Source organism: Streptomyces mutomycini (genome assembly GCF_001700505.1).
In the GTDB taxonomy this organism is placed as follows: domain Bacteria; phylum Actinomycetota; class Actinomycetes; order Streptomycetales; family Streptomycetaceae; genus Streptomyces; species Streptomyces mutomycini.
This window is the reverse complement of sequence record NZ_MAPV01000077.1, coordinates 791-52,894: the sequence shown is the minus strand read 5'-3', so window position 1 is coordinate 52,894 and position 52,104 is coordinate 791. Positions and strand designations below refer to the sequence as shown.

Sequence of the window (52,104 nt, the reverse complement as noted above, 5' to 3'; positions counted from 1 at the left end):
GCTCCCCACGCTCCCCCGGCACCCCGGTCCCCGGCTCTCCCGGCGAATTACGACGCCGCGGACCACGCAGGGCGCAACGGGGCCTCCGGGGGCCCTGCTCTCGACCTGACCTCAGGTGCGTATGGTCCGAACTGTGCGCGGGCAGTCACGTCGGCGATCTCTCCCTGAACCCCACAACGCACGATGTCCGCTCCCTGGGCCGAGGCGACCTTCCCGGCCGCCGCGCACGCCACCTCCGCACCGCGCAGCGCCTGATCGGCTGCGGCGAGCGCCGCCAGATCCGCCGCACCGCCGGCCCGGTGACGGGCGGACACGGCCTGGCCGAGGGCCAGCACCATGGCGAACACCGCGCAGAGCGTCGCCGCTGTGACAGCCACCCAGACCGTCGCCAGCCCCCGGTCACCGTTGCCGGGGGTGCCGCGCAGCCTTCTCACTGTTCCGTCCCCACGGTGTCCTCGGCCAACGCGACAGCCTCAGCACTCAGCGTCAGGCCCAGCGGCCCGGGCCCCGGAGTCGGCGCCTCCACCCGGACCCGCCACAGCCCTCCGGCCCGCTCCACAGCGACCCGTGCCCTGCCCGGCGCCGCCTCCCGCGCCGCGGCCCGTACGGCACCCTCCGGCTCCGAGCGGGCCGCTGCCCGCGCTCCGGCCCGCGCCGCGTCCACACAGCGGATCTGGTCCGACGCGGCCACCAACGCCCATACAAGCGCGAGGACGAACACCACCAGCACAGGGAGTGCCATGGCGGCCTCCGCCGTCACCGCCCCCCGGTCACCGGTCAGGCCCCTCCCCAGGTCCTCAGAACTTCGCATCGAGGGCGTCCTTGATCAATGACTGCAACGCCGACAGCACTGCCCCACTGGTGACCACCTTGTAGAGCACCGCCGCGAAGGCGCAGGCAGCAATGGTCCCCACCGCGTACTCCGACGTCGTCATTCCACGATCGAGACCGCGGCACCGGGCCCGCCCGCCGAACCCGGCCTCCCAAGCACGGCGCAGCGCATTCAGAGACCGCTCCATGGCTTTCCTTCCCATCTCAACCCCCATGTCCAGAACCCACGTTGTTTTCATTCGGAACTTTCGATTCGGTGCTTCGCATGATTCGGCGCTCGGGCGAACCGGCACTTCGCGACAGCGGGAGCGGTCCGGCACGGCTCCCGCTCCAAACCAGCCAGGGCCTCGGCTCGTGCACCGGCGGGCATCCGGCGCCGGTTCTCCGTCGGCATCTCATCCGAGTCATGGCATTTCCCCGCCGAGACCCGCGTTCGGAGCCGGCCTCCGACTGAACGACCGTTCAAGTTCAGCTGCGGTCCAGCAGACCGGTCGCCAGTCCGATCACCACCGGGGCCACCCCCACCGCCAGAAAGGCGGGCAGGAAGCAGAGCCCCACAGGTGCGGTGATCAGCACGCCCGCCCGCTGGGCACGCGCCACGGCCGCGCTCGCCCCTGCGGCGCGCATCTCGTCGGCCAGCCTGGAAACCGGCTCAGCCGCAGGCGCCCCCGTCGATGCGGCACGTTCCAGACAACGCGCCAGCGGCGCAGCTCCCGGTATCTCCCCGAACCGGCCCCATGCCTGAGCAGGTTCACCACCGAGGAGGATCTCGGCCGCCGTACGGGCCAGTCGCTCGCCGACCGGACCGCCAATGGATTCCCCGACCGCCTCCGCCGCGTCCCGCGGGCCGGCACCGGCCGACAGGCACGATGCCAACAGATCCGCGACAACAGGCAGTTGCCGGGCGACCAGCGCAGCCTCGGCCTCCCGGCCTGCGGCTCCACGCCCCCTCACGGAGCGCCGCCACCGCCGCAGTCCGTACGCCGCCGCAAACCCGGCCCCGCAGCCGGCGGGTGTGCCCACGAGGATCCAGCCTGCCGCCGAGGCTGCGAGGAACACCGCCCACCGCCGAGCACGGCTCCGCCCCCACGCCCGAAGGCGCATCCGCCCCGGCCTCTGCCTGCTCGCGCAGGACCCGGCCAGGAGCGCACCCCTTCGGCGTATCGCGCGCTCATGCCGCCGCACGGTCAGTGTGGAGGTGAGGTATACAGCTGCACCCACTGCCGCCCCGGCCGCTCCCAGCGATTCCCCCGAACCAGGCACCCCGCTCACGGCGCCTCCCCCGCCCGCACGATCCGCGATGCCCAGAACAGCCCCGCTGCCTCCAGCAGTCCGCCCACCATCAGGCAGACGAGCCCACCCGGGCTGTGCAGCAGAACCCCCAGCGGGTCTGCTCCGAGTGCAGCGCCCAGCCCCAGGCCGAGCACCGGCAGCAAAGCCAGGACCGCGACGGTCGACCACGCGCCCGCCAGCTGTGCCCGCAGTTCCTCCCGCCGCCTCCTCTCGCCTCGCAGGGCGCTCTCCAGGCGTGCCAGACCTGCCGCGAGTCCCGCTCCCCCGTCCACAGCCACGCGCCAACAGGCCGCCATCCCGGCGAGCCCGTCGAGGCCGGGCCCCGCCGATGCCTGCCGCAGGGCGCCTGGCACATCGCCGCCGAACCTCGCGGCGGCCAGCACGGCGGATTCGGCCGCACCCAGTTCGCCACCCACGTTCCGTGTGGCAGCGAGCAGCGCCTGGCCGGGCTCACGCCCTGCCCGTAATTCGCCGACCACCGCTCCACAGAGAGCAGTCACCGCGTGGACCGCCCTCTCGCGCTCATCGCGGCCCGCCCGCCGTCGCAGCCAGCGCCTCACCAGCACAACCGCCACAGCGCCCGCGAGGAGCGGCAGCACCGATTCCCCCAGCACAGCGAGAAAGGCCGCCACAGGGGCGCACAGCCATTCCCGTCGCCTTTCGACGAGCCCGCGGACCATAGCCCAGGCCGCAGACCCCCACTGCTCCTCCCCACGTCCTGCCATCAGCAGCCGGGCTCGCCGCACCCCCGGGTCCCGGGCCACAGCCAGACCACCTGCCAGACCCGTGCACCCCGCCATCACCCAGGCCAGCACCTGCATCAGAGGTACAGGGCCCGCCGCGGTCACAGCTCCTCCCCGATCAGCGTCCCGAGCCGCTCCCAGCCCCGCTCCGACTCGAAGCCACCGGCGCCCCAGCGCAGCGCGGGCACGGTGACGACCAGGCCTGCGGAATCCCGTTCGAGGACATGCACCTCGGCCAGACGCCGCTGCCCGCCCCTGTCCCGAGCGAGGTGGACGACGACGGACAACGCAGCAGCCAACTGGCTGTGCAGAGCTGCACGATCGAGGCCCGCGGCCGTCCCGAGGGCCTCCAACCGCGCCGGAACATGCTCGGCCGCGTTGGCGTGCACCGTGCCGCAACCGCCCTCGTGTCCGGTGTTGAGGGCCGCCAGAAGCTCCGTCACCTCGGCCCCCCGGACCTCCCCCACCACCAGCCGGTCAGGACGCATGCGCAACGCCTGGCGCACCAGGTCACGTAGCGTCACCCGTCCAGCACCCTCCTGGTTGGCGGGACGCGACTCCAGACGCACCACGTGCGGGTGATCCGGGCGCAACTCCGCCGAATCCTCCGCCAACACGATGCGCTCCCGCTGCCCGACCGCCCCCAGCAAGCTCGACAGGAGGGTTGTCTTCCCAGCGCCGGTGCCCCCGCTGATCAGATACGAGACCCGGGCCTCGACCAGAGCTCTCAGCACCCGGTCGCCGCCGGGCGGGACCGTCCCCGCCGCCACGAGCTCCGCCAGGGTGAAGGCCCTGGGCCGCACCACCCGCAGAGAGAGACACGTCGAGCCGACGGACACGGGCGGCAGCACAGCGTGCATACGCGTGCCGTCCGGCAGCCGGGCATCCACCCACGGCCGCGCGTCGTCCAGCCTGCGCCCCGCCACTGCGGCAAGCCTCTGAGCCAGCCTCCGGACGGCCGCCGCATCCTGGAAGGTGACGCGCGTCAGCTCAAGTCCGCCGCCACGGTCCACCCACACCCGGTCCGGAGCGGACACAAGCACATCGGTGACCGCGGGATCTGCCAAGAGCCGCTCCAGCACTCCCGTGCCGACCAGTTCGCCCCGCAGTTCCTCGGCAGCGCCGAGGACTTCCGCGTCGCCGAGCAAACGGCCCTGCTCTCTCAGTGCGGCAGCCACCCCGGCCGGAGTGGGGGCCGCACCGCTGCGGGCCAGCCGTTGGCGTACGGCGTCGAGCAACGCGTCGCTCATGACGTCGCTCCCCCGCGAAGCCGGGCCGGGACCACGTCCGAGCGGCCCGCAGGGGCATCCGCCAGATCCCAGAAGGCGGCACAGAAGCGGGCCAGCGGGCCGCGGGTGTTCCCGCCCGGGGGTACACCGCTGTCCTGAGCCGAAGACAGGCCGGCCTCCGTGGGCAGGTCGCCCACAAGCGGCAGTCCCAGGGCCCGCGCCACCCACTGCTCGTCCAGGCCAGCCGTGTAGGGGCCCCGGGCGACCACGCGCAGGTCCTGCAGGATCATTCGGGCAGCAGCAGCCACACGCCGCGCCGCCGCGACCGCTCGCAGCTCCCCAGGCACAACGAGCAGTCCGACGTCCATCTGCGCCAGCGCTTCTGCCACACCCTCGTCAACCCGTCGCGGCAGATCCACGACCACCGCCCCGCCGAGCCGGCGCGCCGCGGCGAGCACCGACTGCATGGCCTGCGGTGGAACGATCACTTCGTCGTCGCGGCCCCAGCTGAGCACACGAAGCCCGTGCAACGCGGGCAGGGACTCCTCCAGCGCACCTCCACCCAGCCTTCCTTTCGAACGAGCGAAATCAGGCCATCGCAAACCCTCGGATTCCTCCCCGCCGAGCAACACGTCGATTCCGCCGCCCAGGGGATCGCCGTCGATCAGCATGGTCCGACGACCCGACCGCGCCGCCGTGACGGCGAGCGCACAGGCCAGCGTGGATGCGCCGGAGCCGCCGCGTCCGCCCAGCACTCCCACGGTGAGCGCGGATCGGCCCACACCCTCAACCGCATTGGCGATCTGGTCGACGAGCCATCCTTCGGAATCAGGCAGCCTCAGCACGTATTCGGCTCCTACCTCCACCGCACGGCGCCATACATCGGGGTCGTCCTGATCCCGCCCGACGAGCATGACGCCCGGTCTGCGGGGCAACCCACGGCAACTGCGCGCCGCGTCGTCGCCGACCAGAACCATCGGGGCACTCTCCCAGCAGCCCCGCTCTCCCGGAGCCCCGTGATGAACCTCGGGCACCGACCCCGCGGCTGCGCACAGCCTGAGCAGGTCGTCCAGCAACTCCGGGTCCTCGGTCACGATCAGCGGCCCTTCCCGCCGCTGCTCGGCGCTCGACGGACCTCCGCCCGCGAACAATCCAGCCACGATCTCCGCCCCTCCTCATGTCCCTTCAGTGCGGTTTCGCGGCGATCTCGAACGCGTCGAAGATGCGCGATTCCGGAACCCACGGACTTCGTGGGTGGAATCAACATGCAACGGCTGGGAAAAAGATGTGGATCTTGCTCAAGAACTGTGGACAACCCCAGCGCTGTGAATATCTCGGTAGCTCGTCCAGGGGACTTTCGGGGCGCAGCTCTTCCGCTACGCACAGTCACGAGGCATGGTCGAGTGGACCGCCCCGACGGGGAGCGACGGAGACGACAAGGGAGGGAGAGCTCTGATCCGATGCTCGAAAAAAGCGTCCGGACGTGCGACGACCCCCGCCGGGGGGGAGAGCGGGGGTCGTCCCCACGGCCGACTCGGGGGGGGAGGAGCCGGACCGGGTTAGCACGGTCGCGAACGATCCGTGACTTCCATGGTGTACCCGAGCACCTTCTCAGGCAAACCCGCCGACCGGACTTTACGCCGAATGGCGGGCCCCTATGCTCACCTTTGTGGAAAATTGCTTCTCGCCGCGTACGGCAGCCTTCTTCGACCTGGACAAGACGGTCATTGCGAAGTCATCGACGCTGACCTTCAGCAAGTCCTTCTACCAAGGCGGGCTGATCAACCGCCGCGCCGTACTGCGCACTGCGTACACACAGTTCGTGTTTCTAGCCGGGGGTGCCGATCACGACCAGATGGAGCGGATGCGCGAGTACCTCTCAGCACTCTGCAAGGGATGGAACGTCCAGCAGGTCAAGGACCTTGTGGCCGAAACGCTGCACGACCTGATCGACCCGATCATCTACGACGAGGCGGCGACCCTCATCGAGGAGCATCACACCGCCGGACGTGACGTGGTCATCGTCTCGACCTCCGGCGCAGAGGTCGTGGAACCGATCGGTGAACTACTCGGAGCAGACCGGGTCGTGGCGACCCGGATGGTCGTGGGGGAAGACGGCTGCTTCACCGGCGAGGTCGAGTACTACGCCTACGGACCCACCAAAGCCGAGGCGATCAAGGCTCTCGCCGAATCGGAAGGTTATGACCTCTCGCGCTGCTATGCGTACAGCGACTCAGCCACCGACGTGCCGATGCTGGAATCGGTCGGACACCCCCACGCCGTCAACCCCGACCGGGCACTGAGGCGCGAGGCCATCCTGCGGGAATGGCCGATTCTCGTCTTCGACCGACCCGTCCGCCTCAAACAACGCCTGCCCTCGTTCTCGATGCCGCCTCGGCCGGCACTCGTCGCCGCGGCCGCTCTGGGTGCGGCAGCGGCGACAGCCGGACTGGTCTGGTACGCCAACCGCCGCCGCGCCGCCGCAGTCGCCACCTGATACCACCTGCGTCGGAGTGCCGTTCCCCTGCAACCAGCCCCACCCGAAGGCAGCCAGCTCCACAAACCGCAGGAAATCCGAAATGCCTGGTTCGATACCATTTGGAAGTAAAAGTAAAGAAGCGCGACCAGGCCTTCCGCTCACCCCCCGTCCAGGAGTACAAAGGACTCAACGGCCCGCGAGACCAGGGACATCCGAGAGGATCACCTTTTCACGCAGGAAGGCCCCACGGACCGTGCACGAAAGCCGAGTACCCACGCGACGTCGACCCGTCGATTACGGGCCAGCCGCACCAGGTGACGGGCAAAGAACCTGACCTGATGGGCATACACCGAGGACGCTTGGTAACTGGGCGGACGTGCCAGCGGCGGTACCGGAACCGGTACCGCCGCACACCTGCGCCGAACTGCGCCGGAAGCTTCCGGGCCATCCGGGCAACACTCGGCGGGCCGCATGGCCGATTCCCGGAACAGCACGCCTCCAAGAAGCGCAACACCGTCGAACGGGCGATCAACCGCTTGAAGCAGCACCGGACAGTCGCCACACGCTACGACGCGGCTACGTCACCCTCGACACCGACACAGCGGCCGTCCTCGTGATCTGGCTTCGTAGCTGAGTACCGGCGTCACAAAGCAATCGGCCGGTACGCCAAAGCCTGGCCGACCACTTCCTCGGCCGACAACTCCCGCTCCGACGGCCAGAAGACCAGGTCACTGACGTGACCGGACGGGCAGGCCAGAGCTCTGTCGAGCTTGTCCAGCCAGTCGTTCAGCTCGCCCTCCGAGGCGTAGTCCGCCTCCACGATCCGCTGCACAAGCGCGACCGCTTCAGCCCGACTCAACTCCACCGCACCCATCAGGCCACCTCCATCGGCGCACCCTCCCGAGCGGCGCGACCGCCCGGACAAGCCCTAGGCGGCGCCGCGCTGCATCGCTTCACATACCGCCGTGGACTCCCTGGCGCCCAGTTCGACCGAGCGCGCGCAGTGGGCGATCCAGGCCGCCATCCCCTCAGGCTTTCCTGACAGGTACCCCTCGAACGCGGCCACATAGGCCGCGCGGCCTTGTTCCGCATGACCCACTTCGGCTGGGCAGACCGACTTGGGGTCGAGTCCACTGTTGATCAGCACGATCCGCTCGGCGGTCCGGGCGACCAAGCCGTTGTGCGAAGCGAAAGGGCGCAGCGCAAGCAGTTCACCGTGCACCACCGAGGACGTCACCAGTGCGGGCGCCGAGCCACCTGCGATGATCAGCTGCGAAAGCCCTTCGAGTCGCCCGGCCACCTCATCCGCGTCGGGGACAGACGTTTCGATCAACGGTTCGTCGACCGGCTCGCCCGCCAGCCGTGGCCTGCCGACCGTATCGTCTGGAGTCACGCCGCCCGCCGCGACGAGATGCAGCCTCGCAAGGACACGAAGCGGTGACTGCCTCCAGATGGAGAGCAACTGCCCCGCCTCCGCCGTGAGCCTCAGGGCGGCACCGATGACACGAGCCTCGTCCTCACCGCTGAAGTCAGTGCGTCGTCGGACCTCTTCCAGGTTCCAGTCGGCGCCGGAGAGCGCCGCAGAACCGCGGGCTCCTCGCAAGGCCGCCTCTGCGGTGACCTCGTTGCTTCGGCGCCGCATGACCCGGTGTCCGTAGACCCGGTCCACGGCCTTGCGCACGGAGTCCACCGCATCGGGGACCCCCGGCAGTTCCCCTAGGGCGGCAAGCGGGTCCGAGGAAGTCGTACTCATAAGTAGGGAGGCTACGCGCCCCGGGTGCGGTTACCGCTCGGGAGTGGCCTTCTTCACGAAGTTTGACAACAGATAGCGATTGAGCGGCTACCCTAAGTGAATATGAAGATCGCTTTCGTAGGGAAGGGCGGCAGCGGCAAGACCACGCTGTCTTCGCTCTTCATCCGCCACCTCGCTGCAAATGAAGCCCACGTCGTCGCGGTGGACGCCGATATCAACCAGCACCTCGGGGCCGCCCTCGGCCTGGACGAGGACGAGGCCGCCGGTCTCCCCGCCATGGGCGCCCAACTGCCTCTCATCAAGGACTACCTTCGCGGAAGCAACCCCCGCATTGCGTCCGCCGCAACCATGATCAAGACCACGCCCCCCGGTGAAGGGTCCCGGCTCCTGCGCGTACGCGAGGCCAACCCGGTCTACGACGCCTGCGCCCGCACAGTCCGCCTCGACGACGGAGAGATCCGGTTGATGGCCACCGGGCCGTTCACCGAGTCCGATCTCGGCGTTGCCTGCTACCACTCCAAAGTGGGAGCGGTGGAGCTCTGCCTCAACCACCTGGTCGACGGCCGGGACGAGTATGTGGTGGTCGACATGACGGCGGGTTCGGATTCGTTCGCCTCAGGACTGTTCACCCGCTTCGACATGACCTTCCTGGTCGCCGAACCGACCCGGAAGGGTGTCTCCGTCTACCGCCAGTACAAGGAGTACGCCCGTGACTTCGGGGTCGCACTGAAAGTGGTGGGCAACAAGGTGCAGGGCGAGGACGATCTCGACTTCCTGCGCGCCGAGGTCGGCGACGACCTGCTGGTCGGCATCGGCCAGTCCGACTGGGTCCGGACGATGGAAAAGGGCCGGCCCGCCCCGTTCGAGTTGCTGGAGGCGGACAACCGGATGGCCCTGCAGGCCCTGCAGAACGTCGCGGAGGACTCGTACGAGCTACGAGACTGGGAGCGATATATGCGCCAGATGGTGCACTTTCACCTGAAGAACGCGGAGAGCTGGGGCAACGAGAAGACGGGTGCCGACCTGGCCGCCCAGGTCGACCCCTCGTTCGCCCTGGGCGAGCACTGTGCGGAAACGGGCGCCGCCCTGCCGGCCCCAGCCTGACGGAGCGGCGCCGGGCGCGATCCCTACCCCGCGCTTCCGTCGGCCCCCTTGCCCGCCGGCTGATCCGCCGGCCTGGCGGGCACGGGGCTGCCGGCGGGCTTGGCCGGACCCGTGCCGGCGAGGAACGCCGTCCAGCCCGGTTCGGGCTTCTGGCCCACCTTCAATGTCCCGAGCTTCGCGAGCGTCGCCGGGGCCTGGGCATCCAGCCAGTCGGTGAGCTGGCGGAAGGAAACACACTGCACATCCCGCTGGGTGCACACAGTCTTCATCGTCTCCTCGACGGCACGCATATAGGTGCCGCCGTTCCAGGATTCGAAGTGGTTGCCGATGATCAGCGGAGCGCGGTTTCCGTTGTAGGCCCGGCCGAACGCCTGAAGCAGACCGTCCCGCATCTGGTTACCCCAGTACTCGTGCTTGCCCGGGTCGCCCTGCGTCGTACCGGACTGGTTGAACATGAAGTTGTAGTCCATCGACAGCGTCTCGAACGCGCGGCCAGGGACGGGTACGAGCTGCAGGGGAAGGTCCCAGATGCCTTCCTTCTTCGCGGGCCAGACCTGGTTGCCGACACCGCTGGAGTCGTAGCGGAATCCCATGGTCCGCGCCGCTGCCACCATGTTCTTCTGTCCCTCGAGGCACGGAGTGCGGGCGCCGATCAGTTCCTTGTCGTAGTCGAAGGGCAGCGGCGCTTCGCCCTTGAGCGCCGGAGCGTTGGTCTTCCAGCCCTTCACGAACGCTTTCGCCTGGCTGATCTCGCTCTTCCACTCCTCGACCGACCATGTGCCGACACCCCCGTCCGGCCCGCAGAAGTGCCCGTTGAAGTGGGTGCCGATCTCGTTGCCGTCCAGCCACGCGGCACGCAGCTCCGTCAGCGTGTGCCGGATCCCCTTGGTGTCGTTGAACCCGATGTCGGAGCGGCCCGCCGCGTGCTGGGGCGGGTCGTAGAGCTCCTTCTTCTCCTCCGGCAGGAGGTACACGCCGCTGAGGAAGTACGTCATTTTGGCGTCATACTTCTTCGCGACCGCGCGGAAGTGCGAGAAGAGCTTCTGGCTGTCCTCACCCGCGCCGTCCCACGAGAACACCACGAACTGCGGTGGCTTCTGACCGGGCTTGAGACGCTTGGCGGCGGGGAGTTTCGGCTGGGCTCCCGTAAAGGCGGTGGAACCGTCCCCGATGAGGTTCACCGGCCCCTTGGGCGCCGCCGCGGGGGAGTTCCCCTCCGCGCCTGGGGCCGACTCCTTCCCGGCTCCGGCCCCAGGGCCATCAGCCCCCGGCCCGGGACCCGAACAGCCAGCCAGGCCGGCGACAAGCGCCGTGACCACGGCACCCAGGGCAATCCGCTTCGTGGCGGCCATCATCCGTCCACCCTCTTCCTTGCAGGATTCATGCGTTGAAGTGCCGACACGGCGCGGTCAACCTCACACGCAGCTCTGCCGGAATCAGTACGACAAGCCGAATGAAAAGATGCTTATTCACTTGAAGGAGTGACTCACTGGGCTATTTGCTCGAAAGCATGGACACTTTTCTTTACTCTCCATTACGATTCATTTACGGAGAGTTGAAACATCCCGCCGCTGCACCCACCGCCGCACGCCGTGACCCACGGCCGCCGTCACTCACATACCGCGACCGCGCTGCCCCGGAGGAGACGGGAACATGTCTGCCTGCGTCCCTACCCGCGACGACCACTCATCCCGCGGCTCGATCCCTTCCCGCGCTTCGGGAATCAAGCGTCCACACAGTCCGCCACCACCGCCCCGCCGCGGACGTTTCCGCGTCTCGGGCGCGGATCTGTCCGCATCGATCACCGTTTTCCTGATCGCCGTTCCCATGTCGCTCGGCCTCGCCGTCGCGATGGACGCCCCACTCGCCGCCGGGCTTGTATCCGCGGCGATCGGCGGCATCGTCGCCGGACTGCTGGGCGGCACACCGCTCCAGGTCAGCGGCCCTTCAGCCGGACTGACCGTAGTCACCGCCGAGTTGATCCAGATCTACGGATGGCGCACCACATGCGCGATCACCATCGGCGCGGGACTCCTGCAGATTCTGCTGGGCTCCCTGAGAGCCGCCCGCAATGCCCTTGCCGTCAGCCCGGCCATCGTCCACGGCACACTCGCGGGCATCGGTGTGGCCATCGCCCTGGCCCAGCTGCACATCGTGCTCGGCGGGGCCCCGCAGAGCTCCGCCCTGGAGAACGCCCTGACGCTTCCCTCCCACCTGGCGCAGCTCGAGCCCGCCGCACCCCTCATCGGATCGCTGACGATCCTTCTTCTCGTCGTGTGGCCGCGCCTGCCCGGACGGATCGGAATGTCGCTGGGCAGAATTCCCGCCGCGCTCGCCGCGGTGGCCATCGCCACGGCTGTCGCCGCTGCGGCCACCCCCGGCATCGTCCGGGTGGACCTTCCGTCATGGCGCTCGCACGCCCTGCCTGAGCTGCCGCAGGGCCCGGTCGCCGCGCTCGCGGCAGCGGTGTTCACCGTCATGCTCGTTGCCAGCCTCGAATCCCTGCTCGCCGCGGTCGCCGTGGACAAGCTGGCCTCCGACCGGTCGGCAGCCGCCCCCAGGGAAGGGGAGGCGCCGGCCGCACCCGTCAAGCGTGCCGACCTCGACCGGGAGTTGCGGGCCCAGGGTGTCGCCAATGCGGTGTCGGGACTGGCCGGAGGTCTTGCCGTGTCCGGAGGCGCCGTGCGCAGTTCGGCGAATGTGCGGGCGGGCGCGCAGAGCCGCGCCTCCACAGTGCTGCATGGCGTCTGGGTGCTGCTGGCGGCCGTACTGCTTGTCACAGCCCTGGAGTGGATTCCCCTGGCGGCGCTCGGCGCACTGGTGATGGTGGTCGGTATCCAGATGGTCAGCTTCGCCCACATCCGCAAGGTCCACAGACACCGGGAGTTCCTGGTGTACGGCGCGACGATCAGCGGCGTACTCCTCGCCGGAGTCCTCGAAGGAGTCGCGATCGGCATCGTCGTGGCGGTGGCCGTCGCCCTGCACCGACTGGCTCGCACGCGGATCACCGTGACCGAGCGACCGGACGGCCGATACCTGGTCGCAGCCCGCGGCCAGCTGACTTTCCTGGCCGTCCCCCGGCTGAGCCGCGTGCTCGGAAGGCTCCCGCAAGGGGTGGACGCCGTGGTCGAGTTGGACGGCTTCTTCATGGACCATGCGGCCTACGAGACGATCCAGGACTGGTACGCCGCGCAGATCGCGATGGGAGGCCGGATCGAGTTCACAGGCCGCTCCGGAGGCCGGATCGCCGAGCCTGCGTCTGCCGCTCATTCCTGCTGCCGTCCATGGACCCCGTGGCGGAACCACCACTGCCACGACCGCGGGCGGGAAGACGCTCCGACCACCGCCGCCCCGGCCTCGCACTTCGTGTCGAAGACCGCCGCCTCAGCCCCTCCGGCAGGTACCTCAAGCCGTCGGCACGGGCCCCACCGGCTTCTCAGCGGCCTCAGTTCCTTCCAGCGCACCACCGCCCCGCTGGTCCGGGAGGAACTGGCTCGGCTGGCCGCCGAGGGACAACGACCGTCCCAGCTGTTCCTCACCTGCGCAGACTCCCGACTCGTCACGAGCATGATCACCGCGAGTGGCCCGGGCGACCTCTTCACCGTCCGGAACGTCGGCAATCTGGTGCCGCCGCCGGACGCCGGGGGCGCAACCGGCAACGACGACTCCGTGGCTGCCGCCATCGAGTACGCGGTGGATGTGCTGGAGGTCGAGTCCATCACGATCTGTGGCCACTCCGGATGCGGGGCGATGCAGGCCCTGTTGGGGTCCGAACCCGAGACACCCCAGACACCCCTGTGGCGCTGGCTGCGGCACGGGCTGCCGAGCTTGGAGCGCATGCGTTCCCGCCACCACTCCTGGGCTCGCATCGCCGGCCGACTGCCCACCGATGCCGTGGAGCAGCTCTGTCTGACCAATGTGGTCCAGCAGTTGGAGCACCTGCGGGCACACGAATCGGTGGCTCGCCGACTGACAGCAGGCACCCTGCAACTGCACGGCATGTACTTTCACGTCGGCGAGGCGCAGGCTTATCTGCTGACCGAGGGCGCCAGTTCCGGAACAGGGCCCGACGAGGTCTTCGCCCGGGTAGCCCCCGGCGCCGTATGGGGTGCGGAGCCCGGCACAGAAAGCCTGCCCACGGGCCCCGGCATCACTGTCGGTGCCTGAACCACTCGCCTTCCCGGTCCGTGAGACCTTGTGGTCCCGCTTTCGCGTCGCGCAGCGCCGCTCGCGGAAGCGGGACCTGTGTGCTCCTCACACGGGACACAGGTCTAAACCAATTCCCGGCAGACACTTGTCACCTGGCCCGCGGCCTGATGAGCTGTCCCCCGGGACACAACGGACACCCTGGGAATGGGAGATGTCGTGAGCAACGAAAGCCTGGCCAATCTGCTCAAGGAGGAGACCGCAGCATGAGCGAGCCTTCCTCTCTCTCCAATCTGCTCAAGGAGGAGCGGCGGTTCGCACCGCCTGCCGATCTGGCCTCGAACGCCAACGTGACGGTGGAGGCGTATGAGCAGGCCGAGGCGGACAGGCTGGGCTTCTGGGCCGAGCAGGCCCGCCGCCTGACCTGGGCCACGGAGCCGACCGAGACGCTCGACTGGAGCAATCCGCCCTTCGCGAAGTGGTTCGCGGACGGCAAGCTCAACGTCGCGTACAACTGCGTGGACCGTCACGTCGAGGCGGGCAACGGCGACCGGGTCGCGATCCATTTCGAGGGCGAGCCCGGCGACAGCCGTGCGATCACCTACGCGGAGCTGAAGGACGAGGTCTCCCGCGCCGCCAATGCCCTCACCGAGCTTGGTGTCGGCAAGGGGGACCGGGTCGCCGTCTACCTGCCGATGATCCCGGAGGCCGCCGTGGCGATGCTGGCCTGCGCCCGCATCGGCGCAGCGCATTCGGTGGTGTTCGGCGGGTTCTCCGCGGACGCCATCGCCGCTCGCATCCAGGACGCCGACGCCAAGGTCGTCATCACCGCCGACGGCGGCTACCGCCGCGGCAAGCCCTCGGCGCTCAAGCCTGCCGTGGACGACGCCGTCTCGCGCATCGAGAGCGTCGAGCATGTCCTGGTGGTCCGGCGTACCGGGCAGGACACGGCATGGTCCGAGGGCCGGGACGTGTGGTGGCACGAGATCACGGCCCGGCAGTCGACCGAGCACACACCTGAGGCCTTCGACGCGGAGCATCCGCTCTTCATTCTCTACACCTCGGGAACCACGGGTAAGCCGAAGGGCATCCTGCACACCTCCGGGGGTTACCTGACCCAGGCGGCGTACACCCATCACGCGGTCTTCGACCTCAAGCCCGAGACCGACGTGTACTGGTGCACCGCCGACATCGGCTGGGTGACCGGCCATTCGTACATCGTCTACGGTCCGCTGGCCAACGGCGCGACCCAGGTCATGTACGAGGGGACGCCCGACACGCCGCACCAGGGGCGTTTCTGGGAGATCGTGCAGAAGTACGGGGTCACGATCCTCTACACCGCGCCGACCGCGATCCGTACGTTCATGAAGTGGGGAGACGACATCCCCGCCAAGTTCGACCTGTCGTCGCTGCGTGTGCTCGGTTCGGTCGGTGAGCCGATCAACCCCGAGGCGTGGATGTGGTACCGCAAGCACATCGGTTCCGATCTCTGCCCGATCGTGGACACCTGGTGGCAGACCGAGACCGGCGCCATGATGATCTCGCCGCTCCCCGGGGTCACGGCGACCAAGCCCGGCTCCGCCCAGCGGGCGCTGCCCGGCATCAATGCCACCGTCGTCGACGACGAGGCGCACGAGGTGCCCAACGGCGGGGGCGGTTATCTCGTCCTCACCGAGCCGTGGCCGTCGATGCTCCGCACCATCTGGGGTGACGACCAGCGCTTCATCGACACCTACTGGTCCCGCTTCGAGGGCAAGTACTTCGCCGGAGACGGCGCCAAGAAGGACGAGGACGGCGACGTCTGGCTGCTCGGCCGGGTCGACGACGTCATGCTCGTGTCCGGGCACAACATCTCCACCACCGAGGTCGAGTCGGCCCTCGTGTCCCACCCCTCAGTCGCCGAGGCAGCCGTCGTCGGTGCCAACGACGAGACGACCGGCCAGGCCATCGTCGCCTTCGTCATCCTGCGTGGCACGGCAACCGCCTCCGAGGAACTGGTCGCCGAGCTGCGCAACCACGTCGGCACCACACTCGGACCGATCGCCAAGCCCAAGCGGGTCCTGCCGGTGGCCGAGCTTCCGAAGACCCGGTCCGGCAAGATCATGCGCCGGCTCCTGCGCGATGTCGCCGAGAACCGCGAGCTGGGCGATGTCACCACGCTCACGGATACGGACAGCGTGCGTCGCATCATGGACGATCTGAACAAGTGATTCAGGCAGGGGCCGGGCAGGGGGCACAGCGACACAGCGTCGGTGTCACACCCTCCCGGCCCCCTCTGTTCGCCGCCGACCTGCGTCCGGTCCCGTGCCGGCCCACCGCCGTTCCGCTGGGCTGCTGGGCTGCTGGGCTGCTGGGCTGCTGGGCTGCTGGGCTGCTGCCCGATAATAGGCCGGACCCGACAGGTAGGCCGGAGTAGCTGTGCCCGACAAGAGGGACGTCACGCAGCCAGAGCCGTCCGACCTCGTCCACCCGTCGATCATGTCCCGCACGTGGTCCTGCCGCCCCGTGGACTCTCCCGCCGCGCCGCGAGTCCGACAGTGTCAGCACAGCCGGGGCGCGGAGCAGAAATGGGCGGATGCGGCGCACACCGCCGGGCAGCGGCCGTCGGATCCGGATACGTTTGCGACAGCCCAGGTAGAGTGGTGATCGCGTTTCGTCAGAGTGCGGTAGCGCACTGAGAGGTCTCCGGTGCGTCGGCACGAGTACCGAACACAACGACATAGAAATCTCCACAGGGGCGCCGGGAAGTCTGGTCGGCATGTGTATCCGCCATGCCGACCACTGCCGTAAACCGACCCGGAGGTCTCCCTCGTGACCCCGCCCCTGCCCCCTTCCGGCCGCCGCACCGTGCTCGGCCGGCTCTCGCTCCCCGAGCGCAATTACGTCGCCGAGGCCCTGCGCACCGAGACGGTCGGTGGAGTGCTTCTGCTGGCCGCGGCCGTTGCCGCGCTGATCTGGGCCAACACCTTCGGCTCCGCCTACGCCTCCGTGAGTGATTTCCACTTCGGCCCCGAAGCTCTCGGGCTCCACCTCTCGGTGTCCCACTGGGCCGCGGACGGTCTGCTCGCCGTCTTCTTCTTCGTCGCGGGCGTCGAACTCAAGCGTGAGCTGGTCGCCGGCGAACTCCGTGACCCCCGGGCCGCGGCTCTGCCCGTCGCCGCCGCGCTCTGCGGCATGGCCGTCCCCGCCGTCGTCTACGCGCTGACCGCCGTGCTCCGTGGAGGGTCCCTCGACGGCTGGGCGGTCCCCACCGCCACCGACATCGCTTTCGCGCTCGCGGTCCTCGCGGTCATCGGCACGTCGCTGCCGGCAGCGCTGCGGGCCTTCCTGCTGACACTCGCCGTCGTCGACGACCTCTTCGCCATTCTCATCATCGCGGTCTTCTTCACCGAGAGCATCGACTTCCTGGCACTCGGCGGCGCCTTCGCCGGTCTGGCCGTGTTCTACGTGCTGCTGCGCACGGGAGTGCGCGGCTGGTACATCTACCTGCCGCTCGCCCTGGCCATCTGGGGGCTGATGTACAACAGCGGCGTCCACGCGACGATCGCCGGCGTCGCCATGGGCCTCATGCTGCGCTGCACCAAGCGTGAGAGCGAGACGAGTTCCCCGGGCGAACACATCGAGCACCTGGTGCGCCCACTGTCGGCCGGCATCGCGGTACCACTGTTCGCCCTCTTCTCGGCCGGTGTCACCCTCAAGGGCGACGCACTGGCCGGCGTCTTCACCCGGCCCGAAACGCTCGGGGTGGTACTCGGTCTGGTCGTCGGCAAGACCGTCGGCATCTTCGGGGGCACCTGGCTCGTCACCCGCTTCACCAGGGCCGAACTGAACAAGGACCTGGCCTGGGCCGATGTCTTCGCGGTGGCGACGCTCGCCGGTATCGGCTTCACCGTCTCCCTGCTCATCGGGGAGCTCGCCTTCGCCGGCGACGAGGACATGATCAACGAGGTCAAGGCCGCGGTCCTCGTCGGTTCCCTGATTGCCGCCGTACTCTCCGGTGTACTGCTCAAACTGCGGGTACGCAGATACAGGACGCTGTACGAGGCCGAGGAACTCGACGCGGATGAATCGGGCGTGCCCGACGTCTACGAGCAGGACGACCCCGAGTACCACCTGCGTATGGCAGCGATCTACGAGAGGAAGGCTGCTGAGCACCGTCGCCTTGCCGAACGGGCGGGGGCAGCGAGCAGCAAGCCGGACAGTCCGGCATGATCTGACATCGGATGTACGGAAGAGAAGAGGGAGTCAGGGATGAGCGACCCCGGCAACTACGCGGGCAGCACCGACCGTAGTCTCGGACAACTGTTCGCCTCGGCCACTGCCGAGATGTCCGCCCTGGTGCACGACGAGATCGCCCTGGCCAAGGCCGAGGTGCGCCAGGACGTCAAGCGCGGCGTGACCGGAAGCGTGGCGTTCATCGTCACGGGCGTGCTGATCCTGTTCGCGATCCCGGTGCTGAGTTTCGCCGCGGCCTACGGGATCCACAATCTCGGGCTCGGTCTCGCCTGGTCGTTCCTGATCGTCGGCGGTGCGTTCATCCTTCTGGGGATCCTGCTCGCCCTCTTCGGGCTCGCCAAGTTCAAGAAGGTCAAGCCGCCGGAGAAGTCCATCGCTTCGGCCAAGCAGACCGCGGCGGTCCTGCAGGGCGTCAAGCCGCACCCCCGCCCCGTCACCGGCGCGCGTGCGATCGAGCAGGCACAGGGCAGCACGCTCGCGGACAGGGCCATCGAGAGCCGGCCTGTCCAGGACAAGGCGGTTCCTGTGACACGCTCGTCCACATGACCGACCCCGATTTCAGCGCATCCGGCCCGGCGGGGCAGCTGGGACCGGCTGCCGGTTCCGGCAGCCCTGTCCGACTCGACGGGCCTTGGACCCACCGTGATGTCGCGGCCAACGGCGCGCGCTTCCACATCGCCGAGCTCGGCGACGGGCCGCTGGTGCTGCTGCTGCACGGTTTCCCGCAGTTCTGGTGGACGTGGCGCCATCAGCTGACCGCCCTGGCCGACGCCGGATACCGCGCGGTCGCGATGGACCTCCGCGGGGTCGGCGGAAGCGACCGCACGCCCCGGGGCTACGACCCCGCGAACCTGGCGCTCGACGTCACCGGCGTCATCCGCTCGCTCGGCGAACCGGACGCGGCTCTCGTGGGGCATGACATGGGCGGCTATCTCGCCTGGACCGCTGCGGTCATGCGGCCCAAGCTCGTACGGCGGCTCGTCGTGTCGTCGATGCCGCATCCGCGCCGCTGGCGCTCGTCGATGCTCTCGGACCTCGCGCAGTCCCGGGCCGGCTCACACATCTGGGGCTTCCAGCGGCCGTGGGTTCCGGAGCGTCAGCTCGTGGCGGACGAAGCGGCCCTGGTGGGCCGTCTGATCCGCGACTGGTCGGGGCCGCGCACCGCTGACTTCCCCGACGACCGGACCGTGGACGTCTACCGGCGCGCGATGTGCATCCCGTCGACGGCACACTGCTCGATCGAGCCGTACCGCTGGATGGTGCGTTCGCTGGCGCGTCCGGACGGCGTGCAGTTCAACCGGCGGATGAAACGCCCGGTGCGCGTACCGACGCTGCACCTTCACGGCTCACTCGACCCGGCGATCCGGACCCGTAGCTCCGCGGGGTCCGGCGAGTACGTCGAAGCGCCGTACAGGTGGCGACTTTTCGACGGTCTGGGGCACTTCCCCCACGAGGAGGATCCGGCCGGCTTCTCGACCGAACTCATCAACTGGCTCAAGGACCCCGAGCCCGACCGGTAACCGTGGGGCACAGGTGTCCGACGAACAGCCAATTGCCCGCCGCATAAGCCAATTGGCTGACTCGCGCACGATTACCGACCTTGGGTCAGGGGCAGACGTCGGGTATGGGCTGGACGCGCGACTTCAATGACGCAGCACGCAATGACACAGCACGTAATCGCCGCTCGACCGCTGCCGCCGGTCCGAGCATTCACGAGGGGGACGGCTCCCGGAGCCGGGTGCACGATGTGAGCGACGTGAGCGCTTTCCATGATCTTCGGCTGGGCATTCCGCGCATCCTCCACCGCCGGGCCCGCTGGGTCTCGGCGCGCCTGCGCCATCCCCGTGGGTGACCCGGGGACCGCAGAGATACAAGCCACGCGCGGGGCCTCCCCGGGCTGTTGAGGCCCAGGGGTCCGCACGTGGCTCCTTGGGGCGGAGGCCTGCGTCGCCCGCGCCGCGCCCGGCCATGAGCCGGGCGCAGGACCTCAGAGCGCGCAGCCCTCGCTGTCGACCTCCTGGGCCGTTGACCTGCCGAGCTCGATGTCCTCGCGGATCTCGTCCGCCGTCAGCGCGTAACCCGTGTCCGGGTCGTCGAGCGACTTGGCGAACACCACTCCGTACACCTTGCCGTCCGGAGTGAGCAGCGGGCCACCGGAGTTGCCCTGGCGGACGGTCGCGAACAGCGAGTACACGTCACGGCGCACGGTGCCCCGGTGGTAGATGTCCGGGCCGTTGGCATCGATACGTCCCCGGATGCGGGCGGAGCGTACGTCGTAGGCGCCGTTCTCCGGGAAGCCGGCGACGATGGCGCTGTCACCGGTCTCCGCGTCCTTTTCGGTGTCCGTGAAGCGCAGCGGCTCGGCGTCCAGGTCCGGGACGTCCAGTACGGCGATGTCGCGCTGCCAGTCGTAGAGGACCACCTTGGCGTCGTAGAGCCGGCCCTCTCCACCGATCTGGACGGTCGGTTCGTCGACGCCGCCGACCACATGGGCGTTGGTCATCACACGGCGGTCGGAAAAGACGAAACCCGTCCCTTCGAGGACCTTGCCGCAGCTGGGCGCCATGCCGACCACCTTGACGATGGACTTCTTGGCACGGGTGGCGACGGGGCTGCCGGCGAGCGCCGGATCCGGAGGTTCGACCTCGGTGATGGGCTCGTTGGCGAAGGGGCTGAAGACCTGCGGGAAGCCGTTCTGCGCCAGGACGGAGGAGAAGTCCGTGAACCAGTTGGAGGCCTGATCGGGCATCACCCGGGAGACCCCGAGCAGTACCGAGGAACTGCGGACCGCCTTACCCAGCGTCGGCAGCGACGTACCGGCCAGCGCTGAGCCGATCAGCCAGGCCACCAGAAGCATGGCCACCACGTTGACCAGGGAGCCGCCGGTGGCGTCCAGGGCACGTGCGGGCGACCAGGTGATGTACCGGCGGAGTCTGTTGCCGAGGTGGGTGGTGAACGCCTGACCCACGGAGGCGCACACGATCACGATCACGACCGCGACGATGGCGGCGGCGGAGGAGACTTCCGATCCGTCGGTCGCCCGGTCCCAGATGACCGGCAGCAGGTACACGGCCACGAGGCCGCCGCCCAGGAAGCCGATCACGGACAGGATGCCAACGACGAAACCCTGGCGGTAGCCGATCACCGCGAACCACACGGCGCCGACGAGCAGCAGGATGTCCAGCACGTTCACCGTCTATAGCCTCGCAGATTCGTCACCTGGCCCGTCCGGTTCGACGGGGTCCGGGCCAGGCCCGGAACAGCGCAGCACGGGAGTCACCCTGTCATGCGCGCCAGTCGAGCGGCACCTGCCTGGTCCTGTCCCAGGGGCGTTCCCACCCCGCGAAGTGCACAATCCTGTCGATCACACCGGCGGTGAATCCCCAGACCAGGGCGGATTCGACCAGAAATGCGGGCCCTTGGTGTCCGCTCGGGTGGACGGCTGTCGCCCGGTTTGCCGGGTCCGTGAGATCCGCCACGGGGGCGGTGAAGACCCGCGCGGTCTCGGCCGGATCGACGACGCCCACCGGGCTCGGGGTCCGCCACCAGCCCAGCACCGGCGTGACGACGAAGCCGCTCACCGGAATGTAGAGCCGGGGCAGCACGCCGAAGAGCTGGACACCGCCCGGATCAAGACCCGTCTCCTCCTCGGCCTCCCGCAGCGCGGCCCTGAGCGGCCCGGTGGTCGTGTGGTCGCCGTCCTCGGGATCGAGTGAGCCTCCGGGGAAGGACGGCTGTCCGGGGTGGGAACGCAGGGAGCCGGAACGCTCCATCAGGAGCAGCTCCGGACCGCGCTCGCCCTCACCGAAGAGCACCAGGACGGCTGACTGCCGCCCTGCACCGCTCTCGGGCGGCAGGAAGCGGCTGAGCTGCCGGGCCTGCACGGTCCGCGCCGCCCGGGCCACGGGCTCGAGCCAGGCGGGCAGGCCGTCGGCGGAGACGGTGAGGGCGTCGTCGTGCAGCGCGCCCGTCCCGGCGTCGGCCGCGTCGGCCGCGGCCCGTGTGCTCTGTGCGTGCGTCATGGGCACCCCCGTCGTTCCAACGCCTTTCGTCGGCCATTTCGTTCCGTCCTGGCCCGGTCCGCGGGCCGGGAAGGAACCGCTCGCGCCTCGCCCCTGCAGGCCACCGATGACGCCCCGGCCCCGGAAGCGCTGATCAGCGGCGCACCCGGGGCGCGGAACAGCGGCGCACCCGGGGCGCGGAACAGCGCCGCACCCGAGACCGTGAACAGCGCCGCGCGACGGCCGCTCACCCGGCTCCCAGCGGCGGGGCCGGGCTGCCCGGATAGTCCGGGGGCGGGCTGAGACGCTGGCCCGGATGGCCGCCCATCTCGTACTTCAGGAGCTTCTTCGCCTTCTCGGGATCCGTCTCCCCCTCTCCGTAGGCGGGACAGAGGGAGGCGATCGGGCAGGCGCCGCAGGCGGGCTTGCGGGAGTGGCAGATGCGGCGGCCGTGGAAGACCACGCGGTGCGACAGCATCGTCCATTCGCTCTTCGGGAAGATCTCGGCGATCTCCGCCTCGACCTTCTCCGGATCCTCCTGCTCGGTCCACTTCCAGCGGCGGACCAGCCGCCCGAAGTGGGTGTCCACCGTGATGCCCGGCACACCGAAGGCGTTGCCGAGGACGACGTTGGCCGTCTTGCGCCCGACGCCGGGCAGCTTCACGAGATCCGCCAGCCGGCCGGGGACCTCTCCGCCGAAGTCGTCCCTCAGGGCGGCGGACAGGCCCATCAGGGACCGCGCCTTCGCCCGGAAGAAGCCGGTCGGCCGGATGATCTCCTCCAGCCTCTCGGGAACGGCGGCGGCCATGTCCTCTGGCGTCGGGTAGGCGGCGAACAGCGCCGGGGTCGTCTGGTTGACCCTCAGGTCGGTGGTCTGGGCCGAGAGGACCGTGGCCACCAGGAGTTCGAAGGGATTACGGAAATCCAGCTCGGGGTGGGCATACGGATAGACCTCGGCGAGCTCTCGGTTGATCCGGCGGGCGCGGCGGACCATCGCGAGATGCGATTCCGGCTTCGCGGGCTTGCCCGGTGCCGCTCCCGCCGACCGCTTTGCGGCGTTTCTCGTACTTCGTGCGGCCTGTTCGCCCACAGCGGAATTCCTGTCTCCCGACACCCCATCAGCCCCCTCGGCCTGCGCTCTCACCGGCGTTCTGGACACTCGGCCAGCCTAGAGCTACGGACTGACATCCGCCCCGGTCACCGCGTATCCACGCCCGATCGGCCCCCTGCCGTAGGGTCCGGCACGCCCGTACGTCAAACTGGTTTGTGATCGATCGCACTGTTTTACCGTCCGGCATCATGGAAACCACGCTTCCCTGAACAGGCCGACAAGGAGAGAACTCGTGGACGACGTTCTGCGGCGCGCCCCGCTTTTCGCGGCGCTCGATGACGAGCAGGCCGCGGAGCTCCGCGCCTCGATGAGTGAGGTGACCCTCGCACGCGGCGACGCGCTGTTCCACGAGGGCGACCCGGGCGACCGCCTGTACGTGGTCACCGAGGGCAAGGTGAAGCTCCACCGCACCTCGCCCGACGGGCGGGAGAACATGCTGGCCGTCCTCGGCCCCGGCGAGCTGATCGGGGAACTGTCGCTCTTCGACCCGGGCCCGCGCACCGCGACCGCGAGCGCGCTCACCGAGGTCAAGCTCCTCGGTCTCGGGCACGGAGACCTCCAGCCCTGGCTGAACGCGCGCCCCGAGGTGGCCACCGCGCTGCTGCGCGCCGTCGCCCGGCGCCTGCGCAAGACCAACGACCAGATGTCCGATCTGGTCTTCTCCGACGTGCCGGGCCGTGTCGCCCGAGCACTCCTCGACCTGTCGCGCCGCTTCGGCGTGCAGTCGGAGGAGGGCATCCACGTGGTGCACGACCTGACGCAGGAAGAGCTGGCCCAGCTGGTCGGTGCCTCCCGCGAGACCGTCAACAAGGCACTCGCGGACTTCGCGGGCCGCGGCTGGCTGCGCCTCGAAGCGCGCGCCGTGATCCTGCTGGACGTGGAGCGGCTGGCCAAGCGTTCCCGCTGACGCCTCGGCCGCGTGAGCGGCAGCGGAAAAGGCCCCACCCGCCGGTGGGGCCTTTCCCTTGCGTCACGGGACCGGCCCGGGTCAGATCAGGCCGTGCTCGGTCAGGTACTCCAGCTGGGCCCGCACCGACAGCTCCGCCGCCGGCCAGAGGGAACGGTCCACATCCGCGTACACCGCGGCCACCACCCCGGCGGGCGTCCGGTGCCCCGCCTCCACGGCCGTCTCGACCTGAGCCAGGCGGTGCGCGCGATGGGCCAGGTAGAACTCGACGGCGCCCTGTGCGTCCTCCAGCACCGGCCCGTGCCCCGGGAGCACCGTGTGCACCCCGTCGTCGACCGTCAGCGAGCGCAGCCGCCGCAGGGTGTCCAGGTAGTCGCCGAGCCTGCCGTCCGGGTGGGCGACGAGGGTCGTGCCGCGCCCCAGGATCGTGTCGCCCGTCAGCACGGCCCGGTCTGCGGGCAGATGGAAGGACAGCGAGTCCGCCGTGTGCCCCGGGGTGGGGACGACACGGAGTTCGAGCCCTCCCGTCGTGATCACGTCGCCGGCGGTCAGCCCCTCGTCGCCCAGGCGCAGCGCCACGTCCAGAGCACGCACCTTCGTCCGCGTGAGCCCGGCGAACCGGGCGGCGCCCTCCGCGTGGTCGGGGTGTCCGTGCGTGAGGAGGGTGAGGCCGACGCGCCTGCCCGCCCTCTCCACCGTGTCGACGACTGCCCGCAGATGTACGTCGTCCAGCGGTCCGGGGTCGATCACGACCGCGAGGTCGGAGTCCGGTTCCGCGACGATCCAGGTGTTCGTGCCGTCCAGCGTCATCGGCGAGGCGTTGGGGGCCAGGACGTTGACCGTACGGGTGGTGGCGGGTCCCGGGAGGACACCGCCGCGGGGCTGTCCGGGCAGTGCGGCCGCGTCGCTCACGAGAGGTTCCCGTCCGTGCCGTCGGCCGTGGGAGGAGACGCGGCCGGGGGAATGTGCTTGGTGAACTCATCGTGTCCCGGCCAGCTCAGCACCAGCTCGTCACCCTCCATACGGGCCTCTGCCAGCACGGGAGCCAGGTCCTGGGAGTCCGCTGCCCCCAATGCCTCCGCAGCCGTCCCGTACGGCCTCAGCGCCCGCAGGGTGGCCACGGTGGGCGGCATCATCAGGAGTTCGCCCCTGTCGTAGCCGTCGGCGGCGTCACCGGGGCGGATCCAGACCGTCCGGTCGGCCTCGGTGGAGGCGTTCCGGGTCCGCTGGCCCTCCGGGAGGGCGGCCACGAAGAACCAGGTGTCGTAACGGCGCGGTTCGAAGGCCGGGGTGATCCAGCGCGCCCATGCCGCCAGGAGGTCGGAGCGCAGGACCAGTCCCCGGCGGTCCAGGAAGCCGGCGAAGGACAGTTCCCGGGCTACGAGCGCCTCGCGGTCGGCCTCCCAGTCGGCACCCGTCGTGTCGCTCACGACGGTGTCGGCGGTCGGCCCGGCGAGCAGGACGCCCGCCTCCTCGTACGTCTCACGCACCGCCGCGCAGACGACCGCCTGCGCCTCGGCGGCCGTGTCGACGCCCAGGCGGCCGGCCCAGGTGTCCAGGGACGGTCCCGCCCAGCCCACGAGGTGGTCGTCGTCCCGCGGGTCGACCCCGCCACCCGGATAGGCGTACGCGCCGCCGGCAAATGCCATGGAGGTGCTCCGGCGCAGCATGTGGACGGCGGGACCGGTGGCGCCTTCCCCTGTCGTGGCGTCCCGGAGCAGCATCACCGTGGCCGCCCGCTTCGGGGTCACGGCTGACAACTCGCCGCTGGCGAGAGCCCTGATCCGGGCGGGCCATTCCGGTGGGTACCACTGACCGTTCGACATGGCCGGAGGCTATCCGGAACCGCGCCGATGTTCGAGGGGCCCCGGCATCGGTGTCTGCCCCTTACACGCATGGCCCGGCGCGACCGCCCCGAACGCACGATGCCGCCCGGTCGTGGGACCGGGCGGCATCGTGGAGGCACGCGGATCAGGCGTCGACGAGCTCGACCTGGACCTCGACCTCGACAGGTGCGTCGAGCGGCAGCACCGCCACGCCCACGGCGCTGCGGGCGTGCACGCCCTTGTCGCCCAGCACCGCGCCCAGCAGCTCGCTCGCGCCGTTGATCACTCCGGGCTGCCCGGTGAAGTCGGAGGCGGAGGCGACGAAGCCCACGACCTTCACGACCCGCGCGATCCGGTCCAGGTCGCCGGCGACCGACTTCACTGCCGCCAGGGCGTTCAGCGCGCAGGTCTTCGCCAGCTCCTTGGCCTCGTCGGGCGTCACCTCGGCGCCGACCTTGCCGGTCACCGCGAGCTTGCCGTCGACCATCGGGAGCTGACCGGAGGTGTAGACGTACACCCCGGACCGCACGGCCGGCTGGTAGGAGGCGAGCGGCGGTACGACGTCCGGCAGGGCGAGGCCGAGTTCGGCGAGCTTCGCCTCGACGGCGCCCGCCACTACGGCTTCTCCCGCTTCAGGTAGGCCACCAGCTGCTCGGGGTTGTTCGGGCCCGGAACGACCTGGACGAGCTCCCAGCCGTCCTCGCCCCAGGTGTCCAGGATCTGCTTGGTCGCGTGCACGAGAAGGGGCACAGTCGCGTATTCCCACTTGGTCATGAGCCGACTGTAATGCCTGGCACACACGGTCCCGTGCGTAGCCTGCCCGCTGACTGGTTAGGCTCGAAGGCGTGAGCAGGTTCCAGGTCGTCAGCGGCAAGGGCGGGACCGGTAAGACCACGGTCGCCGCCGCACTCGCGCTCGCCCTCGCGACCGAGGGCAGGCGCACTCTCCTCGTCGAGGTCGAGGGCAGGCAGGGCATCGCCCAGCTCTTCGAGACCGATGCCCTCCCCTACGAGGAACGCAGGATCGCCGTGGCTCCCGGCGGCGGCGAGGTCCACGCGCTGGCGATCGACGCCGAGCGCGCGCTCCTGGACTACCTCCAGATGTTCTACAAGCTGGGGAGTGCGGGCCGGGCGCTCAAGAAGCTCGGCGCGATCGACTTCGCCACCACCATCGCTCCGGGGGTCCGGGACGTCCTGCTGACCGGCAAGGCCTGCGAGGCCGTACGCCGCAAGGACAAGCAGGGCAGCTTCGTCTACGACTACGTGATCATGGACGCGCCCCCCACCGGCCGCATCACCCGCTTCCTCAACGTGAACGACGAGGTGGCGGGCCTGGCCAGGATCGGCCCGATACACAATCAGGCGCAGGCCGTGATGCGGGTCCTGAAGTCCCCCGAGACCGCCGTCCACCTGGTGACGCTCCTGGAGGAGATGCCGGTCCAGGAGACCGCGGACGGCATCGCCGAGCTGCGGGCCGCCGAACTGCCCGTGGGCCGGGTCGTGGTCAACATGGTCCGGCCCCACCTGCTGGACGAGGACGCACTGCGTACGGCGTCGGGGGGCCGGCGCAAGGAGATCGCGAAGGCGCTCACCAGGGCCGGTGTGACGGGTTCCGCCGGGCTGGTCCGGCCGCTGGTCACGCAGGCCGCCGAGCATGCCCAGCGGGTCGGCCTGGAGCGTGAGCAGCGCGCGGTGCTGGCCGGGCTGGGACTTCCCATGGCCGAGCTCCCGCTGATGGGCGAGGGAGTGGGCCTGTCCGCGCTGCACGAGCTGGCGGAGGAGTTCCGCAAGCAGGGAGTCGGCGACGAGACCGCGGACGCGGCGGGGCAGACGCCCCGGGGCGGCAGGCCACGCGGCTCCGGACGAGGGGTGGGGTCATGACGCCGAGCACGGACGTCGCAGCGGGTCTGGAGACCGACGCGCTCCTGGACGACCCCGAGATCCGTATCGTCGTGTGCTGCGGATCCGGCGGCGTGGGCAAGACCACGACCGCGGCGGCGCTCGGGGTGCGGGCGGCCGAGCGGGGCCGCAAGGTCGTCGTCCTCACGATCGACCCGGCCCGCCGGCTCGCCCAGTCCATGGGCATCGACCGGCTGGACAACATCCCGCGCCGGGTCGAGGACATCGAGGGCGACGGCGAGCTGCACGCCATGATGCTCGACATGAAGCGCACCTTCGACGAGACCGTCGAGGCGCACACGGACGCCGAGCGGGCACGAGCGATCCTGGACAACCCCTTCTACCAGTCGCTCTCGGCCGGTTTCGCGGGCACGCAGGAATACATGGCGATGGAGAAGCTCGGACAGCTGCGGGCGCGCGACGAGTGGGACCTGATCATCGTCGACACCCCGCCGTCCCGTTCCGCACTGGACTTCCTGGACGCGCCGAAACGTCTCGGCTCCTTCCTGGACGGCAAGTTCATCCGGCTGCTGATCGCCCCGGCGAAGATCGGCGGACGGGCCGGGATGAAATTCCTCAACGTCGGCATGTCGATGATGACGGGGACCCTCGGCAAGCTGCTCGGCGGACAGTTCCTGCGCGACGTACAGACCTTCGTCGCGGCGATGGACTCGATGTTCGGCGGATTCCGTACCCGGGCCGACGCGACGTACAAGCTGCTCCAGGCGCCCGGCACGGCATTCCTCGTGGTGGCGACGCCTGAGCGGGACGCGCTGCGCGAAGCCGCGTACTTCGTGGAACGGCTGGCCGCCGAGGAGATGCCGCTGGCCGGCCTGGTCCTCAACCGGGTGCACGGCAGCGAGGCCGCACGGCTCTCCGAGGAGCGGGCGCTGGCAGCCGCAGAAAATCTTGAAAGCGTCGGCATTGTGGATCAGGCGGCCGGGAAGGCTGGCCTTGGTGACCCGGCGGACCCGGTGGCCGCCACCTCTCCCGAAACGCCGGAGTCGCCGCTCTCCCCCGAGCACGGCAACGAGCCCTCCACGCACGAGCCACCACAGCAGGAGCCGCACGAGCACGACCGGACCTCAGACACCCCCGCGCCTCACGGCCGTGGCGACAAGTCCTCTGACCCGTCCGGGCCACCCACGCACACGGAAGCAGACAGGCACGACACACCTGCCACGGACACCGCGTCCGTCCAGGTATCCGTCGAGGTGTCCGTCGAGCAGCTGACCGCAGGTCTGCTGCGGCTGCACGCCGAGCGGATGCAGGTCGTCGCGCGCGAGCAGCACACCCGCGACAGCTTCACCACGCTCCACCCCGAGGTCCTGGTGACCGAGGTGGCCGCGCTGCCCGGTGACGTGCACGACCTGGCAGGCCTCAGGGCCGTAGGGGAACTGCTGGCGACCGGTTCCGCTTCCACCCCGGCCGGAGCTTCGTAGCACCGACAGGACGCCCGCGGGCAGCCCTCGCGGCTACCCCACGGCGGCGAACGTCTCGTGCAGTTCGTCATCGTGCAGTCCGTCGGCACGCAGGCCGTCGTCCAGGCCCGCCGCTGCGGGCAGCATGCCTGTGGACCGCTCGTACTCACTGCGGGCGGTCTCCAGCAGGCGGCGCCAGGACGTGACGGTGGGCCGACGGCGCAGCAACGCGCGGCGCTCCCGCTCTGTCATCCCGCCCCACACGCCGAACTCGACGCGATGGTCCAGCGCGTCGGCCAGGCATTCGGTCCGCACCGGGCATCCGGTGCACACCGCCTTGGCCCTGTTCTGCGCTGCCCCTTGTACGAACAATTCATCCGGATCGGTAGTGCGGCAGGCTGCCTGCGCACTCCAGTCGGTTACCCAGCCCATCCCGGCGCCGTCCTCTCCCGAATCGAGGCTCCCCCACGGCGACAGCGGCATATTCACCGTTGCCAGTTGAGGACGTTACGGAAGGTGGCGACAGCACAACACCCCCTTCGGGCCCAATCTTGGATGGCCCGAACGGACTATGCGTACGCGGCAGATCACCCAGAGGAGTGACGGGAGGACATGCGGGACCTTCCCGACGGAATCGGGACAGAAACCCCAAGTCGCAACGGACATTCAGTTACACACGAGGCGAATTCGGGAGCGCCACGACAGCTGGCTGAATTCCGTTGAGGGCCGTGCAGGGGGGTTGATGCAAATTCGGACTGCTGTGACAGTTGAGAGCAGCTTAGGCCAAGGCCTATACGCGTGTCCGGCGAATGAGAACGTAGGCTGCCCCCATGCCAAAGAAGCGCTCAGGCGGGGGTCTCACGACGACCCAGCAGGCCGCCAAGTTCCTCGGTGTCGCCGCACTCTCCGGAGCTGTACTGGCCGGCATCGCACTGCCGGCCGCAGGCGCACTGGGGCTCGCAGCCAAGGGAACGGTCGAGGGATTCGACGAGATCCCTTCGAACCTCAAGACCCCGCCACTGAGCCAGAGGATCAAGATCCTGGACAACGAGGGCGGGCTGATCGCGACGGACTACTCGCGCGACCGGACCGTCGTCCCGCTCAAGGACATCTCGCCGTACATGCAGGACGCGATCGTCGCGATCGAGGACTCGCGGTTCTACCAGCACGGCGCGGTGGACCTCAAGGGCATCCTGCGCGCGATGAACCGCAACGTGCAGGAGGGCGGTGCCGCGCAGGGCGCCTCGACGCTCACTCAGCAGTACGTGAAGAACGTCTTCGTGGAGGAGGCGGGCGACGACCCGGACAAGGTCGCCGAGGCCACCCAGCAGACCCTGGGCCGCAAGGTCCGTGAGCTGAAGTACGCGATCCAGGTCGAGGAAGAGCTCGGCAAGAAGAAGATCCTGGAGAACTACCTCAACATCACGTTCTTCGGGCAGCAGGCCTACGGCGTCGAGGCCGCCTCGCAGCGTTACTTCTCCAAGCACGCCAAGGACCTCAAGCTGGAGGAGGCGGCGATGCTGGCCGGCCTCGTCCAGTCGCCGACCCGGTACGACCCGGTCAACGACGCGGAGGAGGCGACCAAGCGCCGCAACATCGTGCTCCAGCGCATGGCGGCCGTCGGCAACATCTCGCAGGACGAGGCCGACAAGGCTGTCGCGGCCCCCATCGAGCTGAAGGTCAGCAAGCCGAACAGCGGCTGCATCACAGCCGTCAGCGGCGCCGGGTTCTTCTGCGACTACGTGCGCAAGACCGTCCTGACCGACCCGTCCTTCGGGAAGACGCCGGAGGAGCGCTCGAAGCTCTGGGCCCTCGGCGGTCTGACCGTCAAGACCACTCTCTCGCCGCGCGCGCAGAAGGCGGCCAACGAGGCCGCGACCTCGAAGGTCCACAAGGACGACAAGGTCGCCGCCTCGGTGGTGCAGGTCGAGCCCGGTACCGGCAAGATCCTCTCGATGGGCCAGTCCAGGCCCTACGGCCTGGACCAGAAGAAGAACGAGACGGTGCTGAACCTCGCCGTCAGCAACAAGCTGGGCGGCAGCACCTACGGCTTCCAGGTCGGCTCGACCTTCAAGCCGATCACGGCCGCCGCGGCACTGGAGAAGGGCATCAGCCCGGCGCAGAGCTACAGCTCCGACTGGAAGATCTCGGTGCCGATGAACTCCTATCGGAACTGCGCGGGATCGCCTGTCGGAAGCGGGAACTGGGACCTCCAGAACGAGATGGAGTCCGAGAAGGGCGCCTTCGACATGACGAGCGCGCTCGGCAAGTCGATCAACACCTACTTCGCCAAACTGGAACAGCAGGCCGGGCTGTGCGAGACGGTCACCATGGCGAAGAAGCTCGGCTACGAGCGGGGCGACGGCAAGCCCGTCTCGGACAACAACCCGTCGATCACCCTGGGCGGCACGGAGAGCACTCCGCTCGGCATGGCCGCCTCGTACGCGGCGTTCGCCAACCGCGGCACGTTCTGCACGCCGATCGCCATCGAGGCCATCACCGACGCGAACGGCAAGAAGCTCGGCGTACCCAAGTCCTCGTGCTCGCGGGCGATGAGCGAGAAGACGGCCGACACCCTCAACCAGATGCTCAAGGGCGTCGTGGAGGACGGGACCGGCACCCAGGCCGGCTTGACGGACCGCGACAACGCGGGCAAGACCGGTACCACCAACGACCGCGTGGACGCATGGTTCGTCGGCTACACGCCGAACCTGTCCACGGCCGTGTGGGTGGGTGCGGACGTCGGCAAGAAGGTGCCGATGTACAACATCACCATCGGCGGCCAGTACTACGACAAGGTCTGCGGTGGCTGCCTTCCCGGTCCCATCTGGAAGACGGCGATGACCGGGGCACTGACCGCCTCGGAGACCCCGGCCTTCAACCCGATCTCGGTGCCGCGCGCCAAGGAGAAGGCCAAGGACAAGGGCCGCGGCGGGGACACGGGCGGCGGGAACGAGAACGACAAGCCCGGCGGCGACCCCATCGGCGGCATCACCCTGCCGCCCGGCTTCATCGGCGGGAACGACGGCGGGCGCGGCGGCGGCAACGGCCGCTGACCGTACGGTCCACCCGGACGACGTCATAAGTGAAGGAGGGGCGCCCCCGGCCGGGGGCGCCCCTCCTTCACTTCACGCATCGGCCTCTCAGCCCGCGAGCAGCTTCTTCACCGTGGCGGCGACCCGGCCGCCCTCGGCGAGCCCTGCCACCTTCGGGTTGACGATCTTCATGACGGCGCCCATCGCGCGCGGCCCCTCGGCACCGGCGGCCTTCGCCTCCCCGACAGCCTGCGCGACGATCGCGTTCAGCTCGTCGTCGGACAGCTGCTTGGGCAAGTACGCGTCGAGCAGCTCACCCTCGGCCCTCTCCCGCTCGGCCTGCTCCGTCCGGCCGCCCTGTGCGAAGGCCTCGGCCGCCTCGCGGCGCTTCTTCGCCTCCTTGGCGATCACCTTCTGCACCTCGTCGTCGGAGAGCTCGCGCGACGTCTTGCCGCTGACCTCTTCCTTGGTGATCGCGGTCAGGGTGAGCCGGAGGGTGGACGAGGTGAGCTCGTCACGCGCCTTCATGGCCGTGGTGAGGTCTTCCTTGAGCTTGGACTTGAGCGTGGTCATGCGGTGATTGTGACAGGTACGGGGCACCCGTCGCCCGCCTGTTTTCGTCCCACCGCATCGTTTCTGCGACGATGGGCCCATGCGCGCACGCTACGGAGTACCCCTGAAAGTCACGGCAGTCGGCGCAGCGGTCGGTGCCGCCGGCCTCGTCTACGCGGCCGGATTCGAGGCACGCTCGTTCCGCCTCCGCCGGATCGCGGTTCCCGTACTCCCCCAAGGAGCACGCCCGTTGCGCGTACTCCAGATCTCCGACGTCCACATGGTGAGCGGCCAGCGCAAGAAGCGCGCCTGGCTGCAGTCGCTGGCGGGCCTGCGCCCGGACTTCGTGGTGAACACCGGCGACAACCTCTCCGACCCGGAGGCGGTGCCCGAGCTGCTCGACGCGCTCGGCCCGCTGATGGAGTACCCCGGGGTCTACGTCTTCGGTTCCAACGACTACTACGGCCCGAAGCTGCGCAACCCGGTCCGCTATCTCCTGGAGAAGACCCAGGGCAAGCACGGGCTCAACGGGAACGCGCCGGCGGTCGACGTCGTCCACAACCCGTGGGAGCCGATGCGGGACGCCTTCGACGAGGCCGGCTGGCTGAACCTCTCCAACACCAGGGGCCGGATCAAGGCCGACGGGCTGGAGATCGCCTTCACCGGCCTTGACGACCCCCACATCAAGCGGGACCGTTACGCCGAGGTCGCCGGTGGCCCCGAGGCGGACGCCGACCTCTCGGTCGGCGTGGTCCACGCCCCGTACCTGCGCTCCCTGGACGCCTTCACGGCGGACGGTTACCCCCTGGTCCTGGCCGGTCACACCCACGGCGGGCAGCTCTGCATCCCCTTCTACGGCGCTCTCGTCACCAACTGCGACCTGGACACGGACCGGGTGAAGGGCCTCTCCAGCCACACGGTCGGCGACCGTCGCGCCTACCTCCACGTCTCGGCGGGCTGCGGCACGAACCGCTACACCCCGGTGCGCTTCGCCTGCCCGCCCGAGGCGACCCTGCTGACGCTCACGCCCCGCGACTGAAGCCCCTGCCCTGCACAAAACCGGATTTCGCCTCCGGGCGCCGGTGGGCTAAAGTAATCGGTGTCGCCGGGACAACCGGTGGACATCGGGGTGTAGCGCAGCTTGGCAGCGCGCTTCGTTCGGGACGAAGAGGTCGTGGGTTCAAATCCCGCCACCCCGACAGCTGAAACACCAGGTCAGGGGCCTGATCCGCTTAGCGGGTCGGGCCCCTGACTCGTTCCTGGAGGCGTCTCCCACGCAGCAGAACGGCGGCGAACGGCTCAGCCCGCCCGGGAGCCGCTGAGGATTCCGGGAGCCCGTCCGGGAGCCGAACCGCTCCCCGAGCCCCTTCCGGACCACCCGGACATCAGGCTGCTACCGCCGGGATCAGGCCGGAACAGTTTCGCCACCCGGGTCCCTCTCGCCCGGAAGAAGAGTAGCCCGCCGCAGGTCGCGCCGAAGTGGCTACCGCGGCTCGCTCCGGAGCCTCTGTCCGCAAGCGGCGGAGCATCACCGGGACGCGATTCCGGGTCCCGGTCACGGCCTCGGCGCGGCCCTCGCAATGCACTATTCAATTTCTTTGGCGCATCATCTAGGGTTGCCATCATGGCGAATCAGATTGCAACCGGTCCGAAGCTTCTGGAATACGTCAGGGAGTTCTCTCTCAGGGAGGACGACATTCTGCGCGACCTGCGGCAGTTGACCGCGGAGTTACCCCATGGCGAAGCGATGCAGGTCATGCCGGAAGAAGGACAGCTCCTCGCGTTCCTGATCGCGTCGGCCGGGGTCGTCGACGTGCTGGAACTCGGCACCTTCACCGGCTACAGCACCCTGTGCATGGCCCGCGCCCTTCCGCCGCACGGGCGGTTGATCACCTGTGACATCACCGACCGATGGCCGGAGATCGGCGCCGATCACTGGCGGCGCGCGGGCGTTTCCGGGCGTATAGATCTTCGCATCGGCGCGGCGGCCGACCTTCTTGAGAAAATGCTCGCCGACGGTTATTCCGACCGCTTCGGTCTCGTTTTCATCGATGCCGACAAAGCGAATTATCCTCGGTATTACGAACTGGCACTGCGGCTTGTGCGGCCGGGCGGAATGGTGGTGGTGGACAACACGCTTTTCTTCGGCCGGGTCATCGACCCTCTCGCCGACGACGCGGACACCACCGGTGTCCGTGAGGTCAATGCCACGATCCGCGACGACCGGCGGGTCGATGTCTGCATGCTCCCGATGGCCGACGGCATCACTCTGGTCCGCCGCAGGTGATCACTGCCGGTGGCTGCGGGACCGGGCCCACCGGCCGGCCCGGGCCAGGCACCGTCAGCACTCAGTCCGGGAGTCCCGCCCGGGTCGGCGCCAGGTCGGTCATGTCCGGAGCGATCAGCCGGACCGTCGTCGGAGGCTCCCGCCGCTCGGCGGTGAGGTGCAGCAGCAGGACGTCCTCACCGGAACTCTCCGGGATCTCGTCCCGGCAGTCGCAGGACTGCTCGTCGAAGCCCGCGAACCGGTAGGCGATCTCCATCACCCGGTTGCGGTCGGTGGCGCGGAAGTCCGCCAGCAGATGGACACCGGCCAGGGCGGCCTGGTCGACCAGCCAGTTCAGGATGATCGTGCCGGCGCCGAACGCCACCACACGGCACGAGGTGGCGAGCAGCTTGAGGTGCCACGCCCGTCCGTGCTTCTCGAGCAGCACCACGCCCACTGCGCCGTGCGGCCCGAAGCGGTCGGTGAGTGTCGTGACCAGAACCTCATGGCTCGGGAGGGTGAGGAGCGCGCGCAGCACCTCGTCCGGGTAATGCACCCCGGTCGCGTTCATCTGGCTGGTGCGCAGGGTCAGTTCCTCGACCCGTGACAGTTCCTCGTCCGTGGCCCGCCCGATGCGCATCACCATGTCCAGCGAGCGGAGGAAGTCCTCGGACGAACCGGCGAACCGCTCCCGCTCATCCGTACGCCGGAAGCCGGCCTGGTACATCGTCCGGCGCTGTCGCGAGTCGACGGTCACCGACCTCGGGCTGAACTCGGGCAGGGACAGCAGTGTCGTCGCGTCCTGTGCCGCGTAACAGCGCACCTCGGGCAGGTGGAAGGCGACCTCAGCCCGCTCGGCCGGCTGGTCGTCGATGAACGCGAGGGTGCCGGGAGCGAAATCCAGCCGGTCGGCGATCCGGCGTACCGCGTCCGACTTGGGCCCCCAGCCGATCTCCGGGACGACGAAGTAGTCGGCGATGCCGAGGGCCTCCAGCCGTGCCCAGGCGATGTCATGGTCGTTGCGGCTGCACACCGACTGCAGAACACCCCGGGCGTCCAGGCCGACGATCACCTCACGGTTCGCCTCGGACAGGACGACGTTCTCGTCCTCCAGCAGCGTGCCGTGCCAGAGCGTGTTGTCGAGGTCCCAGACCAGGCACTTCACGGTCCCGGGCGGGACCGCCGGCGCGGTGTCGCTCATGTTCGGCTCCTTGTGATGACGTCCTGGTGTCGACGTCGTGGTGCGTGACGTCCCGGTGATGACGTTCGGTGGCCACGGGTGAGGTCACCGGCGGCTGAGCGCGTGGTCGGCCAGGATCAGCTGGCACATCTCGTCGCTGCCCTCGATGATCTCCATGAGCTTGGCGTCGCGGTACGCCCGCGCGACGAGGTGACCGTCCCGCGCCCCGGCCGACGCGAGCACCTGCACCGCGGTGGCCGCGCCCCTGGCCGCGTGCCCGGCACTGACGTACTTCGCCAGTACGACGGCGGTGACCAGGTCCGGGGCGTTCTCGTCCCAGCAGCGGCTTGCGTACTCGCAGGCCCGGGTGGCGACCTGTTCGGCGGTCCACAGGTCGGCCAGGTGCCGGGCGACGAGCTGGTGCTGCCCCAGCGGTCGGCCGAACTGGTGGCGGGAGCGGGCGTGGCCGACGGCCGCGCTCACGCAGGCCCGCAGGATTCCGGCACACCCCCACGCGACCGAGATCCGGCCGTACGCCAGGGCCGTCGTCACCAGCAGGGACAGCGGCTGCCGCCCGCCACCCAGCAGGCTGTCGAGCGGCAACCGCACGTCGTCGAGCAGGACCTCCGCGTGCCCGGCAGCCCGGCAGCCCAGAGGATCCGGCACCGGCCGCACCTGGACGCCGGGGGCGTTGCGGGGCACCACCACCACGGCACCGTCCTCGCCCATCCGGGCGGCGACGAGGAAGAGATCGGCGTACTCGGCTGCGGTCACCCACTTCTTCCGGCCGGTGAGCGACAGGGTGTCGCCGTCGACGGTGACGCTGGTCGCGATGGCCGACAGGTCGCTGCCCGCCTGCGGTTCGCTGAAGGCCACGGCCGCCGTGTCACCCGAGGTCAGCCGGGGCAGCAGATCCGACGCCTGATCCGGGTCACCGAGCCGTTCGACGGTCCACGCGGCCATGCCCTGCGAGGTCATGACGCTCCGCAGCGAGCTGCACAGGCTGCCGACATGAGCGGTGAACTCGCCGCTGTCCGCGCTGCTCCATCCAGGTCCGCCGTACCTCGCCGGAACCTGGGCGGTGAGGTGTCCGGCCGCACCGAGTTCCCGCACCACGTCTTCGGGCAGCCGGCCCGCCCGGTCCCAGCCGGACGCCCGGTCGCCGACCAGTTCGGTGACCGCCGCGGCCGCCGCGGCGACGGCGTCACGCACCGGGACCGCCGGCCGGCTGCCGGAGCCGTTCGACCAGTGCGCCCATCCGCTGGACGGTGCGGAAGTTGTCCATCCGCAGGTCGGCGCCGCGGATGGCGATGCCGTACGTCCTCTCCAGATGCACCACCAGCTCCATGGCGAAGATCGAGGACAGGCCCCCGTTACCGAAGACGTCCGCGTCGGTCGCCCAGTCCCTCCCCGTGTGCTTCGCCAGGAATCGCAGCAGGTCCGTCCGGACCCTGCCGGCGTCGCCGGCGGGTTCCGGCACCGGATGGTCGGGTGACGTGGTCATGTCTTTTCTCCCTCGTACTCGTAGAAGCCGCGCCCGCTCTTGCGGCCGAGGTGGCCGGCCCGCACCATCTCCAGCAGCACGTCGCAGGGGCGGCAGCCTTCGTCGCCGGTCCGGCCGTGCAGCACCCACAGCGAGTCGACCAGGTTGTCCAGCCCGATGAGATCGGCGGTGCGCAGCGGCCCCGTCGGATGACCCAGACATCCCTGCATGAGCCGGTCGACCGACTCGGCGTCGGCGGTGCCCGCCGCCACCACCCGGACCGCATCGTTGATCATGGGATGCAGGATCCTGCTGGTGACGAAACCCGGCGCGTCCGCGACGACGACCGGCTCCCGGCGCAGCGCGGCGAGCAGCGCCCGCAGCGCGTCCAGGGTCGCCTCGCCGGTCCGCGTACCCCGGATGACCTCGACCGTCCGGATCAGGTAGGGCGGATTCATGAAGTGGGTGCCGATGAGGTCCTCCGGCCTTGCCGCCGCCCGGGCCAGCTCGTCGATGGGGATCGCCGACGTGTTCGAGATGATGGGGGTGCCGGGCGCGACCAGGGCGGACACGTCCGCGAGGACCTTCGCCTTCGCGTCGGCGTCCTCGGTGACCGCCTCGATCACCGCGGTGGGCGCCGCGTCGCCGGCCGTCACCAGATCGGCGAGCGACAGGCAGGTGCCGAGAGCGCCGGGGGCCACCCCGTCCGGCAGGGCGCCCATCAGCTGCGCCGTCCGCACCTGGTGGCCGATCCTCGCCGGTGCCTCGTCCAGCCGGCGCCGGTCCAGGTCGACCAGCGACACCGCGATCCCGTGCCCGACGGCCAGCGCGGCGATGCCCGACCCCATCACCCCCGCTCCGAGCACAGCCAGTCGCAGCCCGGCGCCGGGCGTACCGCTCTCCGCTGCCATGTCGTCCCTCTTTCGGTCCCGGCCCGGCCGGGAGGCTCCCGGGCTACGTCGAATCACGGTGATCGCCGACGGCGGCCACGGGAGGACCCGGACCGCCGCCCCCGGTCACTTCTCCGGGCGGCCCGCTTCGGTCCGGGAAGGCTGAGGTGGTGCGACCCCCGTGGGTTCCGTGTAGAACTGCTGCGCCCACTGCCGGTAACGGCCGATCGGTCCGTCGCCCTTGGCGAGCTTCGGGTGTTCGACGTGCTCCTGGTGGTGCCACATCAGCAGGTCCGCGCCGGTGTCGACGCTCGCCACCCGCTGGAGGACGGCGCTGAGCAGCCGGGCGGCGGGCAGCGCCGCCGCGCGCCCGATCCGCTCGGGCAGGCCGGGGATGCCGGTCAGCTCCAGCTTCGTACCGAACCGGAGATGTATGCGTCCCGCGCCGGTGGCGGTCGCGTGGAGCATCACGTACAGGTTGCCCGCACCCCGGGGCAGGACCGTCCTCGCCGCGATGGTGCCCAGTCCGATCACGGTGAGCGTGTACGACTGGCGGGACCCGCGCATCATGGTGCCGCGTGCGGTGGCGGTGACGGTGCTGATCGGTTTCCCGGCCACCGGGTTGCCCCCGATCTCCAGATCCTTGAGACCGTGCAGTGCGGGCAGATGACCCCAGTCGAACGCGTTCTCGATGACGTCCTGCGGGTGGCCGGCGATGTCGAAGGTGTCGTGGCTGTACGGCTGCCGCTCATCCATGGGCAGCGCCGGGACGTCCCACTCCGGGGGCAGACCGAGGGCGTGCCACCACACGTAGACCGAGCCGTTGACCTCGCACACCGGGTACTGCGACAGCGACGCCTTCGGCGGCGGCTTGTCGTAACCGGTGCGCACGCAGACGCCGGCCGGGTCGAAGGCGAAGCGGTGGAAGGGGCAGACGATGTCCTCGCCCTCGACCGATCCCCCGACCCCGAGATGCGCCCCCAGGTGCGGGCACCGCGGCCGGACGGCTCTCAGCAGACCACGGGTCGTCCGGTAGAGGACGACCTCCGTGCCCGCGAGCGGACGCGTGGTGACGGACCCGCGCCCCAGCTCGTCGCTGAAGGCCAGGCAGAACCATCCGTTCGGGTACGGACGGGAGGGAGCGTGCAGGGTGTCGGCCGGGGCCGCGCCGGGCCGGCCGGCCTCCCGGGAGCTGAGAAGCTGCTTCACTAGGGGTTTCAGGTGAGGCTTCATGGCGTCACTCCTGGTGCTGCACCGGGCAGACGGGGGCGCCCGCCGGGGTGGACGGCTGGGCAGGCGCGGACCGCGAAGAGGCGGCGTGCAGCCCGGCGCCGTCGGCGCTGCCCGTCCGCCGCGCGCTGAGCCGCAGGGTCAGTCCGCGCGAACTCAGACTGGTCTCCACCTTGGGCTTGAACGGCTGCTCGCCGGCCGGGGTCAGCTCCCAGCGGGAGACGATCGCGGTCAGGGCCAGGATGGCCTCGGTGAGGGCGAACTGGTCCCCGATGCACTTGCGGGGGCCGGCGCCGAAGGGGATGTAGGAGGCCCGGTCGGGCTGGACGCCCAGCCAGCGGTCCGGGTCGAACCGGTCGGGGTCGGCGAAGAGATCGGACCGCCGGTGCAGGAGGTACGCGCTGAGCACCAGGGTGCTGCCGCTCTTGAGGCGTACCCCGCCGAGTTCGGCGTCCTGCCTGACGGTGCGGGTCATCATCCAGGCGGGCGGATACAGCCGCAGCGTCTCCGTCACGACCCGGGAGGCCAGGCCGAGGGACGGCAGGTGCGCTGCATCGAGCCTTCCGCCCGCCAGGACGCTGTCGGTCTCGGCCTGGAGGCGGTGCTGGACGTCCGGGTTCGTGGCGAGCAGGTGCAGCGCCCAGGCCAGGGTGATGGCCGTGGTCTCCATCCCCCCGAGGAAGAACGTGAGTGCCTCGTCCGCCAACTCGGCGTCGCTCAGCTGCCTCCGGCCGTCCTCGCTCTCCTCGTCGACCGCCCCGACCAGTGTCGAGAGCAGATCGGCACGGTCCGTGGGATCGGCACGCCGCTCGGCGATGATCTCCGCGATGGTGTCCGACAGCCGGTGCCGTGCCTGGTCGTACCGGCGTTTCTGCCGGGTCGGCAGCCGACGCAGCAGGGCCGGCGTCATCATCCGGCGGAAGAACGCACTCACGATGGTGGCGGTGTCGGCCAGGGCGCGCCGCATGGTCTCCTCCGGCAGCGCGCCGCTGAACATCGTCTCCATGGTGGCCCGCGTCGTCAGCGTCATCATTTCCTGGGTGACGTCCAGGACGTCGCCGTCGCGCCAGGACCTGGACTTCAGCTCCGCCGCGCGGGCGAACACCGCGCCGTACCCGGGGAGCCGGGTGGGGTGGAAAGAGGGCTGGCACAGCCGCCGTTGCCGCCGGTGCAGGGTGTACGAGCAGGTGGACAGGCCGTCACCGATGACCTCGCGGATCCGGTCGTAGATCGGGCCGCCCTTGTCGTAGACGCGGTCGTTCAGGAACACCTGCCGGGTCAGGGCAGGGTCACAGACCATCACGGCGGTACTCGGGCCGAGCCGCACCCGGACCAACTCGCGGTACCCGGAAAGGGACATGATGAACGCCAGCGGATCACGGAGCAGGGGCAGCGCGTGGCCCAGCAGCGGCAGGGCCCGGGGCGCGAGCGGAACCGACGCCGCGGTCGCGGTACTCGTGTCTGTCATGGACAAACCTCATTCTGTCTCTGAACCACCGGCGAATGCCGCCGTGGCGGAGTCGCGGGTGATCTCGATCAGCACGGTGGTCCAGCGGAAGCCGACCCCGAAACTCACGACGAGGACGCGGTCCCCGGCCCGCAGGGTGCCGGAGCGGAACGTCCGGTCGAGGGCGAGTAGGACGTCGGACGGGCCTGCGTGGCCGAGGTGCCGGCCGTAGGTCCAGCTGGTGTCGTCGGCACGCAGGCCGAGCGGCGAGCCCGAAAGCAGCAGGTCGAGGACGACCGACCCGATCGCGATGGGCACCACGTGCGAGATGTCCGCCGGCTTCACGGCGGCCTCGTCGAGGACGGTCCGGATGCAGCGGTGGGTGGCCCGTTGCAGCACCTCGATGTGGGGCATGAACCCGGTCTCCTCGACCGGGAACCGCCGGGCGGCACCCGTGTACCCCTCCCTGGCCCGGGTCTGCGCCTCCAGTTGCGGCTCGGTGGCGTGGGCGGTCGCCACCAGACGGGCGAAGCCCGTACCGCGCGTGAGGACGGCGGCGGCACCGGCGTCACCGGCGACGTAACCCAACTCCTTCGAATATCCCCATCGTTCGTCCGGGAACCGGGCACCGGTCGTGACCAGCGCGGCTTTCGCGGCCGGCCGGGCGGTGAGGTGTTCGGCCGCGGCGACGAGTGCGGCGGCCCCGCCGTCACTGGCCGCGCCCACCTCGATCCCGGCGGTGTCCTTCCCGCCCAGCACCCGCGTCAGGTAGGCCGCGGGCGTGTAGTGGTCCCCGTCCTGGAAGCCGGCGTGCACGAGCAGACTCAGGTCGGCGCTGGGGACGTCGGCGTGGCGCAGCGCCTTGAGGCCCGCACGGGCCGCCATCCGCGTCGCCGTGTCGTCCGTCGAGACGGCGGCCGAGGTGAACCCGTTGAGCGCCAGGGTGGAGGGCTGCCGGGTGGAGGGCTGCCGGGTGCCCGGCCCGCCCTGCGGCTCCTGCTCGGCGGGCCTGATGGGGGGTACCCACGCTCCGGTCCCGGCGATCGTGATCTCCTGCCACAACACTGCTGTCTCCTCGGCTGTCACGTAAGGGGCGACTGGGGAACGCGTGCGCGGGGCCTGATCACTTCTCCGCTGTGGTCCAGGGGGTGTGCGGTGACCCCGGCGATCCGGGCCAGCACCCGGCCGTCACCGGTCGTGGCGGTCAGGTCCCCGGTGGCGTAGTCGCAGTGCAGCCGGATGGCCGGATGGTCCGCGCTGAGCCGGCAGTCGTTGCCCGGCCCGCCGAGATCGACCTCGTCGAGGCCGGCCATCGGGCCCACCAGTGGAGGGCTGTCACCACGCGGCGGCAGCAACAACAGGTGCACCATGGCGTCCAGCAGGATCGTCGGCACGGCCATCCCGTCCAGGGCCGGAGCCCAGGCGGCGTGGTCCAGGCCGAACCTGGCGCTGTTCCCGTCCGGGCCGCGGGCGTAGTCGCCGGTGCCGGCGAACGGGCCTGTGAGCGAGATCGGCGGATCGGGGGAGTAGACCGGCATCGCGAAATCAGGTTCGGGCTCGTGGGACGAGCAGTCGGGAGGGCCGGCGAGCGCGGGGTAGCGATCCGCCAGCAGGACCTTCGTCTCGCACAGCAGGTCGTTGAAGCGCAGCACCTTGCCGTTCTTGCCGAGCCGGTGGGCGGTCATCCTGACGGACACCTCGGCGCGGTCGCGCTCGCGGCGGGTGACCCGGGCCTCCACCGCGACGGTACGCAGCGGTCCGCCGAGCCTGACCGTGATCGACGTCCGGCAGGAGAGGCCGCGGAACCCGGTGACCACGAGACCGGGGCACAGGGCCACGGCCGCGCCGGCCGCCGCCTCGAGGGTGAACGTGCCGGGCAGTGTGTACGCGCCGTTGACCCGGTGGTGGCGCATCCACCGGCCGTCCTCCTCGGCCAGCGTGAGCGGATCCCAGGTCTTGGTGAAGACGGCCCAGTCCTCGCCCCGGTACTGGACACCGTCGAGCAGTGGCGTCGTCAGCGCCGGATCCGGCGGGGCGGGCGGTGGCGCGTCCGGGGCGGGGGGACGCGGATCGGCGGCGGCACCGTAGGTGCTGATCCCGCGCAGGGCCAGCAGCCGGCGTTCTTCCTCCCGGATGAAGAACGACACCCCGCCGGCCGGTGGCCGGGTGACGGCGGACAGGAACTGCGCCTGTCCCTGTGCGGTGCTGATGTAGGCGTCCATCTGGTTGCGCTTGAGGGTCTCGCGCATGCTGACGCTGCTGGCGACACCGACCTCCCGCCAGCCGCTCCACAGGACCGCGACCTCCCGGTGGCCGTCCGGTGCCTGCCGCTGGGCCTGGGCGCCGGCGAACGCGAGGTACTCGTTGACGGCGCAGTAGTCGATGTCACCGGGCGCGGGGGCGAGGGTGGCCAGGGTGCTGAAGTTGCACCAGATCCGGGGCGGGCGCCCGGCCAGGGCCCGTTTGAGGTTGCGGTAGCCGGTCGCCTTGGTGGTACGGACCGCCCGGAAATCGGTCAGGGTCTTGGCGTGCAGCGCACGCGAACGCAGATCGAGGACGGTGTTGACGAGCAGGTCGATCTGTCCGTGCCGGTCGAGGACCTCGGCGAGGACGGCGGTGGTGCGCCCGGCGTCCAGGATGTCGCACGCCCGGTGATGGACACGGTCCCGGCCGCACAGCTCCGCCAGCCGTTCCACCGTACGGAGCACTTCCAGGCGCGCCTCGGCCTTCTCGTACGCGGCTCTCAGCTCACGCACCGGCGCGTCGGGGCGCCTGCGGCGTTCGGCGGCGATGAACTCGGCCTGCGGGGGGAGCGCTTCACCGTCCTCCGGCAGCGGGGTGCGGCCTATGACGTACACATGCGGCCGTTCGCTGGTGCGGGCGAGGGCGTGGAGAAGCTCGGGCGTGATGCCCCGGGCGCCGCCGAAGGCGACCACGACCGCGCCGGGCGGCAGTGTGGCCTCTCCCGCGGGGGGCGGTGCCGCGTGGTCGTCGGCGACGGCCAGGGTCAGCCAGCCGTCCGCGCGGTGGACGAGCGTGTGCGTCGGCACCTGGGCCGTGCCGGCCCGCGCCAGCTGGTCCAGGGCGGTGGCGGCGTCCGGTGCGTCGCTGAGCAGGGTCACCCCGCCGCACTGCGGGACCTCGGCGCGGACGGAGCGGATGAGGCCGGTGAACAGGCCGCTCAGCGGGGGCGGCAGGTCGTGCGGCACCGCCCCGAGCAGGACCGCGCTGAGCGTGCCGCCGGTGCGCAGCGCCGGCAGCGCCGCCTGGAGGGTGGTGAAGGTGAGGTCCTGGAGATCTTCCAGCCGGGTGGCCTCGGCCTCGTCGGCCACGTCGTCGTGGACGGGCAGCCGGGACAGGACCCGGATGTGACGGGGCACGAACGGCAGGCCGGCCAGGGTGCCGGGTGCCTCCTCGGCCGGTACGTGATCGGCGCCCCCGACGCCCGCTCGCGGCGACCAGACGGCGGTGTCCGGGCCGGTGACCGCAGCCGCGAGATCCGGGGCGTCGGTGAGGACGATGGTGCCCGGCGGGATCGGCGCCGTGGCCGGGTCTCCGGGCGGCGGGGGCGTCGGGACGAGCCGGAGGGTCTGGCGTCGGCCGGTGAACTCCTCCGTCCGTCCGGGCTCGGCGGGTACCGGCCCGGTCCGTGCGGGGTGAAGCGGCTCCGTACGTACGGACTCCTCCGGCCCGGTCCGTGCGGGGTGAAGCGGCTCCGTACGCGCGGACTCCTCCGGCCCGGTGTGCACGGCGGCCTCCGGGGTGCGGCGGGGCGGGTCGTCGGACGGCCGGGTGAACCGGATCAGCGGTGATCCGGCGGCGGCGGGCGTCACCACGGTGTCCGTCGCGGTGACAACGCCCTTGAGGACCGCCAGCAGGGCGTCCAGCGACAGATAGGTGTGTCCGGCGCCGACCAGCACGGGCAGGGCGTGCGCGGGCGTGGCCGGGTGTCCGGGACCGGCACCGTCGACCGCGGTGGAGAGCGTGCCCAGGACGGGCAGCTGATGCTCCAGCGCGGTCGAGCGCCGGGTGACCGCCAGCACGGCGGCACCTTCGGCGATGGACCGGCCCTCCGGCACCAGACCGTCGAGGTAGCGGTCCCAGCCGCTGATCGGCCGCAGGCACACGGCTCCGACGAGGGCCAGGTCGCACGCCCGGTGCCGGAGCTGGCGCAGGGCCAGGTCGACGGCCGTGTGGGTCGAGTCCCGCTGGGAGTAGAGGCTGACTCCCATGGCCTGGAAGTCGTAGTAGTTGGCGGCCCGGCCCGACAGGATGCAGGAGACCGCGCCTGTGAAGTCGTCCTCGTTCAGGTCGCCGGGGATCACCCCCTTCGCCTCGGCCATCCCCTTCGCCAGGTACTCCCTCAGCGTCCGCGCCTGTACCGGGTCGGGCAGGATGTCGAACGTGGTGGCGGCCTCGCGGGCGTGCACCCGCAGCGCCGCCTGGGTGTTGTGCGTGGTCGGCAGCGTCGATCCCACCATCACCGCCGTGCTGGGCCGCAGACCGGCGCCCGGCTCCCCGAGCCGGTCCAGCAGCGGTCCGAGGGCCTCGAGCATCATCAGGTGCGCGGCGTCCATATGACGCATCGTCAGCGGCGGGATGCGCACGTCCCGTGGGGACGGCAGTGGATACGGCGTACCGAAGCCGGATGCCGGGAGCGGGCCGTCACCGGCCAGCCAGGCGGGAACCCGGGCGGCGTCCAGACCGGGCAGGTGGGTGTTCCAGCCCACGACGACCAGGTCCTCGGTGTCGGCGACCGCGTCACCGCCTCGCCGGTGCGCGGGGGCGGCCTGCGGCACGCGGTCGGACAGGACCACGTGCGCGTCCGCTCCACCGAGGCCGAACGACGACACCCCGACCACACGCGGTCGTGCCCCGTCCGCCGTCCAGGGCGCGTCCTCGACCGGAACAGTCAGATGGGTGCCGTCCCCCAGCAGCGGGTGCGGGTCGGTGACCACGGGCTGACCCGGGACCGCTCCGCGTTCCAGGGCGACCAGCGCGTGCGCGACCGACACCAGGCCCGCCAGCACACCGGTGTGCCCGAAGACCTGCTTGTTCGACGTCAGCAGGCATGCCCGCTCCCGCGGCCCCAGCCGGGAGAGCAGCGAGCGCAGTTCGATCTCGTCGCCCACCGGCGTGCCGGTGCCGTGCGCCACGACCCAGTCCACGTCGTCGGCCTCGACGCCCGCGTCCGCCCAGGCCCGGGCTATCGCCAGTTCCTGTCCGCGCGTGGCCGGAGCGTGAATGCCCTTGCCCCGGCCGTCGGCGGCGAGACCGGTGCCCCGGATGACACCGAGCACCGGGTCGCCGTCGGCCACGGCCCGCGCGTACGTCTTGAGGGTGAGCACGACGGCGCCCTCACCGATCAGGGTGCCGTCGGCCGCCTGGTCGAAGGGGCGCACCCTGCCGCTCATCGAGATGCCCTGGGCGCGGCAGAAGAGCGTGAACCCGATCGGCTCGATCACCGAGGTCCCGCCGGCCAGCGCCACGTCGCAGGAGCCTTCACGCAGCGCCTTGACCGCGGCGTCCAGGGCGAACAGCCCACTGGCGCAGGCCGCGTCGAGGGTCAGGTGCTGGGAACCGGCGGGGATAAGCCCGCGTAGCGCGTCACGGGAGACGGACGCGGGCAGGTACGCCTTCGGATCCCCGCCGTCGCCACCGTAGTACGCGCTGATCGCGTGGTCGGCCATCTCGGCCAGCCAGTCACCGTCCGACCCGGCCGGGACGGCGTCGCGCACCATCCGCCGGTACTCGTCGCCCAGGACGACACCCTGGGGGCCGAGCCCGGTCTGGTCGTGGATACCGGTCGTCGCGGCGAGCCACCGGTCCGTCGGGCGTCGGCTGACGCCTGCCAGCGCCTGGACGGCGCAGTGCCGCAGCCAGCGGGTGGTCCGCGGCCGGCCGGGGTGGTCGGCGTCACCGTCCGGTTCGGCGATCGAGGCGGGGTCGGGGACGAAGTCGTGGAGGTAGCCGGCCTCACGGACGTAGAAGGCGTCGGTCTCCTCACGGGTGGGAGCCCAGAAGTGCTTCAGGTCGAAGGCGGACGGTTCGCTGGAGAGCAGGACGCCCTCCCGCAGTCGGTCCCAGAACTCGGCCGTGTTGTTCGCACCGGCCAGGGCCAGGCCGAGGCCGACCACCGCGACGGCGCCGGGGTCCGTCTCCGTCGCTTCGTCCGGGGCCTCGTCCGGCGCCTCGTCCGGCGTAGGGGCCGCCGCCGTTGGTGCAGGCGTGGGCGCGGATGCTGCCGGTGGGGGTTCGGGCGCCGGTGGGGGTGCCGGCAGGGCAGCGGCCGGCGCGGGTCGCGGTTCCGGTGTCCGTACCGGAACCGGGACCGGGGCCGCCGGCCGCTCGGGGGCGGGCCGGTGAGCCTCGGACGTCGGCGTCGTCACCGCTGCCGTCACCGCCGCCGCCGAGGGGGCCGGTTGGTTCCGGGCGGGCACACTCACCTGGTCCGCGAGCCTGCTGTGCAGCCGCATGCCCTGCATCCCGCCGATGCTGATGCCGCCGTCGGCGACGATGGTCTGACCGGTGATGAAGCCGGTGTCCTCGTGCAGGAGATGGCAGATCAACTTGGCCGCGGCCGGCGTCGAGAGGGTACGTCGCATCAGCTCGCTGGTCCCCGCCGGATCGGTGTGCACCGCCGCCGGGTCGTCGAGATTGACGACGATCTCGCTGTCGACGGAGCCCAGCAGCACGGTGTTGACCCGGACGCCCTGACCGGCCAGTTCGAGCGCCAGGTAGCGGACCAGTGACTCCAGGGCCGCCTTGGTGACCCCGCCGGGCCCGTAACCAGGAACCGGCTGGTGCGCACCGACGCTGGACAGGCAGAGGATGCTCGCGCCCTCCCTGCCCTTCATCAGCTCGGCCGCCCGGCGTGAACAGTGATAGGCGCCCATCACATTGGTGGACCACGCCCGCTGCCAGTAGGTGTCGTCGATGTCGAAGAGCGGCAGGAAGGCCCCGCCCGCGGCGTTGTTGATCAGGATGTCCAGGCCGCCGTGGCGCTCCCGGATCAGGTCGAACATCCGGTCGATCTCGCTGGTCTTGGCCACCGAGGCACGGATGAACTCGCAGCTGTGACCAGCGCGCTCCAGCTCGGCCCGCAGCAGCTCCGCCTGCTCGACCGAGTGAAAGTAGTTGACGATCACATGGGCGCCGCCCCGTGCCAGGCGGCGGACGATGTCCGCACCGAGGCTCTTCGCGGCTCCGGTCACCAGTGCGACCCGGCCTCGCAGACTGTCTGTGGAGCTCATCGCCCGGCAGCCTCCGCCCGCGCCTCTACGACAGTCTCCGCGATCCGGCGCAGGGTGCCGACGGTCAGCAGGGAGGAGTTCGCCCGGAGACCGGGCAGGTCGAACCGGTCGGACACCCGCCCCAGCAGGACGACCTGCTTGAGCGACTCCACACCCAGATCGGACTCCAGACCGTCGTCCTCACCGAGGAGGTCCGGCGGATAGCCGAGGAACTCCCCGTACAGAGTCTGTAACTCGTCCAGCACCGACTCGTAGTCCAACCCTACGGACGTGGGTGTGGTGACGGGGGCTGCGGCGACCACGACCGGGGCGACGGCGACGGGTGCGACCGCAGCCGGGGCGACGGCCGCGGGCACCGGAGAGGCGGCGGGGGCCACGTAGGACACGGGGGCCGCCGGTGCGGGCCCGTCGGGCAGCGGAACGGCGGGGAGCACCGGAACCGGCTCGGCCGCCACGGGTACGCTTGCCCGCGCGACGGGACCGTGCCCGTTGCCCGGCGACGCCGGCACGCGGGAGAACGGGCCACCCGCGGCGGGCTCGGTGACCAGCGCCCGGACGGCTCCGGCCGGATCGCTCTCGCTCAGCGGGACGACACACCGCACGCCCGGGACCGACGCCTCGACGAACTTGGTGACGACGGGCCACTCCCCGCACTCCACGAAGACGTCCGCGCCCGCCGCGTGCAGGTCACGGATCGTGTGCAGCATCCGGACGCGGGCGGTGAGCGCGCCGGCGACCAGGTCGACCGGGTCGTCGTCGCCGATGTCCCGCCCCAGCCAGGGTGAGCACACGCGCCAGCGCCCGGCGCCGTACGGAACACGGGGCGCGGTCGCCCGCAGGTCGCGTGCGGCCTGCGCCATCGCCGGGGAGTGGGTCGGATGCGGGACGCCCAGGGGGAAACTCGGCCAGCCCAGTGCGTCGGCCACCCGTTCCACGTGCTCGATCAGCGCTTCGGGGCCGCTGATGACGCTCTGCCGGGGGGCGTTCTCGCAGGCGAGCACCAGGTGGGGATGGTTGATCAGTCCGGCGAGCGACTCCGCCCTGGGGCCGTCCACGCCGACCGCCAGCATCTTTCCGTCCCAGCTCTGCCGGGTCAGTACCTGGGACCGGGCCACGGCCAGGCGCGCGGCGTCCTCCACGGACAGGTGCCCCGCGGCGGCCAGAGCCCACAGCTCCCCGATGCTCTGCCCGACGACGGCGACGGGCCGGGCCCCTTCGGCGATCAGCATGTCGTGCGTCGCGATGCTGACCGCGAATATCTCCAGATATTGCACCTCCGGGCCGCGCTGGTCGCTCGTCCCGTTCTCCTCGATCAGCCGCGCACTGATGTTGGGCAGCCCCATTTCCCGGGCCGCCTTGTCGATGCGGGACAGAGTTTCGCGCACGGTCTCGTAGCGGTTGTGGAAATCACGCAGGATCCCCCCACGTGGGGCGGCCACCGTACCGGGCATGACAAAGACAGAATTCACCACGTGCATCACCCTCATCTCTGTCCCGACCGCAGGCGAATTCGCATGGCCGGCCGGGGTCGTGAAACGCACACGACGGCGCGACGAAATGTGTCCTCTTGCAAGGCTGCACCCGGGCGGTGGGCGGAAACGAATGCGCCCCCGGCCGCCCCTCGTTGATTGTCATTCCTGTGAATGCACAACTCCCCGACGGCATCTCTCCTGCTGAACGGGGCTGCCATCGAAGGTAGCGGCGCGCCTCCGGGAGGGTCAACGATCTAGTTTCGGCCTGAAGCGATTGTGTTCACTGTTCATCAATCATGTAACAGCGGATGGCGATTGCACTCTTGCCGTCGAGCGAGGCGCATGTTAGCCGGGTTGACCATTTGAGGCGTTAGCCTCCGTAGTGTCCCGCTTTGATCCGGTGTGATTGACGTCTTCAAACATCACACCGCCGGGAATTCGATCCAATTTCGACGAGCCGGCTTGGCCGAGACCGGACGCCTGGTCCAGGAATCAAAATTCCCCGTCGGCCCACCGACGGGGAATCAATGTTTGTTTGGTATTTGTTTGCCGGCTCTTCGGTGCCCATATGAAGTCCGATTCGAAAGCGGGGCTTCCGGGGGCGGCCGCGATGGGGCAGTGCTCAGGCTTTCCCGGCGCTTTCCACGCAGCAGCCCGCTCCGGCGTCGGCGACATTCCCGCCCACGCCGGGTCAGCACCCGGCGTGGGCGACGCCACCGCGAAGGGGGAGTCGGCTGCGGCTCCTCACGAGGAGGGATCGAGTACCGGGGCTGTCCGCCCGGGCCGGGGGAAGACGGTGCCGTCGAAGATCTTCCGCGCGGTACGCACCACGGCGGTGCGGCCGGCCGCAGGGGCGCCGTCCGCACCGGCTCCGACGGCGGCCTCGATGTCGAGGAATCCGGTGGGGTGCTCGATGCGCAGCCGGGCGCCGTGGGCGGGGAGCCGGGCGATGCCCTCGGCGACACTGCCGGACACGAGCAGCCCGGCGGCGACACCGGCCGCACCGAGGACGCCTATGGAGGTGTGGCAGCGGTGCGGGATGAAGGTACGGGTCGTCACCGCGCCGTCACGGGCGGGCGGGGCCAGCAGACTGAGTTTGGGCACCGTCGCGTCCCGGACGTCGCCGAGGCCCATGAGAGGTCCCGCTTCGAGCCGGATCCTCTCGACGCGGTCGCGCAGGGCGGCGTTGTCCTCCAGTTCCTGTGGAGTCTCGTAGCCCGTGACGCCCAGGGCGTCCGCCGGGATGAGTACGGTCGGCATTCCGTTGTCGACGCAGGTCACCGTCGTACCAGCGATGACCTCGCGGGCCCGGCCGGTCGGCAGCAGCGGCGCGGCGCCCTGCTCGAACTCGATCACCACCGGTGCGGCGGTCCCCGGCACCCCGGAGATCCGCGCCGTCCCCGTGTAGTCGACGCGCCCGTCCGGAGTGGGGAAGGTCGCCGTGGCCAGGTCACCGGTGTTGACCATCCGGATGCGTACGGAGGTGTGCCCGTCCCCGGCGGCGACCAGCCCCCGCTCGACGGCGAAGGGGCCGACGGCTGCGAGCAGGTTGCCGCAGTTCTGACGGTCGGACACCTCCGCGGCGTCGACGGCGACCTGGAGGAAGAGGTAGTCCACATCGACGTCCGGGTCGTCCGGTACGGACACCACCGCGACCTTGCTGGTGAGCGGGTGCGCCCCGCCCAGTCCGTCGATCTGGCGCGGATCGGGGCTGCCCATGGTCCGAAGGAGCAGATCGTCACGGGCTGCCGGGTCCCGCGGCAGGTCGTCGGCCAGGAAGTAGGCGCCCTTCGATGTACCGCCCCGCATCAGGAGGCAGCGCACCTCCGCCGGCCCCCCGGTCACGCCCCGGCCTCCCGGACGTGGTCCTCGTACGAGGAGTACCGCGCGCTCTCCCGCAGTCCGTTCAGGTGCGGGCCGAATTGACCCTCCAGGGAGGCCGCGCGCCTCTCGGCCGTCGGCGCCGCGCTCATGCCGGCCGCTCCGCGATCAGCGCCGTGTCGGTTCTCATGACTGAACTCTCCTTGCTGGGCAGGGCTTCACACCCACCGGCGCGGCCCTGCGCGCGGTGCGCCGGCGCGGAGCCGCGCAGAACCGCCTGGCGCAGTGGAGTCAGGGGCGGCTGACCGGCCTGCTCCCCTGGGCCGGACCGACTCGCTTCGGCCTCGCCGTCACCCGAGTGAGTGCATGTAGAACCTAAAACCAGGTCAACGGGATTGTCAACAATTTTGTTCCATAATGCCGCGCCTGCGACTGGGCCGACTGCGCTCACGTCCGTACCACGACATGTGGGTCCGGCCCCTCTCCCGGGAGAGGGG

44 protein-coding genes and 1 tRNA gene are annotated in these 52,104 nt (G+C 70.3%); 15 read left to right on the top strand and 30 right to left on the bottom strand.

The genetic code is table 11. The features are described from left to right. Window positions 1–47: 47 nt before the first annotated feature. From BFF76_RS12105 to ssd, 7 genes are all read right to left on the bottom strand, one after another. Window positions 48–434, bottom strand: a complete 387-nt coding sequence (locus BFF76_RS12105; protein ID WP_234316662.1) for an Rv3654c family TadE-like protein — start codon at window positions 432–434, stop codon at window positions 48–50. Continuing rightward, complete coding sequence (locus tag BFF76_RS12100; RefSeq protein ID WP_051834494.1) at window positions 431–811, bottom strand: TadE family type IV pilus minor pilin; 381 nt, start codon at window positions 809–811, stop codon at window positions 431–433. Before BFF76_RS12100 ends, BFF76_RS12105 begins: the two co-directional genes overlap by 4 nt. Next, window positions 798–1,019 (bottom strand): DUF4244 domain-containing protein, encoded by a 222-nt coding sequence (locus tag BFF76_RS12095; protein ID WP_053929457.1) that lies wholly within the window; start codon window positions 1,017–1,019, stop codon window positions 798–800. Before BFF76_RS12095 ends, BFF76_RS12100 begins: the two co-directional genes overlap by 14 nt. A gap of 280 nt (window positions 1,020–1,299) precedes the next feature. Next, window positions 1,300–2,103 carry a type II secretion system F family protein gene (locus tag BFF76_RS12090; protein ID WP_107418421.1) on the bottom strand — a complete coding sequence of 268 codons (804 nt, stop codon included), beginning with the start codon at window positions 2,101–2,103 and terminating at the stop codon, window positions 1,300–1,302. Next, window positions 2,100–2,945: a type II secretion system F family protein gene (locus BFF76_RS12085; protein ID WP_031090893.1), complete on the bottom strand. Its 846-nt coding sequence runs from the start codon at window positions 2,943–2,945 to the stop codon at window positions 2,100–2,102. The genes BFF76_RS12090 and BFF76_RS12085 overlap by 4 nt, the downstream gene beginning before the upstream one ends. A gap of 23 nt (window positions 2,946–2,968) precedes the next feature. Then, entirely contained in the window at window positions 2,969–4,117 is a 1,149-nt protein-coding gene (locus tag BFF76_RS12080; RefSeq protein ID WP_065848186.1) for a TadA family conjugal transfer-associated ATPase, read from the bottom strand. Then, window positions 4,114–5,256 (bottom strand): septum site-determining protein Ssd, encoded by a 1,143-nt coding sequence (gene ssd, locus BFF76_RS12075; protein WP_053929459.1) that lies wholly within the window; start codon window positions 5,254–5,256, stop codon window positions 4,114–4,116. The genes BFF76_RS12080 and ssd overlap by 4 nt, the downstream gene beginning before the upstream one ends. A 497-nt stretch (window positions 5,257–5,753) precedes the next feature. Here ssd and BFF76_RS12070 point away from each other — a divergent pair, with 497 nt between their 5' ends. After that, window positions 5,754–6,593 (top strand): HAD family hydrolase, encoded by an 840-nt coding sequence (locus BFF76_RS12070; RefSeq protein WP_031090886.1) that lies wholly within the window; start codon window positions 5,754–5,756, stop codon window positions 6,591–6,593. 625 nt (window positions 6,594–7,218) lie between these two features. On the opposite strand, the gene BFF76_RS12065 is transcribed toward BFF76_RS12070, so the two are convergent. Beyond that, on the bottom strand, window positions 7,219–7,449 hold the full coding sequence (locus BFF76_RS12065; RefSeq protein ID WP_031090884.1) for a bacteriocin immunity protein: 231 nt from the start codon (window positions 7,447–7,449) through the stop codon (window positions 7,219–7,221). 54 nt (window positions 7,450–7,503) lie between these two features. Then, on the bottom strand, window positions 7,504–8,328 hold the full coding sequence (locus BFF76_RS12060; protein WP_065848185.1) for a Fic family protein: 825 nt from the start codon (window positions 8,326–8,328) through the stop codon (window positions 7,504–7,506). Window positions 8,329–8,430: 102 nt separating this feature from the next. Between BFF76_RS12060 and BFF76_RS12055 the strand changes: the two genes are divergently transcribed. Then, on the top strand, window positions 8,431–9,432 hold the full coding sequence (locus BFF76_RS12055; RefSeq protein ID WP_065848184.1) for an ATP-binding protein: 1,002 nt from the start codon (window positions 8,431–8,433) through the stop codon (window positions 9,430–9,432). Between the two features lie 23 nt (window positions 9,433–9,455). Here BFF76_RS12055 and BFF76_RS12050 read toward each other — a convergent pair whose 3' ends face one another. After that, complete coding sequence (locus BFF76_RS12050) at window positions 9,456–10,787, bottom strand: polysaccharide deacetylase family protein (RefSeq protein WP_031090878.1); 1,332 nt, start codon at window positions 10,785–10,787, stop codon at window positions 9,456–9,458. A gap of 298 nt (window positions 10,788–11,085) precedes the next feature. Here BFF76_RS12050 and BFF76_RS12045 point away from each other — a divergent pair, with 298 nt between their 5' ends. The 6 genes from BFF76_RS12045 (at window position 11,086) to BFF76_RS33740 (ending at window position 19,666) form a co-directional block, all read left to right on the top strand. Next, window positions 11,086–13,599, top strand: a complete 2,514-nt coding sequence (locus tag BFF76_RS12045; protein WP_065848183.1) for a SulP family inorganic anion transporter — start codon at window positions 11,086–11,088, stop codon at window positions 13,597–13,599. Window positions 13,600–13,844: 245 nt separating this feature from the next. Next, window positions 13,845–15,788: an acetate--CoA ligase gene (gene acs, locus BFF76_RS12040; protein WP_053929463.1), complete on the top strand. Its 1,944-nt coding sequence runs from the start codon at window positions 13,845–13,847 to the stop codon at window positions 15,786–15,788. A gap of 601 nt (window positions 15,789–16,389) precedes the next feature. After that, a complete protein-coding gene (gene nhaA / locus BFF76_RS12030; RefSeq protein WP_065848181.1) occupies window positions 16,390–17,790 on the top strand; it encodes a Na+/H+ antiporter NhaA in 1,401 nt (466 codons plus the stop codon). 39 nt (window positions 17,791–17,829) lie between these two features. Further along, window positions 17,830–18,360, top strand: a complete 531-nt coding sequence (locus tag BFF76_RS12025; RefSeq protein WP_031090874.1) for a phage holin family protein — start codon at window positions 17,830–17,832, stop codon at window positions 18,358–18,360. Further along, entirely contained in the window at window positions 18,357–19,334 is a 978-nt protein-coding gene (locus BFF76_RS12020) for an alpha/beta fold hydrolase (protein ID WP_031090873.1), read from the top strand. Before BFF76_RS12025 ends, BFF76_RS12020 begins: the two co-directional genes overlap by 4 nt. Before the next feature lie 104 nt (window positions 19,335–19,438). Further along, window positions 19,439–19,666, top strand: a complete 228-nt coding sequence (locus tag BFF76_RS33740; RefSeq protein ID WP_078850500.1) for a hypothetical protein — start codon at window positions 19,439–19,441, stop codon at window positions 19,664–19,666. Window positions 19,667–19,801: 135 nt separating this feature from the next. Here BFF76_RS33740 and BFF76_RS12015 read toward each other — a convergent pair whose 3' ends face one another. The 3 genes from BFF76_RS12015 to nth all read right to left on the bottom strand — a co-directional run bounded on the left by BFF76_RS12015 (window position 19,802) and on the right by nth (window position 22,905). Continuing rightward, entirely contained in the window at window positions 19,802–21,007 is a 1,206-nt protein-coding gene (locus tag BFF76_RS12015) for a MarP family serine protease (protein ID WP_031090872.1), read from the bottom strand. A 91-nt stretch (window positions 21,008–21,098) separates the two neighbouring features. Then, window positions 21,099–21,836, bottom strand: a complete 738-nt coding sequence (locus tag BFF76_RS12010) for an NUDIX hydrolase (RefSeq protein ID WP_053929464.1) — start codon at window positions 21,834–21,836, stop codon at window positions 21,099–21,101. Between the two features lie 226 nt (window positions 21,837–22,062). Further along, window positions 22,063–22,905: an endonuclease III gene (nth, locus tag BFF76_RS12005; RefSeq protein WP_042836160.1), complete on the bottom strand. Its 843-nt coding sequence runs from the start codon at window positions 22,903–22,905 to the stop codon at window positions 22,063–22,065. A gap of 253 nt (window positions 22,906–23,158) precedes the next feature. Between nth and BFF76_RS12000 the strand changes: the two genes are divergently transcribed. Continuing rightward, complete coding sequence (locus BFF76_RS12000) at window positions 23,159–23,833, top strand: Crp/Fnr family transcriptional regulator (protein ID WP_031090867.1); 675 nt, start codon at window positions 23,159–23,161, stop codon at window positions 23,831–23,833. Window positions 23,834–23,914: 81 nt separating this feature from the next. Here BFF76_RS12000 and BFF76_RS11995 read toward each other — a convergent pair whose 3' ends face one another. From BFF76_RS11995 to BFF76_RS32240, 4 genes are all read right to left on the bottom strand, one after another. Further along, entirely contained in the window at window positions 23,915–24,745 is an 831-nt protein-coding gene (locus BFF76_RS11995; RefSeq protein WP_031090865.1) for an MBL fold metallo-hydrolase, read from the bottom strand. After that, on the bottom strand, window positions 24,742–25,659 hold the full coding sequence (locus tag BFF76_RS11990; RefSeq protein ID WP_065848180.1) for an NUDIX hydrolase: 918 nt from the start codon (window positions 25,657–25,659) through the stop codon (window positions 24,742–24,744). The genes BFF76_RS11995 and BFF76_RS11990 overlap by 4 nt, the downstream gene beginning before the upstream one ends. A 145-nt stretch (window positions 25,660–25,804) precedes the next feature. Then, a complete protein-coding gene (locus tag BFF76_RS11985; protein ID WP_031090861.1) occupies window positions 25,805–26,275 on the bottom strand; it encodes a RidA family protein in 471 nt (156 codons plus the stop codon). After that, window positions 26,275–26,433 (bottom strand): Sp36 family protein, encoded by a 159-nt coding sequence (locus tag BFF76_RS32240; protein WP_019992579.1) that lies wholly within the window; start codon window positions 26,431–26,433, stop codon window positions 26,275–26,277. The genes BFF76_RS11985 and BFF76_RS32240 overlap by 1 nt, the downstream gene beginning before the upstream one ends. A 71-nt stretch (window positions 26,434–26,504) precedes the next feature. Between BFF76_RS32240 and bagA the strand changes: the two genes are divergently transcribed. Together bagA and bagB are read left to right on the top strand one after the other, a co-directional pair. Then, window positions 26,505–27,539 carry an ATPase BagA gene (bagA, locus tag BFF76_RS11980; RefSeq protein WP_031090859.1) on the top strand — a complete coding sequence of 345 codons (1,035 nt, stop codon included), beginning with the start codon at window positions 26,505–26,507 and terminating at the stop codon, window positions 27,537–27,539. Next, window positions 27,536–28,999, top strand: coding sequence for an ATPase BagB (bagB, locus tag BFF76_RS11975; protein WP_065848179.1), 1,464 nt, complete (start codon window positions 27,536–27,538; stop codon window positions 28,997–28,999). Before bagA ends, bagB begins: the two co-directional genes overlap by 4 nt. A gap of 33 nt (window positions 29,000–29,032) precedes the next feature. On the opposite strand, the gene BFF76_RS11970 is transcribed toward bagB, so the two are convergent. After that, window positions 29,033–29,410, bottom strand: coding sequence for a WhiB family transcriptional regulator (locus BFF76_RS11970; protein WP_031090856.1), 378 nt, complete (start codon window positions 29,408–29,410; stop codon window positions 29,033–29,035). Between the two features lie 398 nt (window positions 29,411–29,808). Between BFF76_RS11970 and BFF76_RS11965 the strand changes: the two genes are divergently transcribed. Then, window positions 29,809–32,034 (top strand): transglycosylase domain-containing protein, encoded by a 2,226-nt coding sequence (locus BFF76_RS11965; RefSeq protein WP_053929466.1) that lies wholly within the window; start codon window positions 29,809–29,811, stop codon window positions 32,032–32,034. Between the two features lie 87 nt (window positions 32,035–32,121). Here BFF76_RS11965 and BFF76_RS11960 read toward each other — a convergent pair whose 3' ends face one another. Beyond that, window positions 32,122–32,586, bottom strand: a complete 465-nt coding sequence (locus tag BFF76_RS11960) for a GatB/YqeY domain-containing protein (RefSeq protein WP_031090851.1) — start codon at window positions 32,584–32,586, stop codon at window positions 32,122–32,124. Window positions 32,587–32,665: 79 nt separating this feature from the next. On the opposite strand from BFF76_RS11960, the gene BFF76_RS11955 reads away from it, so the two are divergent. The 3 genes from BFF76_RS11955 (at window position 32,666) to BFF76_RS11945 (ending at window position 34,852) form a co-directional block, all read left to right on the top strand. Then, entirely contained in the window at window positions 32,666–33,604 is a 939-nt protein-coding gene (locus BFF76_RS11955; protein WP_031090849.1) for a metallophosphoesterase, read from the top strand. A gap of 86 nt (window positions 33,605–33,690) precedes the next feature. Beyond that, a tRNA-Pro gene (locus tag BFF76_RS11950) sits at window positions 33,691–33,764 on the top strand. Between the two features lie 425 nt (window positions 33,765–34,189). Beyond that, entirely contained in the window at window positions 34,190–34,852 is a 663-nt protein-coding gene (locus tag BFF76_RS11945) for an O-methyltransferase (protein ID WP_031090847.1), read from the top strand. Window positions 34,853–34,913: 61 nt separating this feature from the next. On the opposite strand, the gene BFF76_RS11940 is transcribed toward BFF76_RS11945, so the two are convergent. The 11 genes from BFF76_RS11940 to BFF76_RS34420 all read right to left on the bottom strand — a co-directional run bounded on the left by BFF76_RS11940 (window position 34,914) and on the right by BFF76_RS34420 (window position 51,759). Continuing rightward, the gene (locus tag BFF76_RS11940; protein ID WP_065848178.1) at window positions 34,914–36,032 is read right to left on the bottom strand and encodes an HAD-IIIC family phosphatase; all 1,119 of its coding nucleotides are present in this window, start codon (window positions 36,030–36,032) and stop codon (window positions 34,914–34,916) included. Window positions 36,033–36,116: 84 nt separating this feature from the next. Further along, on the bottom strand, window positions 36,117–37,223 hold the full coding sequence (locus BFF76_RS11935; RefSeq protein WP_065848177.1) for an acyl-CoA dehydrogenase family protein: 1,107 nt from the start codon (window positions 37,221–37,223) through the stop codon (window positions 36,117–36,119). Then, window positions 37,216–37,515, bottom strand: a complete 300-nt coding sequence (locus BFF76_RS11930; protein WP_065848176.1) for an acyl carrier protein — start codon at window positions 37,513–37,515, stop codon at window positions 37,216–37,218. Before BFF76_RS11930 ends, BFF76_RS11935 begins: the two co-directional genes overlap by 8 nt. After that, the gene (locus BFF76_RS11925) at window positions 37,512–38,405 is read right to left on the bottom strand and encodes a 3-hydroxyacyl-CoA dehydrogenase family protein (RefSeq protein ID WP_053929468.1); all 894 of its coding nucleotides are present in this window, start codon (window positions 38,403–38,405) and stop codon (window positions 37,512–37,514) included. The genes BFF76_RS11930 and BFF76_RS11925 overlap by 4 nt, the downstream gene beginning before the upstream one ends. Window positions 38,406–38,510: 105 nt before the next feature. Next, entirely contained in the window at window positions 38,511–39,617 is a 1,107-nt protein-coding gene (locus BFF76_RS11920; RefSeq protein ID WP_079122375.1) for a Rieske 2Fe-2S domain-containing protein, read from the bottom strand. Window positions 39,618–39,621: 4 nt separating this feature from the next. Then, the gene (locus BFF76_RS11915; protein WP_065848174.1) at window positions 39,622–41,082 is read right to left on the bottom strand and encodes a cytochrome P450; all 1,461 of its coding nucleotides are present in this window, start codon (window positions 41,080–41,082) and stop codon (window positions 39,622–39,624) included. Window positions 41,083–41,091: 9 nt separating this feature from the next. Further along, complete coding sequence (locus BFF76_RS11910) at window positions 41,092–42,126, bottom strand: 3-oxoacyl-[acyl-carrier-protein] synthase III C-terminal domain-containing protein (RefSeq protein WP_141695592.1); 1,035 nt, start codon at window positions 42,124–42,126, stop codon at window positions 41,092–41,094. Between the two features lie 17 nt (window positions 42,127–42,143). Further along, window positions 42,144–48,314, bottom strand: a complete 6,171-nt coding sequence (locus tag BFF76_RS11905; protein WP_065848172.1) for an SDR family oxidoreductase — start codon at window positions 48,312–48,314, stop codon at window positions 42,144–42,146. Then, window positions 48,311–49,786: an acyltransferase domain-containing protein gene (locus BFF76_RS34425; RefSeq protein WP_167359488.1), complete on the bottom strand. Its 1,476-nt coding sequence runs from the start codon at window positions 49,784–49,786 to the stop codon at window positions 48,311–48,313. The genes BFF76_RS11905 and BFF76_RS34425 overlap by 4 nt, the downstream gene beginning before the upstream one ends. 744 nt (window positions 49,787–50,530) lie before the next feature. After that, window positions 50,531–51,631, bottom strand: a complete 1,101-nt coding sequence (locus BFF76_RS11895; protein ID WP_275935658.1) for a 4-oxalomesaconate tautomerase — start codon at window positions 51,629–51,631, stop codon at window positions 50,531–50,533. Beyond that, on the bottom strand, window positions 51,628–51,759 hold the full coding sequence (locus BFF76_RS34420; RefSeq protein ID WP_267882478.1) for a hypothetical protein: 132 nt from the start codon (window positions 51,757–51,759) through the stop codon (window positions 51,628–51,630). The genes BFF76_RS11895 and BFF76_RS34420 overlap by 4 nt, the downstream gene beginning before the upstream one ends. Between the last annotated feature and the right edge of the window lie 345 nt (window positions 51,760–52,104).

Excerpts from the sequence above, each read along its gene's own strand:
- BFF76_RS11990 (WP_065848180.1), bottom strand. The coding sequence starts at position 25,659 with ATGTCGAACGGTCAGTGGTACCCACCGGAATGGCCCGCCCGGATCAGG.
- bagB (WP_065848179.1), top strand. The coding sequence starts at position 27,536 with ATGACGCCGAGCACGGACGTCGCAGCGGGTCTGGAGACCGACGCGCTC.
- BFF76_RS11965 (WP_053929466.1), top strand. The coding sequence starts at position 29,809 with ATGCCAAAGAAGCGCTCAGGCGGGGGTCTCACGACGACCCAGCAGGCC.
- BFF76_RS32240 (WP_019992579.1), bottom strand. The coding sequence starts at position 26,433 with ATGACCAAGTGGGAATACGCGACTGTGCCCCTTCTCGTGCACGCGACC.
- BFF76_RS12020 (WP_031090873.1), top strand. The coding sequence starts at position 18,357 with ATGACCGACCCCGATTTCAGCGCATCCGGCCCGGCGGGGCAGCTGGGA.
- BFF76_RS12050 (WP_031090878.1), bottom strand. The coding sequence starts at position 10,787 with ATGATGGCCGCCACGAAGCGGATTGCCCTGGGTGCCGTGGTCACGGCG.
- BFF76_RS11915 (WP_065848174.1), bottom strand. The coding sequence starts at position 41,082 with ATGACAGACACGAGTACCGCGACCGCGGCGTCGGTTCCGCTCGCGCCC.
- BFF76_RS12095 (WP_053929457.1), bottom strand. The coding sequence starts at position 1,019 with ATGGAGCGGTCTCTGAATGCGCTGCGCCGTGCTTGGGAGGCCGGGTTC.
- acs (WP_053929463.1), top strand. The coding sequence starts at position 13,845 with ATGAGCGAGCCTTCCTCTCTCTCCAATCTGCTCAAGGAGGAGCGGCGG.
- BFF76_RS12085 (WP_031090893.1), bottom strand. The coding sequence starts at position 2,945 with ATGCAGGTGCTGGCCTGGGTGATGGCGGGGTGCACGGGTCTGGCAGGT.
- BFF76_RS11930 (WP_065848176.1), bottom strand. The coding sequence starts at position 37,515 with ATGACCACGTCACCCGACCATCCGGTGCCGGAACCCGCCGGCGACGCC.
- BFF76_RS11940 (WP_065848178.1), bottom strand. The coding sequence starts at position 36,032 with ATGAGCGACACCGCGCCGGCGGTCCCGCCCGGGACCGTGAAGTGCCTG.
- BFF76_RS11970 (WP_031090856.1), bottom strand. The coding sequence starts at position 29,410 with ATGGGCTGGGTAACCGACTGGAGTGCGCAGGCAGCCTGCCGCACTACC.
- BFF76_RS11955 (WP_031090849.1), top strand. The coding sequence starts at position 32,666 with ATGCGCGCACGCTACGGAGTACCCCTGAAAGTCACGGCAGTCGGCGCA.
- BFF76_RS12080 (WP_065848186.1), bottom strand. The coding sequence starts at position 4,117 with ATGAGCGACGCGTTGCTCGACGCCGTACGCCAACGGCTGGCCCGCAGC.
- BFF76_RS12060 (WP_065848185.1), bottom strand. The coding sequence starts at position 8,328 with ATGAGTACGACTTCCTCGGACCCGCTTGCCGCCCTAGGGGAACTGCCG.
- BFF76_RS12010 (WP_053929464.1), bottom strand. The coding sequence starts at position 21,836 with ATGACGCACGCACAGAGCACACGGGCCGCGGCCGACGCGGCCGACGCC.
- BFF76_RS12100 (WP_051834494.1), bottom strand. The coding sequence starts at position 811 with ATGCGAAGTTCTGAGGACCTGGGGAGGGGCCTGACCGGTGACCGGGGG.
- BFF76_RS33740 (WP_078850500.1), top strand. The coding sequence starts at position 19,439 with ATGGGCTGGACGCGCGACTTCAATGACGCAGCACGCAATGACACAGCA.
- BFF76_RS11960 (WP_031090851.1), bottom strand. The coding sequence starts at position 32,586 with ATGACCACGCTCAAGTCCAAGCTCAAGGAAGACCTCACCACGGCCATG.
- BFF76_RS34420 (WP_267882478.1), bottom strand. The coding sequence starts at position 51,759 with ATGAGCGCGGCGCCGACGGCCGAGAGGCGCGCGGCCTCCCTGGAGGGT.
- BFF76_RS12070 (WP_031090886.1), top strand. The coding sequence starts at position 5,754 with ATGCTCACCTTTGTGGAAAATTGCTTCTCGCCGCGTACGGCAGCCTTC.
- BFF76_RS12045 (WP_065848183.1), top strand. The coding sequence starts at position 11,086 with ATGTCTGCCTGCGTCCCTACCCGCGACGACCACTCATCCCGCGGCTCG.
- BFF76_RS11905 (WP_065848172.1), bottom strand. The coding sequence starts at position 48,314 with ATGAGCTCCACAGACAGTCTGCGAGGCCGGGTCGCACTGGTGACCGGA.
- BFF76_RS11925 (WP_053929468.1), bottom strand. The coding sequence starts at position 38,405 with ATGGCAGCGGAGAGCGGTACGCCCGGCGCCGGGCTGCGACTGGCTGTG.
- BFF76_RS12065 (WP_031090884.1), bottom strand. The coding sequence starts at position 7,449 with ATGGGTGCGGTGGAGTTGAGTCGGGCTGAAGCGGTCGCGCTTGTGCAG.
- BFF76_RS12055 (WP_065848184.1), top strand. The coding sequence starts at position 8,431 with ATGAAGATCGCTTTCGTAGGGAAGGGCGGCAGCGGCAAGACCACGCTG.
- BFF76_RS11945 (WP_031090847.1), top strand. The coding sequence starts at position 34,190 with ATGGCGAATCAGATTGCAACCGGTCCGAAGCTTCTGGAATACGTCAGG.
- BFF76_RS11920 (WP_079122375.1), bottom strand. The coding sequence starts at position 39,617 with ATGAAGCCTCACCTGAAACCCCTAGTGAAGCAGCTTCTCAGCTCCCGG.
- BFF76_RS12025 (WP_031090874.1), top strand. The coding sequence starts at position 17,830 with ATGAGCGACCCCGGCAACTACGCGGGCAGCACCGACCGTAGTCTCGGA.